Consider the following 44,752-nt stretch of genomic DNA (forward strand, 5'->3'; position numbering starts at 1 on the left):
TGGTTCGACGCGCTGGGCCTGCATCCCTACCAGGGGCCGGCGGCCGAGCCGCCGGAGGCGCCGCCGGCCGAGCACCCGTACCGGATCGCCAACGTGGAGCGGGTGCGGCAGGTGATGGTCGGAGCCGGGGACGCGGAGGTGCCGGTGTGGTTCACCGAGTTCGGCTGGAGCACCGGCGCGGGGGAGGGGTGGTTCGCCGGGGTGGACGAGGCGACCCAGGCCGACTACCTGGCCCGGGCGATCGACCTGGTGCAGCAGCAGTACCGGTACGTGACCCACGCGTTCGTGTTCACCGTCCGGGACCGGGATGACTGGAACGCCTACGAGAACAACTTCGGGCTGACCCGCCTGGACGGGACACCCAAGCCGGCACTGGCGGCCCTCCGCGCCGCCAACGACCGCCTCGCCGACCTCCGAGGGGCGGCGACGGGACGAGTCGGGGACGCGGGGCCGTGACGCGCGACCGCGTGGCGGTTCCGGACCCGTTCGCACTCCTCCCTTGGGGCCACCCCACGTTGCGCCGGGCACGGAGCGTGGGGAGGGTGTGCTCCTGACGTCCGGATTCGGGGCCGGCGGTGGCAGCGGGACGGCGTCGTGAGCGTGCCCAGAGGAAGTGCATGAGCGAGTCGACCCCTCGAACCGCGTTGTTCGTGCTGCCCGGCCTCCAATTGGGCGGGGCCGAGCGGCACGTGGTGCTGCTGGCGCAGCACCTGGACGAGCAGCGTTGGCGGTCACGCGTGGTCACCTTCCGTGACGGCCCTTACGGTGACGAACTGCGGGCGTCCGGGATCCCGGTCGACCTGGTGCCCGAACCGGAGGGAGCGGGTGGCGTCCTGCGCACGGCGGCGGCGATCCGCGGACTGCTGCGCCGGCACCGCCCTGCGGTCGTCACCGCCCAACACTTCGCGGCCGACCTCCCGGTCCGTCTCGCGCTGCTGCAGCACCGGGTGATGGCCGGTGGTCCGACGCCCTACGTCGTCTGGAAGCACACCTACGGCCACGTCGGCCACCGCGGGACCCGTGAGCGCGTCGTCGAGTCGGGGCTCGGCCGGCTGGTCACCGGCTACGCCGCCGTGTGCTACACGCAGGTCACCTACCTCCGCGGCCAGCTGGGTCTCCCCGCCCAGCGGATGGAGGTCGTCCAGAACAGCCTGCCCGCGACGAGCGTGGGGGACGGCCGAGCGGCACTCGCAGCCGCCGTCCCGGGGGGACTGCCCGGGCCGGTCGCCGTCGTCGTCGGCGCGCTGCGGGCGGACAAGGGCCACCGTGACCTGCTCGAGGCGTGGCGAGACGTGGCCCGGAAGGTGCCCGGCGCCTCCCTCGTCGTGGTCGGGGACGGGCCCGAGCGGGCGGCACTGGAGCAGGTCGCGGCACAGCCCGGGATGGAGCGGGTGCACCTCCTCGGTGCGCGGGTCGACGCTCCGCTCCTCGCGGCCGGTGCCGACGTCTTCGTGCTGGCGTCCTACAACATCGAGTGCTTCCCGTACGCGGTGCTCGAGGCCATGGCCGGCGCCGTCCCGGTCGTGGCGACGGCCACCGGCGGGCTCGCGGAGATGGTCGACCACGGAGTGACCGGGCTCCTGGTACCCCCCCGGGCGCCGCAGGCGCTGGGTCGGGCGCTGGTCGAGGTCCTCGGTTCGCCCGCGCGCGCCGCCGAGTTGGGTGCCGGTGGGCGACGCCGCCTGGCCGAGGTGTTCCCGTTCGACCGGTGGGTGTCCGAGGTCAACGACCTGTACGACACGTGGTCCACCGTGCCGGGGAGGTCGGCGTGACGTCCGGCAGTGTCGGGTCGCCCCGGGGGACCGGAGGCCGGCACGCGCTGGACGAACGCAGGGGCGCCGCGCGTCTGTGGCGGCTGCTCCGGCTGCCGCTGGTCCTGGCCGTGCTCGGAGCCGTGGCCGGTGTCGCGGTGAGCCTGGCCGGTGGTGCGCAGTGGGAGGCGGAGTCGACGGTGGTGTACACCCCGCTCTCCCAGGACCCGGTGGTCTTCCCCGGCGGCAACCCGGCGTCGGCCGACCGCGAGCTGGCCGGTGCTGCCGCGCTGGCCGCGTCCGAGGCCGTCCTCGCCCCGGCAGCCGACCGGCTCGGCACGGGCGAGAGCTGGACGGACCTCCGGGACGTGGTCACGGTGACCCCGAGCCCCAGCTCCGGCGTCATCTCCGTGTCCGTCACCGGGCCCGGGGCCGAGGACGCCGCGGCGCGGCTCGATGCCGTGGTCACCTCCTTCGCCGACGTCGCGCGACAGCAGGCGGTGGACACGGCGAACGCAGCAGCGGCCGCTGCTGCGGACGATCCGACGGGGTCCGACGGGGGAGCCTCCGAGGACCTGCGCGCCCGGGCGGAGGTCCTCGCCCGGACCGCGAACCCGGTGCGGGTCCTCAGTACCACCCCGGCCGTCCAGACGTCACCGGCCGTCCCGCGGGACGCCGCGACGGGCGCGGTCCTGGGCCTGGTCGTCGCCGCTGCGTTCCTCGCGGTCCGTTCCGCCCGGCCGTCCCGTGTGACCTCCCTGCGGGACGTCGGCGAGGTGTTCGGTCTCCCCGTGGGCGTCATCCGCGCCGGCCAGGTCGTCCCCGGATCCGAGCGGCTGGTCGAGGACCTGCAGGGACTCGGTGGGCACGGGACCACACACCGGCTGGTCGTCGTTCCCGCCGGTGCCGCCTCGGTGGCGGCCGCGCAGGAGGTCGCCGCGGTGCTCCGGGACACCATCCCGGTGGACCGACCCGTCGGGGAACACGTCGCGGTGGCGGACGGCGGGACGGTCGTCGAGTCGGGACCGGGAGTCAACCGGGTCCGGGTCACGGCCGACCCGACGACGGCCGTGGTCGCCCCGGCCCTGAGGGAGGCCACGGCGATCGTGCTCGCGGTGGAGGTGGGCGCTCCGTTGCGGGAGGTCCGGACCGTGCAGCGCCTCAGCCAGCAGTGGGAGCGTCCGGCGGACGCCGTCCTCGTGATGGGGTGACGGTGGGCGGGAGGTCCGGTGTCACCGGCGGGCACGCCCGGGACGTCGTCTGATGTCGGGCGTCCTCGCCGTCCTCGGGCTGGGTGCTGTGCTCGGCGCGGTCTGGCTCCTGGCATGCCGGCCCTGGCTGGCGCCGTGGGCTGTCGTGTTCCTGTTCGGCACGACCGCGGAGCTGCGTCTCCGGCTCTCGGACACCTTCGGTGTCGCCAAGGACGCGCTCGTCGTCCTGCTGCTCGCCGTGACGGTGGCAGCGGTGCTCCGGGGGCGCACGTCCCTGGCGGCGCGGCTGCCGCCGCTCTCCGTGGGGTTCCCCCTGACCGTGCTCCTCGCTCTCTACCTGCTCGACCTCGGCGGCGACCACGGCGGCGGTTGGCTCTTCGGGACACGCCTGCTGGTGGAGCCACTGCTCCTGCTGGTCGTCGGGTTGACCACCCCACGACCCGATGCCGCGCTGCGTCACCTCGTGCGCGCGATGACCGTCTTCCTCCTGGCCCAAGCGGTCCTCGCCTGGATCCAGCAGGCGGTCGGCCCGGACGCGCTGGTGTACCAGTGGGGTTACGCGTTCGGCTCGCAGGTGCGGCTCACCTCCGGTGGAGGGCTGCGCAGTCCCGGCACCTTCGAGGAGTCCTTCTCCCTCGCCGCCTTCGCCGTCCTCGGTGCCTGCCTGGCTCTCACGGTCGCGTCCCGACGGCAGGCGGTGGTCCTGTGGATCTCCGTCGCGGCCATCCTCGGCGCCACCCAGGTCCGCACCGCGGTCCTGCAGCTGGCCGTCCTCGCGATCCTGGTCCTGCTCCGACAGGGCAAGATCCGTGCGGCCGTGGTCGGCGTCGTGGGAGCCGTCTCCGGGGCGGTCCTCGTCGCCGGCGTCTACCTCGTGTCGGCCACCGTCCCCGGGGGACCGGTCCGCCCGCTGCTGTTCACCCTCAACGGGCGCTTCGACGCGTGGGCAGTCGCCTACCAGGACGTCTCGACCCTGGTGCGGGGCAACGGGGTCGGCGTGCTCGGTGCCGGCTCGACGCGGGCCGAGGCCGGCCTGGTCTCAGCGGCGCCCGCGTACGACCCCGATCGCGAGAGCACGGCGTTCTTCGCGGGTGACCCCTCGTTCCTGGACTCGTCGTGGGCCCAGGTCCTGTCCGACGTGGGGCTCGTCGGGGTGATCGCCCTGCTGTGCGCCGTGGTCGCCTACACGGTGTGGCTCAGCGAGCCGGCGCGGCGTGGCAGCGCCGCTGCCTGGTTGAGCCTGGCCGTGCTCGCCGTGTCGGTCGTCGACTGGGTCTCGCGGACCACCCTGGGCAGCTACCCCACCGGCTTCATGACCTTCTACCTGCTGGGTGTCGCCACGGGGGCCGCCCTCACGGTGGGCCGCGAGCGGACACGACTGCCGAGGACGGAGCCAGCGACGTGACAGCACTCGAGCCCGACGACGTCCTCTCGAAGGGCAGGCTCGTCCGCATCGGCGTCGCCGCGGCGTTGGTCTCGCGGATCTTCGGGCGGCTCGTCGGTGTCGTCCTGGTGGTGGTGCTGGCTCGCGTGGCCGATCCCGTCACCGTCGCGCTCTACGGCTTCCTGCTGGGCACCGTGACGCTGATGGCGAGCCTCACCGACCTGGGGGTGGCCAGCCTCGCGGGCAGGGACGTCGCGGCACGGGTCGCCACGGCGCCCGCGGCCCTCCGCTCGGCCCTGGGCCCCCAGGCCCTGTCCACCGCCGTGGCCGTGGTCCTGACCTGCGGCGTCGCGGTCCTGGCCGGCCCGGCGGGCGTGGACGCGGCCGTGCTCGTCCCCTGCGCGGTGTTCGTCGTGGCCAACTCGGTGTTCAACCTGTGGGGCGAGGTGTTGCGGGGCGCCGGCAAGGTCGTCCTCGAGGGCGTCCTGCAGGGAGTCAGCGCGCTGCTCCTCGTCACGACCGGCTCCCTGGCGGTCCTGGCGGGCGCGGGGATCGTCCCGTTGCTGTGGATCGTCGCGGGCAAGGAACTCGTCGTCCTCGCCATCGCGGCCGTCTGGCTGCGGCCGAGCGCCAGGAGGGACGGCGGGCTGACCTTCGGAGCGCTGCTGCGCCGCAGCGCGTGGCTGGCGATCGCGGGAACCGCCCTCGTGCTCCTGTGGCGGCAGGGCACCCTGCTGGTGAGCGGCCTGGCGCCCGCGCGTGCTCTGGCGGACTACGTCGTGGCCACGCGGTTGCTGGACGCCAGCGTCACGCTCGCGCACACACTGGGCATGGGTCTCTTCCCGGGGATCGCGGCCCTCGCGGCGGAGGCACCCGCGGCAGCGCGCGCTCAGGCCCGGCGCTATCTCGTCGGGGCGGTGGGGGTGTCCGTACCCCTGGCGGTCCTCGGAGTGGCCGTCGCCGGTCCCGTGACCCGGGGTGTCTTCGGTGACCAGTGGCAGTCGGCCGTCCCGGCGGTGCGTGTGCTCGTGGCCATGACACCGCTCATCCTGCTCGGCTACCTGCTGTGGTTCGTGCTGCTGGCCGAGGGACAGGAGCGGTGGCTGTGTGCCGGCGCAGTGGCCGCCGCGGTGACGTCGGTGGGCGTGACCGCCGCCCTGCTGGCCGTCCACCCGCAGGCCGAGGCGGGTGCGTGGGGGACGGGTGCCGGCGCTCTGACACTGGTCGTGGTGCTGGCGGCACGTGCGTGGAGGACCCGCGCTGCCGGACACCCGCCCGGCGCCTCGACCCCGGCGGTGCTCCCCGGGTCCTCGGGGAGGGAGGCGTCCACGCCGTAGGCGGGTCCGTGCCTGCGGACCGGCCCGCTGGGGGCGGGCGGCGCGTCGTCCGACCGACGGACGCGCTGGGCGCACGGCGGTCAGGACGTGCTCGACCGCACCCGCGGCCGGGGCGCCGACGGGCCCCCCGGCCGCAGGTGACCCGCCGGGCCGGCGCCGATCAGGCGGTGCGTGTCCGCGATGGCGCCCCGTCGTCCGCGGCCTTCCGCGGCGCGGGCGCTGCGCGGCGCGAGGGGATCTCGGGCATCGGGCCGCCGGCGGTGAGCCGGTAGGCCTCCGCCAGCCGGCGCAGGAGCGCGGCCTTCTCCGCGGGCCGCATCGCGGAGCGCATGTTCTTCTCCGCCTGGTCCCTGATCGCGGTGAACAGCGCTTCCTGCGCCTCTTGCTTCGCCTGGGAGTGCATCGGAGGCCTCCTCGTGACCTGCAGCCAGCCGTCCTGGCCTGCACGGATGGTCGCACCGGGAGGCCCTCCGCCGCAGGTCACCAGCCGCGGGCGCGCCACTCCGGCAGCGACGGGCGCTCGGCGCCCAGCGTCGTGTCCCTCCCGTGGCCGGGATAGACCCACGTGTCGTCCGGGAGGACGGCGAACAGCCGCTGCTCGACGTCGTCGATGAGGCTGGCGAACCGCTCCGGGTCCTGCTGCGTGTTGCCGACGCCGCCCGGGAAGAGGCTGTCGCCGGTGAAGACGTGCGTGCCGGCGCCCTCCGGCCCCCGCCAGACCAGCGCGACGCTGCCCGGCGTGTGCCCGCGCAGGTGCACCACCTCCAGCACCTGCTCGCCGACCTCGACGGTGTCGCCGTGCGCGACCGTCCGGTCGACGGGGACGGGCAGGTCGCCGGCGTCGGCGGCGTGCGCCACCGTCCGCGCCCCGGTGGCCGCGACGACGTCGGGCAGCGCGCGGTGGTGGTCCCAGTGCCCGTGCGTGGTGACGACGGTGCGCAGGTCGGCGTCGCCGATCAGGGCGCGCAGCGTCTCCGGTTCGGCGGCCGCGTCGACGAGCAGCGCCTGCCCCGTCGCGGTGTCCCGCAGCAGGTAGGCGTTGTTGGCCATCTCGCTGACGGCGACCTTGCTGATGGTGAGCCCGGGCAGCTCCCGCACGTCGGCCGGTCCGCCCACCTCGACGTCGCCGGTGTAGGTCATCGGGCCTCCGTTCGAGAAGTGTCGGCGACCGCGGTTACGGTCGCCCGCATGGACGCTAGCGGAGCTCCGGGCGGCGCCCGGCTCGTCGGCCTGCCCGCCTCCGTCCTCGCCGCGCGCGTGCGCGCGGGCGAGGTGTCCGCGGTCGAGGTCGTGCGCGCGCACCTGGCCCACCTCGCCGAGGTCGAGCCCCGGATCGGCGCGTTCCGCGTGGTGCGGGCCGAGGAGGCGCTGGCCGAGGCGGCCGCGGTGGACGCCGACCCGCGCCGGGCCGTGCTGCCGCTGGCCGGCGTCCCGGTCGCGGTGAAGGACAACGTCGGCGTCGCCGGGGAGACGGTGACCGACGGCTGCGCCGCCCACTCGACCACCGCGGACGCCGACCACGAGGTGGTCGCCCGGCTGCGCGCCGCGGGCGCCGTCGTCGTCGGGGTCACCCGGGTCCCCGAGCTGTGCCTCTACGCCGCCACCGACGGGCCGGGCACGGTCACCCGCAACCCCTGGGACACCGCGCTCTCCCCGGCCGGGAGCTCCGGCGGCAGCGCGGCCGCGGTCGCCGCGGGCGCGGTGCCGCTGGCGCACGGCAACGACGGGATGGGCTCGCTGCGGCTGCCGGCCGCCGCGTGCGGCCTGGTCACCCTCAAGCCCGGGCGCGGCGTGCTGCCCGGCGGCATCGGCGCCGACGACTGGTCGGGCATGGCGGTCAACGGCGTGCTGGCCACCACGGTCGAGGACGTCGCGCTGGGCACCGCCGTCCTGGCGGGGGAGGACGCCGGCCTGGGCTGGTCGGCGCCGGACCCGGGCCGCCCGCTGCGGATCGCCGTCGGCCGGCGCTCCCCGGTGGCCGGCTCGCGGCCGGACGGACCGGCGCGGGCGGCGGTCGAGCGGACGGCGCGGCTGCTGCGCGGCGCGGGGCACGTCGTCGTCGAGCGCGACCCGGTGATCCCGACCGGCGCCGCGGTCGGCGCGATCGCCCGCTGGCTGGCCGGCGCGGAGGACGACGCCGCCGCACTCGGGCTGGACCGGGCGGCGCTGCAGCCGCGCAGCCGCGCCCACGCCCGGCTCGGCCGGCTGGCCCGGCGGGCCGGTCTCGTGCGCCCGGCGACCGCCGAGCGGTTCCGCGAGCGGACGGCGGCGTTCTTCGCCGAGGACGACCTCGACGTGCTGCTGACCCCGATCACCAACGGCCCGCCGCTGCCGGCGCGGCCGTGGCACGAGCGCGGGTTCCTGGCCAACGTCACCGCCAACGCGCGGTGGGCGCCGTGGGCCTCGCCGTGGAACCTGGCCGGTGTCCCGGCGGTCGTGCTGCCCGTCGGGACGCGCGAGGAGGGGGTGCCGCTGGCGGTCCAGCTGGTCGGCCCCCCGGGCAGCGAGACGCGACTACTCTGGCTGGCCGGAGAGCTGGAGCGACGCGCGCCCTGGCGCCGTCACGCCCCGGTGTTCGACCCCGCCGGAGCGCCGTCCCCGGCCTCCGTCTGAGCACCCCCACCCGGCGGCAACGTCGCCGTCGTCACGGATTGCGCGCGGGCAGTGACGGCGTTGCCCGTATCGACATCTCGACACACTGACCGCGGCCCGGCGAGACCGGCCGGCCCGGCTGACCGACAGGGATCACTTTGGACCGTCTCGTCGTCCGCGGCGCCCGTGAGCACAACCTCAAGGACGTCCACATCGACCTGCCCCGCGACGCCCTGATCGTCTTCACCGGGCTGTCCGGGTCGGGCAAGTCGAGCCTGGCCTTCGACACCATCTTCGCCGAGGGCCAGCGGCGCTACGTCGAGTCGCTGTCGGCCTACGCCCGCCAGTTCCTCGGCCAGATGGACAAGCCCGACGTCGACTTCATCGAGGGCCTGTCGCCCGCGGTGTCGATCGACCAGAAGTCGACCAACCGCAACCCGCGGTCGACCGTCGGCACCATCACCGAGGTCTACGACTACCTCCGGCTGCTCTACGCCCGCGCCGGCCAGCCGCACTGCCCCAACTGCGGCAAGCCGATCGCCCGGCAGACGCCGCAGCAGATCGTCGACCAGGTGCTCGCCATGGAGGAGGGCACCCGCTTCCAAGTGCTCGCCCCGGTCGTGCGGGCGCGCAAGGGCGAGTACGTCGACCTGTTCAGCTCGCTGCAGACGCAGGGCTTCTCCCGCGTCCGGGTCGACGGCGTGGTGCACCCGCTGACCGAGCCGCCGAAGCTCAAGAAGCAGGAGAAGCACACGATCGAGGTGATCGTCGACCGGCTGACGGTGAAGGAGAGCGCCAAGCGCCGCCTCACCGACTCGGTCGAGACCGCGCTCGGCCTCGCCGGCGGCCTCGTCGTCCTCGACTTCGTCGACCTGCCCGAGGACGACCCGGTGCGGGAGCGGACCTTCTCCGAGCACCTGGCCTGCGTCGACGACGGCCTGTCGTTCGAGGCGCTCGAGCCGCGCTCGTTCTCGTTCAACTCGCCGTTCGGCGCCTGCCCGGAGTGCACCGGCATCGGGACGCGCAAGGAGGTCGACCCCGACCTCGTCGTCCCCGACCCGGAGAAGAGCCTGGCGCAGGGCGCGATCGCCCCGTGGGCCGGCTCGATGAGCAACGAGTACTTCCAGCGGCTGCTGTCCGGGCTGGCCGACCAGCTGGGCTTCTCCATGGACACCCCCTGGGAGAAGCTCCCGGCCAGGGTGCAGAAGGCCGTCCTGCACGGCTCCCCGGACCAGGTGCACGTCCGGTACAAGAACCGCTACGGCCGCGAGCGCAGCTACTACGCCGCGTTCGAGGGCGTGCTGCCGTTCCTCGAGCGCCGGCACGAGGACACCGACAGCGACTACATGCGGGACAAGTACGAGGGCTACATGCGCGACGTGCCCTGTCCCGTCTGCCACGGCACCCGGCTCAAGCCGGAGATCCTCGCGGTCAAGCTCACCGGCCGCTCGATCGCCGAGGTGACCGGCCTGTCGATCGGCGAGGCCGCCGACTGGCTGGGCGCCCTGGAGCTGGGCGAGCGCGAGCGGGCGATCGCCGACCGCGTGCTCAAGGAGATCCAGGCGCGGCTGTCGTTCCTCGTCGACGTCGGCCTGGACTACCTGTCCCTCGACCGGCCGGCGGCGACGCTGGCCGGCGGCGAGGCGCAGCGGATCCGGCTGGCCACGCAGATCGGCTCCGGGCTGGTCGGCGTCCTGTACGTGCTCGACGAGCCGTCGATCGGACTGCACCAGCGGGACAACACCCGGCTGATCGAGACGCTGGTCCGGCTGCGGGACATGGGCAACACGCTCATCGTCGTCGAGCACGACGAGGACACGATCAAGACCGCCGACTGGGTGGTCGACATCGGCCCGGGCGCCGGCGAGCACGGCGGCGAGGTGATCGTCAGCGGGCCGGTGTCGGAGCTGCTGGCCAGCGAGCGGTCGCTGACCGGGCAGTACCTGTCGGGCCGCAAGGAGATCACCGTGCCGAAGGTGCGGCGGCAGCCGCAGCCCGGGCGCGAGCTGGTGGTCAAGGGCGCCCGGGAGCACAACCTCAAGGGCGTCGACGTCACGTTCCCGCTGGGCCTGCTGGTCGGCGTCACCGGGGTGTCCGGGTCGGGCAAGTCCAGCCTGGTCAACGACATCCTCTACACGGTCCTGGCCAACCAGCTCAACCGGGCGCGGATGGTGCCGGGCCGGCACCGCACGGTCACCGGCCTGGAGCACCTGGACAAGGTCGTGCACGTCGACCAGTCGCCGATCGGGCGGACCCCGCGGTCCAACCCGGCCACCTACACCGGCGTCTGGGACCAGGTCCGCAAGCTGTTCGCGCAGACGTCGGAGGCGAAGATCCGCGGCTACCAGCCGGGGCGGTTCTCCTTCAACGTCAAGGGCGGGCGCTGCGAGGCGTGCTCCGGCGACGGCACCATCAAGATCGAGATGAACTTCCTGCCGGACGTCTACGTCCCGTGCGAGGTGTGCAAGGGCGCCCGGTTCAACCGGGAGACGCTCGAGGTGCACTACAAGGGCAAGACGGTCGCCGAGGTCCTGGACATGCCGATCGAGGAGGCCGCGGACTTCTTCGCCGCGATCCCGTCGATCTCGCGGTACCTGCGCACGCTGACCGACGTCGGCCTCGGGTACGTGCGGCTCGGCCAGCCGGCGACGACGCTGTCCGGCGGCGAGGCGCAGCGGGTGAAGCTGGCCAGCGAGCTGCAGAAGCGGTCCAACGGCCGCAGCGTGTACGTCCTCGACGAGCCGACCACCGGCCTGCACTTCGAGGACATCCGCAAGCTGCTGCAGGTGCTGCAGGGCCTGGTGGAGAAGGGCAACTCGGTCATCGTCATCGAGCACAACCTCGACGTGATCAAGAGCGCCGACTGGCTGATCGACATGGGGCCCGAGGGCGGGTTCCGCGGCGGCACGGTCGTGGCCGAGGGGCCGCCGGAGTTCGTCGCGTCGGTGCCCGAGTCGCACACCGGCCGGTACCTGGTGCCGCTGCTCGACGCCGGTGCGATCGAGGCCGCCGCCGCCGGCCCGAAGAAGCGGGCCACGCGCAAGCGCGCGAGCTGAGCAGGACCGGGTGCGCGTCGGGACGGTGCGGGTCGACGCCGTCGCGGACGGGACGTTCGTCGCCCGCCGGAGCTACTTCGGCGGGGACGTCCCGGCCGGCGCGCACCCGGAGCTGTTCGACCGGGACGACGCGGCGTGGCTGCCGATCGGCTGCTTCGTCGTCCGGACCGGCGGCCGGGTCGTGCTCGTCGACGCGGGGATGGGGCCGGAGGCGCAGAGCCTGCCGGACCGGATGCTGCTCGTCGGCGGGCAGCTGCCGACCGGCCTGCGGGCGCTCGGGGTGCACCCGGACGACGTGACCGACGTCGTCTGCACGCACCTGCACGCCGACCACGTCGGGTGGCTGTTCGGGCCCGGCGGCGAGCCGGTGTTCCCCGGCGCGACGATCTGGTTCGGCGCGGCCGACGGGGCGCACTTCGTCGACGGGCCGGGGGAGATGGCCGGGCACGTCCGCACCGGCTTCCGCCGCTGGGCCGGCACCGCACGGCTGCGGCCGCTCACCGGGGACGCCACCGTGACGCCCGGGGTGGAGGCCGTGCTGACGCCCGGGCACACGCCGGGTCACCTGGCCGTGTCGGTGACCTCCGGCGACGAGCGCCTGGTGCTGCTCGGCGACGCCATCACCTGCCCGGTGCAGCTGGCCGAGCCCGGCTGGCGCTCGATGGGCGACGTCGACGCCGCCCTGGCCGACCGCACCCGCCGGCGGCTGTGGCAGGTGCTGGGGGAGGAGGGGACGTCCGGCGTGGGCGCCCACTTCCCGCAGCTGGCGCGCGGCCGGGTGACCCGCTCGGGCGGCCGGTGGGAGCAGGCGGACTGAGCTCGCCGCGCCTGCCTCAGCGGCGTCCGCGCCGGGCGAGGAGCCCGGCCAGGGCGGCCGCCAGCACGACGGCCAGGAGGACCGGCAGCGCCCGGGCGGCTGCGCCGCCGTCGGCCGGGGTGGACGCCGTGCCGGTGCGGGCGGCTTCCCCGGCGGCAGGCGTCGGTGTCCTCGCAGCCGGCGCGAGCGCGGACGGCGGCGCCAGGGGTGCGTGGTAGAAGACGAACTCGCCGCGCTGCCGGTGGCCGTCGTCGGAGACCGCCGACCAGGTGACGGCGTGCCGGCCGGCTGCGGTGAGGGCGACGGGCGCGACCAGGACGGCGCCGTCGAGCACCACCGGCCCGGCGCCGGCGGACGCGCCGTCGGGCCCGGTGACCGTGACCTCGCCGCCCGCGGGCCGGGCCGCGAAGGTCAGGGTGACCGCCTGCGGGGTCGTCATCACGGTGCTGTCGGCCACCGGCTCGGTGGCGAGCAGCAGCGGGTGCGCCGACGCGGTGCCGGGTGCGGCCAGCGCGAGGACGAGGGCCAGCAGCCCCGTGACGAGCAGGCGGGGTGGCGTCGTGGGTCCGCGGACGGTCGGCACGGGAGCCCCGGAAAGGGCGGCGCTACGTCCAGCGTCGGATGAAGTCGATCGTGGCCCGGTCGACCTCGGCGGGGTGCGAGGCGCTCAGGAAGTGCCGGCCGCCGTCGACCACGCGCAGTTCGGCGTCGGCGCTGTTCGTGAAGAGCCGGATCTCCTCCTCGGCGTTAGCGACGGAGTAGACCGGGTCCTCGGTGCCGTGCATCCACAGGACCGGGCACTGCACGTCGTCCAGGCGGCCGTGCAGGCCGTCGCGGTCGCGCAGGTTGATGCTGGAGAGCCGGAGTCGGCGGCGGCCGTCGTCGCCGGTGTAGTTCCATTGGTGCGTCTCGTGCCAGAACGAGCGCTCGGCCGGTGACACGTCCTCCCCGAGGCCCTCGGCGAGCGTGGCGTCGACCAGTTCCACCGGGATCGCCCAGTCGTCGCCGACCGCCCCGGCGAGCGCGTCGATGGCCGGGGTGCAGAAGGCGACGCCGTCCCAGCAGCCCAGGTCGCGGCTGCGCGGGCTCTCGTGGTCCATCCTCTCGTGGTCCATCGAGGTGCCCAGGGGGACGATGCCCCTGACGGTGCGTGGCGCCAGCACGGCCATCCGGGCAGCGATCCACCCGCCCTGCGACGTGCCCAGGACGAAGACCTCGGGGATGCCGAGCGCGTCGAGGACCTGCAGGTCGGCGATGGCCGAGTCCCAGTAGGTGAACTGCTCGTACGAGGCACGCGTGCGGCCGTGGCCGTAGGGCTCCAGGGCGAGCAGGTCGGCGGTGGCGGCGAGGTCCTCGTCGGCGAACTGGGGCCGGTGGAGCTCGGCGGACGTGGTGAAGGAGTTGACCAGGACCAGCGTCGGGAGCGAGGGGTCGTAGGGCCGGCCGAACCGGTAGCCGATGGTCGAGGTGCCGAGGTGGGGCACCGTGATCGTCTCCGTGTCCGCCATGGTCGCTCCCGTCGCCCGGGGCCGGCGCGCGGCAGGGCGGCCGTGCGCGACGTGCGCCCGTCATCGTGTCCGCGGGCCCCGGACCGGTCAACGCTCCGGCTTGCGTCCACGCCTCCGCCCCGGTCCCGCCTCAGTAGGGCGGTGGGGTGGTCGTCGCGGTGAGGCCGGTGGGAGTGGTGACGGTGAGCGTGCCGTCGGGCCCCAGCTCATGGCGCCGGCCCGGTGCCTGGTGCTTGCCGCGGTGGCGGCCGGCGCAGTAGCCGGCCAGCGGCCCGGACGACAGCCCGACCGCCGGCGCCACGGGCACCGGAGCGGTCAGCACGTCGTCCACGTGTTCGACCACACGTTCGACGAGGTGACCGAACAAGACGCTGAGCAGCGGGAACGGCGGAAGCGGTAACGAGACACCGCCGTCCGAGACGCGGCCGGATGTGATCCGGGGCACCCTGGGGGTGTGATTACTGACCGAACAGTCAGTGCGGTCGGCACGAGCCTCCTCTGCGGCCGGCCGCGGTCCTGCTGGCCCCCACGGATGAGCCCGGGCGGGGAGGCGGGGCTCGTGCACGCCGTCGAGGTGCACCGCAGCGCAGAGGAGCTGACGGGGGAGAACGAGGTCGCGCTCTGCGGGGCGATCGTGCAGGTGCTCGACGCGCCCTGGGCGGGCGCTCCCGACCGGTGCCCGCAGTGCCGCGAGCTCACGGCGTGACGCAGCAGCACGGCCCGGCCGGGGGTCACCCTCCGCGGGAGTGACGTGCCGCCGTCACGCCGCAGGAACCCGTTCCGACCCTGCGATGCTGCCCGGGTGAGCCGGGCCAGCGAGGACTCGAACCGGCGCATGCTGCGCGCGCGGGACGAGATGGACCGCTCCTACGGGGAGCCGCTGGACGTCCCGGCGCTCGCCCGCGTCGCGCACGTCTCCGAGGCGCACTTCATCCGCACCTTCAAGGAGACCTTCGGCGAGACGCCGCACCGGTACCTGCAGCGCCGCCGGGTGGAGCGGGCGATGTTCCTGCTGCGCAGCACCGACCGCACGGTCACCGACATCTGCATGGCCGTCGGCTTCTCCAGCCTCGGCACGTTCAGCCGGGTCTTCGCCGACGTCGTGGGCGAGCCGCCGAGCGCCTACCGGAGGCGCGGGCCGCTGGCGCCGGTGCCCTCCTGCTTCGGCATGCGCTGGCTGCGCCCCAGCCAGAAGCCGGGCCAGGAGCCGGGCCAGGAGCCGGACGGCGAGACGGGCGAGAAGACAGCAGTTCCGGAGAAGCCCGCCGCCGGCGCCCGCCCCTAGCGTCGTCGGCATGTTGACCTCCATCTCGATCACCTCCCTCTACGTCCTCGACCAGGACCAGGCGCTGGACTTCTACGTCGGCAAGCTCGGCTTCGAGGTCCAGACCGACCAGCAGTTCGGGTCGATGCGCTTCCTCACCGTCGTCCTGCCCAGCGACCCCGGCCACGCCGTGCTGCTGGAGCGCCCCGCCCCGCCGTCGGTGAGCCCGGAGATCGCCGACACGGTGCGCGACCTGGTGACCAAGGGCGCCGGCGGCGGCCACCTGTTCCTCACCACCGACGACGCGCACAAGACGCACGCCGCGCTCAAGGAGAAGGGCGTCGACCTGCCGGAGGAGCCCGTGGTGCAGCCCTACGGCATCGACTTCGGCTTCCGCGACCCGTTCGGGAACTCCGTCCGCATCGCGCAGATGACGCCGCCGCCGTCGGCGTGACCCCGCCGGCCGGGCCCGGCAGGACCGCGTCGCGGTCCCCGGCCCGGCCGCCAGGGTGTCGTCGGGGGGCCCCGCGGTGGCCGGGGAGTCGCGCCGGGTCTAGCGTCCCGCGTGACCGCCGTCACACCTGGGGGTTGTCCGTGCCGCTCAGCCGGAGGTCGTTCCTCGCCGGGGCGCTGGCCGCCCCGGTGCTGGCGACCGCGGCCGGGGCGCTCACCGGGTGCGCCGGCACGGTCGTCCAGCCCGGCGACCTCTCCCGGCTGCGGGTCATGGCCCCGGCCAGTCCCGGCGGTGGGTGGGACACCACCGCGCGCGTCTTCCAGCGGGTCGTCCAGACCAGCGGCCTGGCCCGCAACGTGCAGGTCTTCAACGTCGAGGGCGCCGGCGGCACGATCGGCCTCGGCCAGCTCGCCCGGGAGACCGACGACGCGCTGCTCATGATGATGGGCCTGGTCATGGTCGGCGCCGTCGACACCAACGACTCCTCCACCCGGCTCTCGGACGTCACCCCGATCGCCCGGCTGATCGGCGAGACCGAGCTCATCGTCGCCCCGGCCGAGGCGCCCTACACCGACGTCCAGGGGTTCGTGGAGGCGTGGGCCGCCGACCCGGCCGGCACCCCCATCGCCGGCGGGTCGGCCGGCGGCACCGACCAGATCCTCGCCGGGCTGCTGGCCGAGGCCGCCGGCATCGACCCCGCGCAGGTCAACTACATCGCCTTCTCCGGCGGCGGGGAGTCGCTCGCCGCGCTGCTCGGCAACCAGGTCGCCGCCGGCATCTCCGGCCCCACCGACTACGGCGAGCAGGTCCGCACCGGCGACCTGATCGGCCTCGCGGTGTCCACGGCCGAGCGCTCCGAGCAGGTGCCCGACGTCCCGACCCTCGTCGAGTCCGGCTTCGACGTCGAGGTCTCCAACTGGCGCGGCTTCATGGCCCGGCCCGGCATGTCGCGGGAGGCGCGCGAGGACCTCACGCAGCTCGTCGTCGACGTCCACGACACCCCCGAGTGGGCCGAGGCGGTCGAGACCAACGGCTGGGACGACCTGCTGCTCACCGGCGACGAGTACGGCCGGTTCCTGGCCGACGAGGAGGAGCGGGTGCGCGCGATCCTCGAGCAGATCGGGCTCGTGCAGTGAGCGGCGGGTCGCCGGACCCGGACGTGTCGACCGCCGACGCCACCGGCACGCACGACGCCGCCGAGTCGCGGCACCCCACCCCGCCGCGGACCGGGGTCAGCCGTGGCGAGCTGGCCATGGTGGTGCTGCTCGGCGCGCTCGGGCTCTACCTGGTCCTCGACGCCGCGAACATCGCCGTCCCCGGCTCGGCGAACACCATCGGCCCGCGGTTCTTCCCCTACCTGGTCGGCGGGGTCGTCCTGGCCACCGCGCTGGCGCTGGGCTACCGCGTGCTCAAGGGCGACCGCGGGCCCTCCGACGAGAGCGAGGACGTCGACCCCGACGCCCCGACGTCGTGGGCCGCGGTCGGGATCGTCGCCGTCGCGTTCCTCGGCCACGCGCTGCTCATCAACGTCATCGGCTGGCCGCTGGCGGTCACGCTGATGTTCGCGCTCGTCGCCTGGGCCCTCGGCGCCCGCGGCATCGTGCGTCCGCTGCTCGCCGGCGGGGTGCTCTCGGTCGTCGTCTGGACCGTGTTCGTCAAGGGTCTCGGCGTCGCGCTGCCCGGCGGCACCCTCCTCGAGCTGGCGACGAGCTGGTTCTGATGGGCGCCCTGTCGGACCTGGCCGCCGGGTTCGCCGACGCGCTCACCCCGGTCAACCTGCTGTTCGCGCTGCTCGGCGTGCTGCTCGGCACCGCGGTGGGCGTGCTCCCGGGCATCGGCCCGGCGATGACCGTCGCGCTGCTGCTGCCGGTCACCTACACCCTGGAGCCGACGACGGCGTTCATCATGTTCGCCGGCATCTACTACGGCGGCATGTACGGCGGGTCGACGACGTCGATCCTGCTCAACACCCCCGGCGAGTCCAGCTCGATCATGACCGCGCTCGAGGGCAACCGGATGGCCAAGGCCGGCCGCGGCGCCGCCGCGCTGGCCACCGCGGCGATCGGGTCGTTCGTCGCCGGCACGATCGCCACGCTGCTGCTCGCGCTGGTCGCGCCGACCGTCGTCGAGCTGGCCATCGGCATCACCCCGGCCGACTACTTCGCCCTCGCCGTGCTGGCCTTCGTCGCGGTGGCCACGGTGCTCGGCGCCTCGCCGCTGCGCGGGCTGGCCTCCCTCGGCATCGGCCTCTACCTGGGGCTGGTCGGCACCGACGTGCTCACCGGGCAGGAGCGGTTCACCCTCGGCGTCCCGCAGCTGGCCGACGGCATCGACGTCGTCGTCGTGGCGGTCGCGCTGTTCGCCGTCGGTGAGGCGCTGTACGTCGCCTCCCGGCTGCGCCGCGGGCCGGTGCAGGTGATGGCCGCCTCCGGGCCCTGGTTCACCGGCCGCGACCTGCGCCGCTCGGTCGGCCCGTGGCTGCGCGGGACGGCGCTGGGCTTCCCGCTCGGCGCGCTGCCGGCCGGCGGCGCGGAGATCCCGACGTTCCTGTCCTACGCGGCGGAGCGGAAGCTGACCAAGCACCCGGAGGAGTTCGGCCGGGGCGCGATCGAGGGCGTCGCCGGGCCCGAGGCGGCCAACAACGCCGCGGCCGCGGGCGTGCTCGTCCCGCTGCTCACCCTCGGGCTGCCCACCTCCGCCACCGCGGCGATCATCCTGGCCGCCTTCCAGGGCTACGGCATACAGCCCGGCCCGACGCTGCTGTCCACCGAGTCCTCGCTGGTGTGGACGCTGATCGCCGCGCTGCTCGTCGGCAACGTCATGCTGCTGGTGCTCAACCTGCCGCTGGCCCGGGTGTGGGTGCAGCTGCTGCGCGTCCCGCGGCCCTACCTGTACGCCGGGATCCTGCTGTTCGCCTCGCTGGGCTGCTACGCGGTCAACGCCGACCCGCTGGACCTGGCCCTGCTGCTGGTCCTCGGCCTGCTGGGGTTCGCGATGCGCCGTTACGGCTGGCCGGTCGCCCCCGCGGTCATCGGGCTGATCCTCGGCCCGGTCGCCGAGACCAACCTCCGGCGCGCGCTGGCGATCAGCGGCGGCGACCTCGGCGTGCTGGTGGAGACCTGGTTCAGCCGGGTCGTGCTGTTCCTGGCGCTGCTGGCGCTCGTGCTGCCGGTGGTGCTGCGGGCGGTGCGGGGCCGCCGCTCCACCCCGGAGGAGCTGCAGGCGGGGGAGGGGCTGCGTCACTCCGAACAAAGCCACCACGAGCGCGTCGGCGCGCCCGCCGACGGGGAGGAGGAGCGGTGAGCCGGCAACCGGTGGTCGTCGTCGGGCACGTGCCCACCCCGCGCGGGCAGGCGGCGCTCGAGCACGCCCTGGCCGAGGCGCACCGCCGCGGCGCCCGGCTGGTCGTGGTCAACAGCAGCCGCGGCGACGCGCTGGTCGACGAGGAGTACCTGCAGGGCGCCCCGCTGCGCCGGCTGCAGGACGAGCTCACCGTGTCCGGCCTGCCCGTCGAGCTGCGCCAGCCGATCGGCCGCGACGTCGCCGAGGAGCTCGCCGACGCCGTCTCCGAGTCCGGCGCGGAGCTGCTGGTCATCGGCCTGCGCCGGCGCAGCGCCGTCGGCAAGCTGCTCATGGGGAGCGCGGCCCAGCGGATCCTGCTCACCGTCGACTGCCCGATCCTCACCGTGAAGGGCCCGCCCGCGGCGTCGGCTTGATAGCCGGGCGTCACAGCGCTTATCGTCCGTGTGACGGACGTCACGCCGTCGGACGGCGTGACGGGGTCCTCGATGGAGGAGTCGCCCATGAGCGCGCTCACGCCCGACTGCGATCCCGACCTGGCGCACTGCGGTCAGCCCCGGCCCAGTGACGGGATCCGCTCCACGCTGGTGCTCGTCGCGCTCGTGACCGTCGCGGCCCTCGCCGTCACCGGCGAGGCCGTCCCCGGTGCGGTCGCGGTCGTCGCCGGCGGTGTCGGGCTGGTCGCGACGCTCCTGCTGGGCGCCCGCGCCGTCCGCCGGGGCCGGCGCGCCGTCGCGGCGGTGCACCTGCCGGCGCTGCACCGCTCCCGCCCGGCCGGCTGACCCCCGCCCGCCCTGCGGCGGGACGGGCGGACCGGCAGGCTGGCCTCCGACGACGACGTCCGAGGAGGCCAGCTCCATGACCCTGTCCGCCGACCCCACCCTCGTCCCCGCCGCGGACGGCACGCGGCTGGCCGAGCGCCGCTGGACCCCCGACGGCGAGGTGCGCGCGGTCGTGCAGGTCGTGCACGGGCTCTCCGAGCACGCCGGCCGCTACGGCCGCCTGGCCGCCGCGCTCACCGCCCGCGGGTTCGCCGTGGCCGCGCAGGACCAGCGCGGCCACGGGCTCACCGCGCGCTCGACCGGCCCCGGCCGCTTCGGCGACGGCGCGGGCAGCGACCACGTCCTCGACGACGTCCGCGAGCTCGGGCGGCGGCTGACCGCCGACCACCCCGGCGTCCCCTACGTCCTGCTCGGCCACTCGCTCGGCTCGGCGGTCGCGCTGGCCTCGGCCGAGCGGGACGGCGACGGCCTGGCCGGGCTGGTGCTGTCCGGCCCGATCGGCGTGGCGCCGCACCTCGCCGCGACGGCGGAGCAGCTGGAGGCCGCGGTGGCCGGTGGCCTGGGCGACCGGCCGATGGACGCCCTCGGTGCCTTCAACGCGCCGTTCGAGCCGGCGCGCACGCCCTACGACTGGCTCAGCCGCGACCCGGCGGAGGTCGACGCCTACCTCGCCGACCCGCTGTGCGGCGACGACGTCCCGCCCAGCCACCGCTACGGCGCCGGCATGTTCGCCCTCGTCGCCCGCGCCGCGACCCCCGAGGCCGTCGCCGGACTGCCGGACGGGCTGCCGGTGCTGCTGCTGGCCGGGCAGCGCGACCCGGTCGGCGGCGAGGACGCGGCCCAGGTGACCGCGCTCGCCGGCCTGCTGCGCGACCGCGGCCTGCCGGTGGAGCAGCACGTCTACCCCGACGCCCGGCACGAGGTGTTCAACGAGACCAACCGGGACGAGGTGACCGCCGACCTGCTGGCCTGGCTGGACTCCCGGATCGGCGGCTGACCCCACCCCGACCCCACCCGACCCGTTGCCTCCACCGGCCGGGGGGCCGCTCACGGGGCGGGCTCCTCAGGGGTGCCACCGCTGCGCGTGCTCGGCGTGCGTCCGCAGGTAGGAGCCTGGCCGGAAGAAGCGGTCGTAGAACTCCAGGTCGAGGTGGTGCGCCTGCACGTAGTTGAGGACGAACACCGTCGGCACGGTGCCGGGGAACTTGCCGAAGGTGTCCAACACGTACTGGGCCTGCAGCGTTACGCACGCCTTGAACTCCGCGTCGTGGACCTGCGCGCTGCCCCGGAAGCCGGGGCTGTCGGTCCACGGGCCGGGCGTGCGGGGGTTGAACGGGCCGCCCTCGCCGAACTTGCGCTCGGCGAAGGCCTCGACCGCCGCGGCCATGTCCGCGTGGTGCGGCGGGCAGAACGCCTCGAAGACGCCCGGCAGCCCGGTCGGGTTCGGCACCGCCCAGCGCTCGTCGGTGTCGTAGCGGAAGCCCAGCCCCGGGACGTCGGGGTCCCCGGAGGCGCCGAGCACCGAGAACCGGTCGATCCCGTCGAACATCCACCCGCCCAGCCCCATCGCCTGGAGCACGAGCACCCCGGCGTAGCAGCTGGTGGCCAGCTCCGCGGTGGCCTCGGTGAGCGCGTACTGCTCGGTGAAGGTGAGCGGGAAGGGCGCGTCGACGTCCACCAGGTGGCGGAACCGCTCCAGCCCGGGGATCTCGCGCCCGTTGACGTCGTCGAAGACCGCGTACCCGTTCTGCGTGAAGAAGCAGAGGATCGCCAGCAGGTGCTGGGCGACGTCGGCGACCGGGACGGCCAGGAGCGAGCCCGGCACGTTGACGCACCAGGTGTTGTGCCCCTCCAGGTGGGGCTCCTCGCGTGGCAGGTGCAGCCGCCGGTCGGAGAGCTGCCGCACCCGGCCCCGATGCCGCTCCACCAGCAGCTCGGCGGTGACCTCCTCGGTGGCCGGGTCGACCAGGGCGCCGGCGTCCCGGGTGGGGAAGAAGTACACGCCGGAGTCGTCGGTGAAGAACAGCTCGGCCGTGTGGAAGCCGGCCGCCGACGGGAAGGTGCGCCCGGCCGCGCCGCCCGCGTAGTTCGCCGGGTGGGGCGCGTAGTGGGCGTTGCGCGTGATCGAGTGGTGCCAGCCCGTGGTCCCGCCCATGGCGGTGAGCACCAGCATCCGCTCGAGCTCGGTCAGCGGCACCGGCTCGTGCCGTGACCGGTAGGCGAGCGGGCCGTCCGGGATCTCGTCGCCCAGGGCGAACCGCCGGGAGCGCCGCCCGAACAGGGCCTCGACGAGGGGGAAGGTCGCGAGGTCGGTCAGCGGGTCGGTCAGGGCCGGCGGCGCCGTCCGGGGCTCCGGGACCGCCGCCGTGCGGGCCCGGGTCGTCGGGTCCTGCGTCGAGCTCATGGGCGCACCCCCGGGGGCGGACGACTGACCGACCGAGGCTGACCCGGGTCCGGGACGGCGGTCCAGAGGCGGAGGTCCCCCGGGAACCACACCGGTGTCGTCCCCGTGGCCACGTCCACGCCCCGCGAGGGGCGGATCGTCGCCCGCGGCACCTACTGTGGGTGCGTGCCCGACCCGTCCACGTACCGCCCGGCGGTCGGCTCCATCCCCGAGTCGCCCGGGGTCTACAAGTTCCGCGACCCCTCCGGCCGCGTCATCTACGTCGGCAAGGCCAAGAACCTGCGCCAGCGGCTGAACAGCTACTTCGCCGACGTCGCCGGCCTGCACCCGCGCACCCGGCAGATGGTCACGACGGCGGCGAGCGTCGAGTGGACCGTCGTCGGCACCGAGGTCGAGGCCCTCCAGCTCGAGTACAACTGGATCAAGGAGTTCGACCCGCGGTTCAACGTCCGCTACCGCGACGACAAGAGCTACCCGTCGCTCGCCGTGACGCTGAACGAGGAGTACCCCCGGCTGCAGGTGATGCGCGGGCCGAAGAAGAAGGGCGTCCGCTACTTCGGCCCCTACGCGCACGCCTGGGCCATCCGCGAGACCCTCGACACGCTCACCCGCGTCTTCCCGGCCCGCACCTGCTCCAACGGCGTCTTCAAGCGCGCCGGGCAGATCGGCCGGCCCTGCCTGCTCGGCTACATCGGCAAGTGCGCCGCGCCCTGCGTGGGCCGGGTCAGCGCCGAGGAGCACCGGGCGATCGTCGACGACTTCTGCGACTTCATGGCCGGCCGCACCGACCTCATGGTCAAGCGGCTCGAGCGGGAGATGGCCGAGGCCGCCGAGGCCATGGAGTACGAGAGGGCCGCGCGGCTGCGCGACGACCTCGGGGCGCTCAGGCGCGCGATGGAGAAGCAGGCCGTCGTCCTCGGCGACGGCACCGACGCCGACGTCGTCGCCTTCGCCCAGGACGAGCTCGAGGCCGCCGTCCAGGTGTTCCACGTCCGCGGCGGGCGGGTGCGCGGCCAGCGCGGCTGGATCATCGACAAGGTCGAGGAGGTCAGCACCGGCGAGCTGGTGGAGCAGTTCCTCCTGCAGGTCTACGGCGGCGTCGACGAGCAGACCGGCTCCTTCGAGGCGGGCGAGTCGGTGCCCAAGGAGGTGCTCGTCCCCGAGCTCCCCGACGACGCCGACGTCTACGAGGAGCTGCTCAGCGAGCTGCGCGGGTCGCGGGTGTCGCTGCGCGTGCCGCAGCGCGGCGACAAGCGCAGCCTGCTGGAGACCGTCGAGCGCAACGCCAAGGAGGCCTTCGCCCGGCACCGGGTCAAGCGCTCCAGCGACCTCACCGCGCGCAGCCTCGCCCTCAGCGAGCTGCAGGAGGCGCTCGAGCTGCCCGACGCGCCGCTGCGCATCGAGTGCATCGACATCAGCCACGTGCAGCAGACCGACGTCGTCGCCTCGATGGTGGTGTTCGAGGACGGGCTGGCGAAGAAGTCCGACTACCGGCGCTTCGCCGTGCACGAGGGCACCGACGACACCGCGGCGATGGCCGAGGTGGTCCGGCGCCGCTTCGCCCGGCACCTCAGGGAGGAGGCGGACCGGCGCGACGAGCAGGGCGTCGCCGCGGAGGAGGGCCGGCCGCGCCGGTTCGCCTACCCGCCGAACCTGCTGGTCGTCGACGGCGGCGCCCCGCAGGTGGCGGCCGCCGCCCGGTCGCTGGACGAGCTGGGCATCGTCGACGTCGCCGTCTGCGGGCTGGCCAAGCGGATGGAGGAGGTGTGGCTGCCCGGGGAGAGCGACCCGGTGATCCTGCCGCGCACCTCCGAGGCGCTGTACCTGCTGCAGCGGGTGCGGGACGAGGCCCACCGGTTCGCGATCACCTACCACCGGCAGAAGCGTTCGGTCAGCATGCTGGTCTCCCTGTTGGACGACGTCCCCGGTCTCGGGGAGACGCGGCGGAAGGCGCTGATGAAGCAGTTCGGGTCCCTCAAGCGGCTGCGCGCGGCCACGGTGGAGGAGCTCACGGCCGTCCCCGGCATCGGCCGCCGGACGGCGGAGGCGGTCGTGGCCGCCGTCGCCGAGCCCGCCGCCGGGGACGACGCCGACCGTCCCGCGGAGGAGGACGCGGCCGCGGAGACCGTCGTGGAGAGCACCACGGCACCCAGCGGGCCGGCGGAGCGGGGCACCCCCCGCGCCGGGGCCGGGGAGACCGCCGAGGTCGGCCGGGTCGCCTCGTGAGCGCCGGGCAGGACGCGGGGACGGCGCCGGTGCCGTCCCCGGACGGCCAGCACGGCCCGCACGCCGACGTCCCCGCCGGGCTGGACCCGGCGAGCACCGAGACCCCGCCGGTCGAGGTCGTCGTCGTCACCGGGCTGTCCGGCGCGGGCAAGAACACCGCCGGGCGGGTGCTCGAGGACCTCGGCTGGTACGTCGTCGAGAACCTGCCGCCGGCACTGCTGCTGCCGATGGTGGAGCTCGGCGCCCGCGGCGACGTGCGCCGTTTCGCCGCCGTCGTCGACGTCCGCAGCCGGGCCTTCTCCAGCGACCTGCAGGAGGCCATCCGGGTGCTCGCCGAGGCCGGCCACCGCCCCCGGGTGGTGTTCGTGCACGCCCGCGACGAGGTGCTGGTGCGCCGCTACGAGTCCAACCGGCGGGAGCACCCGCTGCAGGGCTCCGGGCGGCTCATCGACGGCATCACCGCCGAGCGGGCGCTGCTCACCGGCATCGCCGGCGAGGCCGACCTGTGGGTCGACACCAGCGACCTCAACGTGCACCAGCTGCGCGCCACGCTGGAGAACGCCTTCGCCCGGGAGGGCCGCACGCCGCCGCTGACGGCGACCGTGCTCAGCTTCGGCTTCAAGTACGGGCTGCCGCTGGACGCCGACCTCGTCGTCGACGCCCGGTTCCTGCCCAACCCGCACTGGCTGCCCGAGCTGCGCCCGCACACCGGGCAGGACGCCGACGTGCGCGACTACGTGCTCGGCCAGGCCGACGCCGGGCCGTTCCTCGACCGCTACACCGAGGTCCTGCGGCTGCTCGTCCCCGGCTACCGGCGGGAGGGCAAGCGCTACCTGACGCTCGCGGTCGGCTGCACCGGCGGCAAGCACCGCAGCGTCGCCATCGCCGAGGAGTTCGCCCGCCGGCTGCGCGCCGAGGGCACCGACGCGGTCGCGCGCCACCGCGACCTGGGCCGCGAGTAGTGGGCGGCACGCAGCGGGTCGTCGCCCTCGGCGGCGGCCACGGGCTGGCAGCGGCGCTGGGCGCCTGGCGGCTGATCACGCCCGACCTCACCGCGGTCGTCACGGTCGCCGACGACGGCGGCTCGTCCGGCCGCATCCGGCGGGAGATGCCGGTGCTGCCGCCCGGGGACCTGCGGATGGCGCTGGCCGCGCTGGCCGGCGAGGACCACGGCCGGCAGGAGATGGCCCGGCTGCTGCAGCACCGCCTCGGCGGCACCGGCGTGCTGGCCGGGCACCCCGTGGGCAACCTGCTGCTCACCGGGCTGGTCGAGCTGCACGGCGGCGACACCGTCCGCGCCCTCGACGCGGTCTGCGAGCTGGTCGGCGCCTGCGGCCGGGTGCTGCCGATGGCCGACGTGCCGCTGGACCTCGTCGCCCGGGTGGAGACGACCGACCCCGACGACCCCGCGCGCACCCGCACCATCCGCGGGCAGGTCGCGATCGCGTCGACCCCGGGGCGGGTGCGCGACATCCTCGTGTCGCCGTCGGACCCGCCGGTGCACCCCGACGTCCTCGAGGCGATCGCCTCGGCCGACGTCGTGTCGCTGGGGCCCGGGTCCTGGTACACGTCGGTGCTGCCGCACCTGCTGGTGCCGCGGCTGCGCGCCGCGCTGGCCGCCACCCGCGCCCGGGTGGTCGTCGTCCTCAACCTGGAGCCGCAGCCGGGGGAGACCGACGGCTTCTCGCCGGAGGAGCACCTGCGGGTGCTGCAGGCGCACCTGGGCGGTGTGGCGCTGCACACCGTGGTCGCGGATGCGGAATCGGTGGTTGACCGCTGTGGTCTCCTGTCAGCGGTGCGCGAGTGCGGCGCCGAGTTGGTCCTGGCTCCGGTCGCCGCGCCCGACGGATCACCACGCCACGACCCCGCGCGGCTGGCGGCCGCACTGAGCTCGGTGGTCGGGGCGCGGTGAGCGGGAACGGTCCCAGCCGGAGCACCGGGAGCGGGGGTGCCCGGACGGTACGAGGGGGAGAGGTGACGCCGAGGATGGCGCCGCAGCAGAGCAGGGGGTGGTCGTCGTGGCGATGACGGCCATGGTCAAGGACGAGCTGTCGCGGGTGGAGTGCACGCGCACCTCCGAGCGCAAGGCCGAGGTGACGGCGCTCCTGCGCTTCTCCGGCGGCCTGCACATCGTGGGCGGCCGGGTGGTCATCGAGGCCGAGCTGGACACCGGATCGGTCGCGCGCCGGCTGCGCCGGGACATCAGCGAGGTCTACGGCTACACGAGCGGGGTCAGCGTGCTCGCCGGCGGCAACATCCGCCGCGGCGTGCGCTACCTCGTCCGGATCGCCAAGCACGGCGAGGGGCTGGCCCGCCAGACCGGGCTGGTCGACCAGCGCGGGCGCCCCGTGCGCGGCCTGCCGCCGTCGGTGGTCTCCGGCAGCATCAACGACGCCGAGGCCGCCTGGCGGGGCGCCTTCCTCGCGCACGGCTCGCTCACCGAGCCCGGCCGCTCCTCCTCCCTCGAGGTCACCTGCCCGGGGCCGGAGGCGGCCATGGCCCTGGTCGGCGCCGCCCGCCGGCTGGGCATCGCCGCCAAGGCCCGCGAGGTCCGCGGCGCCGACCGGGTCGTCGTCCGCGACGGCGACGCGATCAGCGCGCTGCTCACCCGCATGGGCGCCCACGACGCGGTCCTGGCCTGGGAGGAGCGGCGGATGCGCCGCGAGGTCCGGGCCACCGCCAACCGCCTGGCCAACTTCGACGACGCCAACCTGCGCCGGTCCGCGCGCGCCGCGGTCGCGGCCAGCGCGCGGGTCGAGCGGGCGCTGGAGATCCTCGCCGGCGACGCCCCCGAGCACCTGCTGGTCGCCGGCCGGCTGCGCCTGGAGCACGGCCAGGCCTCGCTGGAGGAGCTCGGCCAGCGCGCCGACCCGCCGATGACCAAGGACGCCGTGGCCGGCCGGATAAGGCGTCTCCTGGCGATGGCCGACAAGCGGGCCAAGGACCTCGGCATCCCCGACACCGAGTCGGTGGTCACCGACGACATGCTCGCTCAGTAGCGCCACGGAACGGACGACGACGGGGCGCCCTCCGCTGCGGCGGGGGGCGCCCCGTCGTCGTCACCCGTGGGGGTGAGCGCCCGGCCGGGCCGCTGCAGGTCGCACGTGAGGCCGCCGATGGGCGGGACAGAGGCGGCCGTCCGGGCCCGCCGGCGCGGAGCGGAGGCGGCATGACCGCGGGGAGCTGGGCCGTCGTCTTCGGCTGCGCCACGCTGGTCGCCGTCGGCACCGCCGTCCTGGCCTGGCGCCGGCGGCGGCGCACCCCGGCCGCCACCGCGCTCGCGGTCACCATGGCCGGCGTCGCCACCTGGTCGGCGGCCGACGGGGTCGTCTACCTGGCCGGCAGCGAGGCGGTCCAGCGCGTCTACGTCCCGCTGCTCATGGCCGCCGTCGGGCTGGTGGTCGTGGGCACCTGGGTGCTGGCCCGCACCGTGGCCGACCCCTCGTGGCGGCTCTCGCCCCGCGCCGCGGCGCTGCTGGCGGTCGAGCCGGTCCTGCTGGTCCTGACCGGGGGGCTCCCGGCGACCCGCCACCTCGTGATGACCGACATGGTCTCCGGCACGGCCGGCGCGGAGTCCCAGGTCACCTTCGGGCCGCTGTTCCTCGCCCACACCGCCTACTCGTACGTACTGATCGGGGTGGCCTACGCCGTCCTCGCGCGCCGCTGGCTGCGCGTCGCCGGCGTCTTCCGCCGCCAGATCGGGATCCTGCTCGGCTCGGCGTGCCTGTCCACGGTCGGCAACGTGGTCGCCGTGGGCGGCCAGCTCGACGGGCACGGCACCGACGTCACCCCGCTGTTCTTCCTGCTCACCGGGCTCGTCGACTGCTGGGCCATCTTCCGCGGCGGCCTGCTGCGGCTGGTGCCGGTCGCCCGGGAGCAGGTCGTCGAGACCGTCCCCGACGCCGTGCTGGTCGTCGACCCCGACGGCGTCCTCATCGACTGCAACCCCGCCGCCACCCGGATGCTGCGGGAGCTGCGCCCCCACCTCGACGGCGACCTCGTCGGCCGGCCGCTCCACGACGTCGCCGGTCCCCGGGCGGTCGGGGTGCTGCTCAACACGGAGCGCCGCGACGGCCACCGCGTCGCCGAGGTCCGCCCCGGCGTGTGGCTCGACGTGCGCGACTCCGCCGTCGCCGACCCCCGCGGCCGCGCGCTGGGCCGCATCCTCGTCGTCCGCGACGTGAGCGAGCAGCAGCAGCGGCAGCTCGCCGTCGAGCGGCTCAACCGGCAGCTGGCCGAGCAGGTCGAGGTCATCGAGCGGCTGCGCGCGGTCCTCGCCGAGGAGGCCGTCCGCGACCCGCTGACCGGGCTGCACAACCGCCGGCACCTCGACCGCGCGCTGGAGACCGACCTGGCCCGCCGCCCGCGCACCGGGCAGCTGTCCCTGCTCGTCGTCGACGTCGACCACTTCAAGGCCGTCAACGACCGCTTCGGCCACGCCTCCGGCGACCGGGTGCTCCTCGGCGTCGCCGGCACCCTGGCCGCCGCCGTCCGCGAGGGCGACACGGCCGCGCGGCTGGGCGGCGAGGAGTTCGTCGTGGTCCTGCCCGGCGCCGGGCGGGACCAGGCGCTGGCCCGCGCCGAGCAGGTCCGCCGCGAGGTCGCCGCCACCCGCCACCTGCTCGACGGCGAGGACGTCGCCGTCACCGTGAGCATCGGCGTCGCCGTCTGCCCGGCCGACGGCACCTCCGCGGCCGCGCTGCTCGAGGTCGCCGACCGCGCCCTCTACACCGCCAAGGCGACCGGCCGCGACCGCGTGGTCGCCGCCGAGCCGGCCGCCGGCCCGGTGCTGCCCGTCCCGGCCCGGCCGGGGGACCTCCCGGAGCTCGTGGCCGGGGCCTGACCTCATCCGGACGGGCACCGCCGCGGCCGATAGGGTCGTCGCCGATCGAGGCCGCGCGCCGTGCGGCCGACCGGGGCGACGGGCGTCGCCGGGGACACATGGAGGTCAGTCGTGACCGTACGCGTGGGCATCAACGGGTTCGGCCGGATCGGGCGCAACTTCTGGCGTGCCGCCGCGGCCAGTGGCAAGGACATCGAGATCGTGGCGGTCAACGACCTGACCAGCCCCGAGGTCCTGGCCCACCTGCTCAAGTACGACAGCATCCTGGGGGTGCTGGGCGAGGAGGTCGCCGCCTCCGACGGCGGCATCGACATCAACGGCAAGACGATGCAGGTCCTGTCCGAGCGCGACCCCGCCGCCCTGCCGTGGGGCGACCTGGGCGTCGACGTCGTCGTCGAGTCCACCGGCTTCTTCACCAAGGCCGACGACGCGCGCAAGCACGTGGACAAGGGCGGCGCGAAGAAGGTCGTCATCTCGGCGCCGGCCACCGGCGACGACCTCACCATCGTCATGGGCGTCAACCACGAGCGGTACGACGGCACCCAGACGATCATCAGCAACGCGTCCTGCACCACGAACTGCCTGGCCCCGCTGGCCAAGGTGCTCAACGACGCCTTCGGCATCGAGCGCGGCCTGATGACGACGATCCACGCCTACACCGCCGACCAGAACCTGCAGGACGGCCCGCACAAGGACCTGCGCCGCGCCCGCGCCGCCGCGCTCAACATGGTCCCCACCTCGACCGGCGCCGCCAAGGCGATCGGCCTGGTGCTGCCGGAGCTGCAGGGCAAGCTCGACGGCTACGCCGTCCGCGTCCCGGTGCCCACCGGCTCGGCCACCGACCTCACCGTCCAGCTGACCCGCGAGGCCTCGGCCGACGACATCGACGCCGCCTACCGCGAGGCCGCCGGGTCCGGCCCGCTGGCCGGGATCCTCAAGTACACGTCGGCGCCGATCGTCTCCTCCGACATCGTCACCGACCCGGCCTCGTGCATCTACGACGCCAAGCTGACCAAGGTCTTCGGCCCGATGGCCAAGGTCCTCGGCTGGTACGACAACGAGTGGGGCTACTCCAACCGGCTGGTCGACTCCGTCGAGCTCGTCGGCAACTCGCTCTGATGCGGTCCCTCGACGACCTGCTCGCCGAGGGGGTGTCGGGCCGGCGCGTGCTCCTGCGCGCCGACCTGAACGTCCCCCTCGACAAGCAGACCGGGGCCATCACCGACGACGGCCGGATCCGGGCCAGCCTCCCGACGATCGCGGCGCTGCGGGACGCCGGCGCCCGCGTCGTCGTCGCCGCGCACCTGGGCCGGCCCAAGGGCGCGCCCGACCCGCAGTACTCGCTGGCCCCGGTCGCCGCGCGGCTCGGCGAGCTGCTCGGCGCCGAGGTCCCGCTGGCCGCCGACGTCGCCGGCGACGACGCCCGCGCCAAGGCGGACGCGCTCGGTGACGGCGACGTGCTGCTGCTGGAGAACGTCCGCTTCGAGGCCGCCGAGACCAGCAAGGACGACGCCGAGCGCGGCGGGCTGGCCGACCGGCTCGCCGCGCTGGCCGACGTCTACGTCGACGACGCGTTCGGCGCCGTCCACCGCAAGCACGCGTCGGTGTTCGACGTCGCGCAGCGGCTGCCGCACGTGGCCGGCCGGCTGGTGGCCACCGAGCTCGACGTGCTGCAGCGGCTGACCACCGACCCCGACCGGCCCTACGTCGTGGTGCTCGGGGGCTCGAAGGTCAGCGACAAGCTCGCCGTCATCGAGGCGCTGCTGCCCAAGGTCGACCGGCTGCTGGTCGGCGGCGGCATGTGCTTCACCTTCCTCGCCGCGCAGGGCCACGGCGTCGGGACGTCCCTGCTGGAGGCCGACCAGGTCGACACCTGCCGCCGGCTGCTGGCCGAGGCGGGGGAGCGGATCGTGCTGCCGGTCGACGTCGTCGTCGCGCCGGAGTTCAGCGCCGACGTGGACACCGCCGTCGTCGCGGCCGAGCAGATCCCCGACGGGCAGATGGGCCTCGACGTCGGCCCGCGCACCGTCGAGGCGTTCGGCCGCGAGCTGGCCGGCGCCCGCACGGTGTTCTGGAATGGCCCGATGGGCGTGTTCGAGCTCGCGCCGTTCCAGGCCGGCACCCGCGGCGTGGCCGAGGCCGTGGCCGCCGTCGACGGGCTGTCGGTGGTCGGCGGCGGCGACTCCGCGGCCGCGGTCCGGCAGCTCGGCCTCGACGAGGCCGCCTACGGGCACGTCAGCACCGGCGGCGGCGCGTCGCTGGAGTTCCTCGAGGGCCGCGAGCTGCCGGGCCTCGCGGTGCTCGCGGACGGGGGTGCGCCCTGATGGCCCGCACCGCGCCGCGCGCCCCGCGCGAGGGCCGCCGCCCGCTGATCGCGGGCAACTGGAAGATGCACATGACGCACCTGGAGGCCATCGGCCTGGTGCAGAAGCTCGTCTTCAGCCTCAAGGAGCGCGAGCTCGACGACGCCGAGGTCGTCGTGCTCCCGCCGTTCACCGCGCTGCGCAGCGTGCAGACGCTGGTCGCCGGCGACAAGCTGCCGGTCGGCTACGGCGCGCAGGACCTGTCGGCGCACGACTCCGGCGCCTACACCGGCGAGGTCAGCGGCGCGATGCTCGCCGCGCTGGCCTGCGGCTTCGTCGTCGTCGGCCACTCCGAGCGGCGCGCGCTGCACGGCGAGGACGACGCCACGGTGGCCGCCAAGGTCCAGGCGGCACTGCGGCACGGCATCACGCCGATCCTGTGCGTGGGGGAGGGCCTCGACGTCCGCCGCGCCGGGCAGCACGTCGGGCACTGCACCGACCAGCTCGACGCCGCCCTCGAGGGCCTGTCGGCCGACCAGGTGCGCGGGGTCGTGCTGGCCTACGAGCCGGTGTGGGCGATCGGCACCGGCGAGGTGGCCACTCCTGAGGACGCCCAGGAGGTGTGCGGCGCACTCCGGTCCCGCCTCGACGGGCGTTTCGGCCCGGAGACGGCCGCGGCGGTCCGTATCCTCTACGGCGGGTCGGTGAAGGCCGCGAACACGGCCGGGATCCTGGCCGGGCCGGACGTCGACGGTGCACTGGTCGGTGGCGCGAGCCTGGACGCCGACGAGTTCGCGCAGATCTGTCGGATCGCCGCAGGCGGCAGCTAGCCCGCGGCCGCACGGGAGCGGGTGGGTGGACAGCACGCTGCAGGGACCCACCCGCTCCCGGGGCCGCCGCCTGCCCGGGTGGCTGCGCGGCACCCCCGGCCGCGTGCTCGGGCTCGCCCTCGTCGTCCTGCTGGTCGTCGCGGTGGCCGTGAGCTGCAGCGGCGGCGGGGACGGCGACAGCGGCGTCCCGGTGCTCGGGGACGGGCCGAACGCGGGCGTCGACGGCGTCCGCGCCCCCTCGGACGCGACCGGCGGCACGCTGCGCGTGGTCACCAGCGAGGTCGACAGCCTCGACCCGCAGCGGTCCTACCAGCCCGGCGTGTGGAACCTCATGCGGCTCTACACCCGCACGCTGGTCACCTACGCCGGCGAGCCCGGCCGCACCGGCGAGCTGGTGCCCGACCTCGCCACCGACCTCGGCACCACCCCCGACGGCGGCCTGAGCTGGACGTTCACCCTCAAGCAGGGCGTGCGGTTCGAGAACGGCCGGGCGATCACCTCGCGCGACGTCAAGTACGGCATCGAGCGGTCCTTCGCCTCCGACGTCGTCGTCGGCGGGCCCACCTACGTCGTCGACCTGCTCGACGACCCCGAGAACCCCTACGCCGGGCCCTACCAGGACGAGGCGCCGGACAAGCTCGGGCTGGCCGCCATCGAGACGCCCGACGACGCCACCATCACCTTCCGGCTGCGCTCGGCCCAGCCCGACTTCCCCTACGTGCTGGCGCTGCCCTCCAGCAGCCCGGTGCCGGTCGAGAACGACACCGGCGCCGGCTACGGCACCGACCCGGTCTCCTCCGGCCCCTACGCGGTCACCACCGTCGACGCCGCGACCGGCATCGTCCTCGACCGCAACCCCCAGTGGGACCCGGCCACCGACGACGTCCGGACCGCGCTGCCCGACCGCGTCGTCGTCCGCACCGGGCTGTCCACCCTGGAGCGCGACCAGCAGCTGCTCGCCGGCTCCGCCGACGTCGACGTCTCCGGCACCGGCCTGCACGCGGCCACCGCCGCGCGGCTGGCCGAGGGCGCCGGGGGCGACGTGCCGCTGTCCGACCGGGTCGACGACCTCACCACCGGCGCGGTGCGGCTGCTCGCGCTGCCCACCGACGTCGCGCCGATGACCGACCCGAACTGCCGGGCCGCGGTGGCCGCCGCGATCGACCGCGGCGCCGTCCAGGAGGTCGTCGGCGGCCCGGACAACGCCGTCCGCACCTCGCAGCTGTGGCCGCGGTCCCTCGGCGGCGGACCCGAGGACCCCGACCCGGGCCCCGATCCCGACGCCGCCCGGGAGGCGCTGGCCGCCTGCGGGCAGCCCGACGGGTTCAGCACGGTGCTCGCCGTGCCCGACGCCCAGGCGAGCGTCGCGGTGGCCGAGGAGGTGGCCGGCCAGCTCGCCGGCGTCGGGATCACCGCGGAGGTGCGCCCGCTGCCGGCCACCAGCTTCTACGCCACCGACGTCGGCAGCCCCGACAACGTGGCGCGCAGCGGCGTCGGCATCGTCCTGGCCACCTGGACCGCCGACTTCCCGACGCCGGGCTCGTTCCTCGTGCCCCTGGTCGACGGCCGCTCGGTGAGCCCGGTCGGCAACACCAACTACGCCCGGCTCACCGACCCCGCGATCTCCGGGCTGGTCGACGCCGCCCGGACCGCCGCGGACCCGGAGGCCGCGCGCGGCGCCTGGCGGGAGGTCGCGACGGCGGCCGGCGGGACCGGCGCCTACGTGCCGCTGGTGGAGACGCGGGTGCAGCTCCTGGCCGGGCAGCGGCTGCGCAACGGACTGGTCATGGAGCCCTACGCGGGGCACGACCTGGCCACCGCGGGCGTGCGCTGACGGGGACGCCTGCGGGCACCGGTTACCCTGGAGCCATGGTCGAGCTCGTCCTCAACGTGCTGCTGGTGCTGACCAGCGTGCTGCTCGTGGTGCTGATCCTGCTGCACCGGGGCAAGGGCGGTGGCCTGTCCTCGATGTTCGGCGGCGCGGTCTCCTCCCAGCTGTCCGGCTCCTCCGTCGTCGAGAAGAACCTCAACCGGCTCACCGTGTTCACCGGCCTGATCTGGACGGTGTGCATCGTGGCGCTCGGCATCCTGCTCAAGGTGTAGGAGGAGGACCACCCTTCCCCCCGCCTCGCAGGCGCAGGCGGAGGGACCCTGGAGGGTGGCCGTGCCAGCACGTCCCCGTTCTGGGGGGCGAAATCGTGACCGGGGAGACACCCTCAGGCCCTAGACTGCGCGGGCGGCGCGACCACGCGCCGTGACGATCCAGCAGGCAGGTCGGAACGAGGGGGCGCTCGTGGCTGGTGGCAACGCGATCCGGGGGACCCGGGTCGGCGCGGGTCCGATGGGTGAGGCCGAGCGTGGAGAGGCGGCCCCGCGGCACCGGGTCGGCTACTGGTGCAGCTCGGGACACGAGACGCGGGTGGCCTTCGCCACCGACGCGGAGGTCCCCGAGACCTGGGACTGCCCGCGCTGCGGCCTTCCGGCCGGCCAGGACCCGCAGGCCCCCCCGCCGGCGCCGCGGACCGAGCCGTACAAGACCCACCTCGCCTACGTCCGCGAGCGGCGCAGCGACGCCGACGGCGACGCCCTCCTCGAAGAGGCCCTCGCCAAGCTCCGGGCCCGCCGCGGCGCCTAGAACGACTCCCTGATCGTCCCGGCGGCGGCCTCGTGGGCCTCCGCCGGGGCGTCCGGCGTGCCGGGCGCCAGCAGGCCGCGGCCCCCGACCAGCGGCCCGCCCTCGCGGTGCGGCGCCAGGTTGACGTGGAAGTGCGGGACGCGGTCGCCGAAGACGTAGGCGTACACCCGGTCCGCGCCCGTCGCGTCCCGCACCGCACGCGTGCTGCGCGCCAGCACGGGACCGAACGTCGCCGCCTCCTCGCCGTCGAGCTCGGTCACGGCGGGGACGTGCCGCCGGGTCTCCAGGTGGCAGAACCCCGGCAGCGCCCCGCGGAGCACGACCGACAGCCGCCACAGGTCGTCCTCCCACACCCGCGTGCGGGAGAAGAACGAGTCGGCCTCCGCGACGGCGCACAGCATGCAGCCGTCGACGGCGGTCACTCCGCCCCGGGCAGCCGGCTCGCGGCGGCGGCGTCGAGCAGCCAGCGGGTCGCGCGCCGGCCGCGGGCCCCGGCGGCCGGGACCTCGGTGCGGTCGGCGCCGCCCAGCGCCCGCGCCACGGCCTCGGCCTTGCCCTCCCCGGACACCAGCAGCCAGACCTCCTCGGCGGCGGTGATCGCGGGGAAGCCCAGGCTCACCCGCGTCGGCGGCGGCTTCGGGCAGTCCCGCACCGGCACCACGGTCCGCTCGTCCGAGACCGCGGGGGAGTCCGGGAAGATCGACGCCACGTGCCCCTCGGGCCCCATCCCGAGCAGCAGGACGTCGAAGCGGGGGAGCGGGCCGTCACCGGCGGCGTCGGCGAGGGCCCCGGCGTACCAGTCCGCGGCCTCCTCCGGGGTGTCGAAGCCGGCGTCGGACGCCGGCACCGGGTGCACCCGCTCCGGCGGCGCCCCGACCCGGTCCAGCAGCGCCTCGCGGGCGCCCTTCTCGTTGCGCTCGTCGTCGTCGGCGGGGACGAAGCGCTCGTCGCCCCACCAGACGTCGACCGCAGTCCAGTCGACCGCCTGACCGGGGGCCGGCTCCCCGGCCAGCTCCGCGACGTGCCGCAGCACCGCCGTCCCGATCCCGCCGCCGGTGAGCACCACCGACGCCGTCCCGTGCACCGCCTGGGCGGCGGCCAGCCGCGCGACCAGCGCGGCCGCCACCGCCCGCGCCAGCAGCTCGGCGTCGGGCTCGACCACGATCTCGGGCGTCGGGCCCTCGATCCGCTCCGCCAGCGCCTCGGCGATCCGGTCCCCGGGCGGCAGCGTCACCGGACGGCCTCGGGCGCCGTCGGGTCCGGGGTGTCGTGCTCGCCGTGCTCGGCCACCTCGTCGGCGCCCTCGGAGTCCGGCGGCACCGTCGGCGCCTCGCCGTGCGGGCTGCCCGCGCCGACGTCGTCCTTCGCGAACGGCGCGCCGGCCTGCTCGGCCGGGTCGACCCACACGTGCGCGCGCACCGGCGCCCGGCCGGCCAGGCCGCTGACCCCGGTGGTGACCTCCAGCGCCTCCGCGTAGGGCTCGTCGGGGTCCAGCCGGCGCAGCTCCTCGCCGAGCAGGTCACCGAGCGACCGGTCGGGCAGCGCCATCGTGGCGTCGGGCCGGTACGGCTGGCTGATCACCGCGCCGCCGCGGCGGTCGGCGTGCACCCGCACCTCCTCGTCCTGGTCCAGGACCAGGTGCACCGAGTCGATGCCGCTGGGCCCGGGGTGCCGGGTGGCCTGCACGACCTCGACCGCGCTGCCGGTGCGGGACGCGAGCCAGCCGCGCAGCAGCTGGGCGGTGGCCGCCCCGGGGTCGCCCTCGACGCGGGCGCCGAGCACCTTCACCGCGTCGCCGCGGCGGCCGGACACCGAGTCCAGCGCGGAGGTGAGCGTCGCGCGCCAGCCGGTGGCGCGGGTCCAGGCCAGGTCGGTGTCGCCGGGGGAGTAGTCGTGCGCCCGGGTCCGCAGCGAGGCCAGCTGGTCCGACGCCGACGTGCTGTCGGTGATCCGCCGGTCGGCGATGACCGCGAGGGCGTCGGTGCTCAGCTGCCGCGGCGGCTCGGTGTGCCACCAGGTGACCACGGGCGCGTCGGCGGCCAGCAGCGGCAGCACGACCGACTCCGCGTGCAGCGCCAGCCGTCCGTACATGCGCATGACGACCGCCTCGCCGGGGCCCAGCCGCCCGCCGATGGACACCTCGGCGTCCAGCCGCGGCACCGGGGCCTCGATCTGCCGGCGGACGACGACGAGGATCCGGCAGGGGTGCTGCTCGGCGGCCGTCGTCGCGGCCTCCTCGGCCTCGGCGACCCGGCCCTCGTCGGCGACGACCACCAGGGTCAGCGCCACCCCCGACAGCACGGCGCCGCCGGTCCGCCGCTGGGCGGCGAGCTCCTTGACCACGGCCGAGCCGGTGGTGTCCCAGAGCGTCGTCATCGCGTCTCCTCTCCGCGGGGGCGCCTCACGGACGCCGCCACCGGCGGCCCTCGGCGGCCAGCATCTCGTCGGCCGCGCGCGGCCCCCACTCGCCGGCCCGGTAGGGGTGCGGCGTGCTGCCCGCCCAGAACTCCTCGAGCGGGTCGATGACCGCCCAGGAGGCCTCGACCTCGGCGTTGCGCGGGAACAGCGTGGCGTCGCCGAGCAGCACGTCCAGCAGCAGCCGCTCGTAGGCCTCGGGGCTGGCCTCGGTGAACTGCTCGCCGTACAGGAAGTCCATGGACACGTCCCGGACCTCCATGACGCTGCCGGGCACCTTCGACCCGAACTTGAGGGTGACCCCCTCGTCGGGCTGCACGCGCACCACCAGCTGGTTGTTGCCCAGCTCCTCGGTGTCGGTGTCGGCGAAGGGCAGGTGCGGCGCCCGCTTGAACACCAGCGCGATCTCGGTGACCCGCCGGGGCAGCCGCTTGCCGGTGCGCAGGTAGAACGGCACGCCGGCCCAGCGGCGGGTCTCCACCCCGAGCCGGACGGCGGCGAAGGTCTCGGTCGTCGAGTGCGCGTCGACGCCCTCCTCCTGCCGGTAGCCCTTGGCCCGCTGGCCGGCCAGCCAGCCCTGCTCGTACTGGCCCCGGACGGCGAAGGTGGGCAGGTCCTCGGGCAGCGAGACCGCGCGCAGCACCTTGAGCTTCTCGGTGCGGATCTCGTCGGCCGAGAACTCGACCGGCTCCTCCATCGCGGTGAGCGCGAGCAGCTGCAGCAGGTGGTTCTGCAGCACGTCGCGGGCCGCGCCGGTCTTCTCGTAGAAGCCCGCCCGGCCGCCGATGCCGACGTCCTCGGCCATGGTGATCTGCACCGAGTCCACGTGGTGGCCGTTCCAGACCGGCTCGAACAGCTCGTTGGCGAACCGCAGCGCCATGAGGTTCTGGACGGTCTCCTTGCCCAGGTAGTGGTCGATGCGGAAGACGTCCTCGGCGCTGAACACCGAGTCGACCAGCTCGTTGAGCTCCCGGCTGGAGGCGAGGTCGGTGCCGAAGGGCTTCTCGACGACGACCCGCCGCCACCGGTCCGGCGTGCTCTCAGCCATGCCGGTGCGCTGCATCTGCTTGAGCACGACGGGGAACATCGCCGGCGGGATCGACAGGTAGAACGCGGCGTTGCCGCCGATGCCGTGGCTGCTCTCCAGGTCGGCGAGGGCGTGGGCGAGCTCGTCGAAGGCGTTGTCGTCGTCGAAGGAGCCCTGGACGAACCGGACGCTGTTGGCCAGCCGCTCCCACACCTCCTCCCGCCACGGCGTGCGGGCGGCGTTGCGGGCCGCGTCCCGGGCCAGCTCGGCGAAGTCCTGGTCCCCCCAGTCCCGCCGGGCGAAGCCCAGCAGCGCGAAGTTGGTCGGCAGCAGCCCGCGGTTGGCCAGGTCGTACACGGCCGGCAGCAGCTTCTTGCGGGCCAGGTCGCCGGTGATGCCGAAGACGACCAGGGCGCAGGGCTCGGGGACCCGCGGCAGCCGCCGGTCCCGCGGGTCGCGCAGCGGGTTGGGGATCACGTGCCCTCCTCGAGGGGTGCGGGGTCAGTCGAGGGCAGCGAGGACCTGACCGATGCCGGCGGACCGGTCGGTCAGGTGCAGGTGCAGCAGCGGCCGCTGCCGGTCGGCCAGCGCCTGCCGGTCACCGGCGGCCTGGGCGGCCTGCAGCGCGCCGAAGGAGTACGGCCGGTCGGGCACCGGGAGGTCCTGCGCCACCGCGCCGGTGAGCTGCAGATACGCCCCGACCTGCGGACCGCCCTTGTGGTACTGGCCGGTCGAGTGCAGGAAGCGCGGGCCCCACCCGAAGGTCACCGCGTGCTCCGTGCGGCCGGCCAGCGCCGCGCGCAGCTCGCCCGCCCGGGCGTCGGCCTCGCGGTCGAGGTAGGCCATGACGGCGAGGTAGCCGCGCGGCGGGACGGCGCCCAGCAGCGCGTCCAGCGCCAGCCGCAGCCCGTCGGACTGCGCGAGGTCGACGCCGTCGAGCACGCCGCCGGAGGCGTACACCTCCACCGCGCCGATCGTGGCCACCGGCCGCTCGTCGGGCAGGCCGGACTCGAGGATCCGCGAGGTGTTCTGCTTGGACTCGGTGACGTTGGGCTGGTCGAAGGGGTTGATCCCCAGCACCCGCCCGGCCACCGCGGTCGCGTACTCCCAGCCGAGGAACTGCGCGCCCAGCGGGCCGGTGACGCCGACCGAGGGCCGGCCGTCGACCGGGTCGCCGTCGACGACGGCCAGCAGCGCGTCCGGCGCCTGGGAGCCGGGCGCGTCCACCGACTCCAGGACCACGGGCAGCAGCCCGCGGCCCTCCTTGCCGGTGGACTCGGCGATGAGCTGCTCGGCCCAGTCGCCGAAGCCCTCGATGCGCGGGCCGCTGCCGCCGGTGCCCTCGGCGAGGGCGACCTTGTCCCGGCCGGTGCGGAAGCCCGCGCCCATGGCGACCCCGAGCTCCAGCGCGGGGTTGCCCGGCTCGGCCAGGTGCTCGGCGAGGTCGGTGGCCTCGTCCAGCAGCGCACCGACGTCGACCCCGGCCAGCGCCGCGGGCACCAGCCCGAACGCCGACAGGGCGCTGTAGCGGCCGCCGACGTTGGGGTCGGCGAGGAACACCGCGCGGGCGCCCATCGCGGCGGCGGTGTCGGCCAGCGGCGAGCCGGGGTCGGTGACGACGACGAACCGCCGGCCGACCTCCTTCTCGTCCAGCCCGGCCTCGGCGAACGCGGCGACGAAGGCCCGCCGGTGGCTGTCGGTCTCGATCGTGCCGCCGGACTTGGAGCTGACCACGACCACGGTGCGGTCGAGGTCGGTCATCGCCGCGAGGACCTGGCCGGGGTCGGTGGTGTCGAGGACCACCAGCGGCGCGCCCGCGGTGCGGCAGATGACCTCCGGCGCCAGCGAGGAGCCGCCCATGCCGCACAGGACGACGCGGTCGATCCCCTCGCCGGCGAGCTCGGCCCGCAGCTCGGCCAGCCGGGACACCAGCTCGCGCGAGGACGCGGGCAGGTCCAGCCAGCCGAGCCGGATCGAGGCCTCGCTCTCGGCCTCGGGGCCCCAGAGGGTGGCGTCCTTGGCCACCAGCCGCGCGGCGACGTCGTCGTCGGCGAGCTGGGTGCGGACCACCTCCGGGACGTCGAGGCCGGAGCAGGAGAACTCCAGGGTCATGCCTTGTCCTCGAGCTGGCCGCGCACGGAGTCGGTGAGCTCGTCCCACGAGTCGACGAACTTCTGCACGCCCTCCTCCTCGAGGACGCGGAACACGTCGTCGAGGTCGACGCCGGCGTCGGTGATGGCCTGCATGGTCGCCGCGGCGTCGTCGTAGGTCTTCTGCACCGGGGTGCCCGCCGCGCCGTGGTCGGCGTAGGCCTGCAGCGTCTTCTCCGGCATCGTGTTCACGGTGCCGGGGGCGATGAGCTCGCTGACGTAGAGGGTGTCGGAGTACTCGGGGTTCTTCACCCCGGTCGAGGCCCACAGCGGCCGCTGCGGCCTGGCGCCCTTGGCCTCCAGCGCCTTCCAGCGGTCGGAGGAGAAGACCTCCTCGTAGGCCTGGTAGGCCAGCTGCGCGTTGGCCAGCGCCGCCTTGCCCTTGAGCTGGTCGGCGCCGGCCTTCTCCAGCCGCTTGTCGATCTCGGTGTCCACGCGAGACACGAAGAACGAGGCGACGGAGGCGATCCCGCTGAGGTCGGCGTCGGGGTCCTGCTCGAGGCGCTGCTCCAGCCCGGACAGGTAGGCGTCCATGACGGCGCGGTACCGCTCGAGGCTGAAGATCAGGGTGACGTTGACGCTGATCCCGCGGGCGATCGACGTCGTGATGGCCGGCAGGCCCTCCACGGTCGCCGGGATCTTGATGTAGAGGTTCGGCCGGTCCACCAGCCACCACAGGTGCGCGGCCTCGGCGGCCGTGGCGTCGGTGTCGTGCGCCAGGCCCGGCGCGACCTCCAGCGACACCCGGCCGTCGCCGGGCTGCCGCTCGGCCACCGGGGCCAGCAGGTCGCAGGCGTCGCGCACGTCGGAGGCGGTGATGGTGCGCAGCGCCTCCTCGACGCTCACCTTCCGCACCGCGAGGGCGTGCAGCTGGTCGTCGTAGGACTCCGACCCACTGATCGCCGCGGCGAAGATGGTCGGGTTGGTGGTGACGCCGACGACGGAGCGCTCGTCGACCAGCGACTGCAGGTTGCCGCTGCGGATGCGGTCCCGCGACAGGTCGTCGAGCCAGACGGCGACGCCCGCCTGCGACAGCTCCGCCAGCTTCTCGTTCTGTGCCATGGTCAGGTCCCTTCCGGTGGGTCCGACGGCTCAGCGGTCGCCGGTGGGGTGGGGGAGGCCCCCGGTGGCTGCAACCGGGCCGGCCGGGACGGCGTTCCCCGCGGCGGCCGCCTCGATCGACTCGCGGGCGGCGGCGACGACGGCCTCGTCGGTCAGCCCGAACTCCTCGTAGAGCACCGAGTAGGCGGCGCTCGCGCCGTAGTGGGTGAGCCCCACGATCCGGCCGGCGTCGCCGACGAACTCGCGCCAGCCCATGGGCACGCCGGCCTCGACGCTCACCCGCGCGCGGACCGAGGGCGGCAGCACCTCGTCCTTGTAGGCCTGGTCCTGGTCGGCGAACCACTCGACGCAGGGCACCGACACCACGCGGGTCGGGACGCCGTCGGCCTCCAGCCGCTCGCGGGCGGCGACGGCGATCTGCACCTCCGAGCCGGTGCCCAGCAGGATCACCTCGGGCTGCCCGTTCGAGGCGTCGGCCAGCACGTAGGCGCCGCGCGCGACGCCCTCGGCGGAGCCGAACTCCGAGCGGTCGAACACCGGCAGGTTCTGCCGGGACAGCAGCAGGCCGGCCGGGCGGTCGTTGTGCTCGAGGATCGTGCGCCAGGCGACGGTGACCTCGTTGGCGTCGGCCGGGCGGACGACGTCGAGACCGGGGATGGCCCGCAGCGCGGCGAAGTGCTCGATCGGCTGGTGCGTGGGGCCGTCCTCGCCCAGGCCGATCGAGTCGTGGGTCCACACGTAGGTCACCGGCAGCTGCATGAGCGCGGCCAGCCGGACCGCCCCGCGCATGTAGTCGGAGAACGTGAGGAACGTGCCGCCGTAGACGCGGGTGCCGCCGTGCAGCGCGATGCCGTTCATGACCGCGCCCATGCCGTGCTCGCGGACGCCGAAGTGCAGCGTGCGGCCGTAGGGGCCACCGCTCCACATCTTCGTCTGGCGGTCGGCCGGCAGGAAGGACGGTTCGCCCTCGACCGCGGTGTTGTTGCTCTCCGCGAGGTCGGCCGACCCGCCCCACAGCTCGGGCAGCGCCGGGTAGAGGGCGGCGAGGACCTTGCCCGACGCCTTGCGGGTGGCCACGCCCTTGGGATCGGCGTCGAAGGTCGGCAGGCCGTCGGCGAAGCCCTCGGGCAGCCGGCGCTCCCGCATCCGCTCGAGCAGGGCGGCGCGCTCGCCGTTCTCCCGCGCCCAGGCGTCGAAGCGCTCCTGCCACTCGGCGTGGGACTTCTGGCCGGCGTCGACCCCCGAGCGGGCGTGCGCGAGCACCTCGTCGTCGACCTCGAAGGTCGTGTCCGGGTCGAAGCCCAGGACCTCCTTGGTGGCGCGGACCTCGTCGTCGCCGAGGGCCGAGCCGTGCGCGGCACCGGTGTTCTGCTTGTTCGGCGCGGGCCAGGCGATGATCGTCCGCAGCACGACGATCGACGGGCGGCGGGTCTCGGCCTTGGCGGCGGCGAAGGCGGCGTCGACCGCGGCCAGGTCCTCGCCGTCGTCGACGTGCTGCACGTGCCAGCCGTAGGCCTCGTAGCGCTTGCCGACGTCCTCGGTGAAGGCGACGTTGGTGTCGTCCTCGATGGAGATCCGGTTGTCGTCGTAGACCAGCACCAGGTTGCCCAGCTGCTGGGTGCCGGCCAGCGACGACGCCTCGCCGCTGACGCCCTCCTCCAGGTCGCCGTCGGAGGCGAAGCACCAGATGGTGTGGTCGAACGGGCTCTCGCCCTCGGGGGCGTCGGGGTCGAGCAGGCCGCGCTCGCGGCGGGCGGCCATGGCCATGCCGACGGCGTTGCCGACGCCCTGGCCGAGCGGGCCGGTCGTCGTCTCCACGCCGGGCGTGTGGTTGACCTCGGGGTGGCCGGGGGTCCTCGAGCCGAAGGTGCGCAGGGCCTGCAGGTCCTCGAGCTCCAGCCCGTAGCCGGACAGGTAGAGCTGGACGTACAGCGTCAGGCTCGAGTGGCCCATCGAGAGGACGAAGCGGTCGCGGGCCACCCAGTTCGGGTCCGTGGGGTCGTGCCGCAGCCACTTGTGGAACAGCAGGTAGGCCGTGGGCGCCATGCTCATCGCGGTGCCGGGGTGGCCGTTGCCCACCTTCTGGACGGCGTCCATGGCCAGCACGCGGGCGGTGTCGATGGCGCGGCGGTCGAGGTCGCCGAAGTCCTCGGGCAGCGTGGGGTGCGGCTGCCGGGGCGAACCGGTGGGGGAGTCGGTCGCGGCCTCGGCGGGGGCCTCGGACTCCGTGCTCTTCGTGTCGTCAGCCTGGGTCATGTCGGGCGGAACTCCTCGAGGTCGGCCGTGCGTGGGGCCGTCCGGGGAGCGGTGGTCCGGTGCTCCCGGGCGGACGACGTCGGGTGCGGGGCAGCGGATCGGCCGTGTCCCTGGTCTCCCTCGACCCGTGACCCTCCGTCGTCGGCGACGGCCCTACCCGCAGTTCCCGCGGCGTCAACGTGATCAGACCCTAGTCATCCGCACCGGTGAGCGGCCGGGTGCGAGGGCTGGTCCTCTGCCGGCCGGCCTCCCGGACCCTGGAGGGAGCCGGACGTGACCTGCACGGGTGAACGGCCTCAGGAGGTCCTGCCCGGCTGCCGACGGACCTCACGTGGGTAGACCATGCCGCCTCGGCCTCCGTCGTCTCGTCCTCGGCGCGGTATCGCTGATCGTCCTGACCCTCGTTCCCGTCGTCACGCCCACCGCCCCGCTCGCCCGCGCGGACGAGCCCGCGCAACTCGGCCGGGTGTTGGAGACGGGGGTGGAGGTGTTCTCGTTGTGGCGGGACTGGCCGGTGAACGAGCTGGTGCTGGACCGGGTGGTGGAGTCCGGGTCGGGCTGGGTGCGGGTGGGGGTGGGCTGGTGCTCGCTGGAGGAGGCCGGGCCGGGGGTGGTGTCGGAGTGGTACCTGCAGCGGGTGGACGCCACGGTGGCCGCGGCGGCGGCGCGGGGGTTGCAGGTGCTGGCCACGCTGGGCTGCACGCCGGGGTGGCTCAGTGGCAGCGACTCGTTGACGGTGTTGCCGCCGGCCGGGCGGGTGGGGGAGTTCGGGCGGGTGGCGGCGTGGCTGGCCGGGCGGTACGCGGGGCGGATCGCGGCGTGGGAGATCTGGAACGAGCCGGACTGCTCGGCCGGGACCGGGTGCGGAGCGACCGCTCCGGAGGTGTACGTGCCGGTGCTGCAGGCCGGTTACCGCGGGATCAAGGCGGGGGATCCGGCGGCGGTGGTGGTCTCGGGCGGGACCAGCGGGGTGAACGCCGCGTGGGTGGCGGGCCTGTACGCGGCCGGGGGCGGGGGCTGGTTCGACGCGCTGGGCCTGCATCCCTACCAGGGGCCGGCGGCCGAGCCGCCGGAGGCGCCGCCGGCCGAGCACCCGTACCGGATCGCCAACGTGGAGCGGGTGCGGCAGGTGATGGTCGGAGCCG

At 75.0% G+C, this 44,752-nt stretch carries 42 protein-coding genes; 29 read left to right on the forward strand and 13 right to left on the reverse strand.

Going from position 1 to position 44,752, the window contains the following annotated elements:
* The 5 genes from ACI796_RS20705 to ACI796_RS20725 all read left to right on the forward strand — a co-directional run.
* On the forward strand, positions 1-456 hold a 456-nt coding region (locus ACI796_RS20705; RefSeq protein ID WP_456943103.1), incomplete at its 5' end, for a hypothetical protein.
* A 161-nt stretch (positions 457-617) separates the two neighbouring features.
* Entirely contained in the window at positions 618-1,772 is a 1,155-nt protein-coding gene (locus ACI796_RS20710) for a glycosyltransferase family 4 protein (protein ID WP_456943104.1), read from the forward strand.
* The gene (locus ACI796_RS20715; RefSeq protein ID WP_456943105.1) at positions 1,769-2,962 is read left to right on the forward strand and encodes a hypothetical protein; all 1,194 of its coding nucleotides are present in this window, start codon (positions 1,769-1,771) and stop codon (positions 2,960-2,962) included. Before ACI796_RS20710 ends, ACI796_RS20715 begins: the two co-directional genes overlap by 4 nt.
* A 52-nt stretch (positions 2,963-3,014) precedes the next feature.
* Complete coding sequence (locus ACI796_RS20720; RefSeq protein WP_456943106.1) at positions 3,015-4,367, forward strand: hypothetical protein; 1,353 nt, start codon at positions 3,015-3,017, stop codon at positions 4,365-4,367.
* Positions 4,364-5,683 (forward strand): lipopolysaccharide biosynthesis protein, encoded by a 1,320-nt coding sequence (locus ACI796_RS20725; RefSeq protein ID WP_456943107.1) that lies wholly within the window; start codon positions 4,364-4,366, stop codon positions 5,681-5,683. Before ACI796_RS20720 ends, ACI796_RS20725 begins: the two co-directional genes overlap by 4 nt.
* A gap of 160 nt (positions 5,684-5,843) precedes the next feature.
* Here the strand turns inward: ACI796_RS20725 and ACI796_RS20730 are convergent, their stop codons facing one another.
* The gene (locus tag ACI796_RS20730; RefSeq protein ID WP_456943108.1) at positions 5,844-6,086 is read right to left on the reverse strand and encodes a hypothetical protein; all 243 of its coding nucleotides are present in this window, start codon (positions 6,084-6,086) and stop codon (positions 5,844-5,846) included.
* 77 nt (positions 6,087-6,163) lie between these two features.
* Complete coding sequence (locus ACI796_RS20735; protein WP_456943109.1) at positions 6,164-6,823, reverse strand: MBL fold metallo-hydrolase; 660 nt, start codon at positions 6,821-6,823, stop codon at positions 6,164-6,166.
* 48 nt (positions 6,824-6,871) lie between these two features.
* On the opposite strand from ACI796_RS20735, the gene ACI796_RS20740 reads away from it, so the two are divergent.
* From ACI796_RS20740 to ACI796_RS20750, 3 genes are all read left to right on the forward strand, one after another.
* Positions 6,872-8,296 (forward strand): amidase, encoded by a 1,425-nt coding sequence (locus tag ACI796_RS20740; RefSeq protein ID WP_456943110.1) that lies wholly within the window; start codon positions 6,872-6,874, stop codon positions 8,294-8,296.
* Between the two features lie 137 nt (positions 8,297-8,433).
* Complete coding sequence (uvrA, locus tag ACI796_RS20745; protein ID WP_456943111.1) at positions 8,434-11,331, forward strand: excinuclease ABC subunit UvrA; 2,898 nt, start codon at positions 8,434-8,436, stop codon at positions 11,329-11,331.
* Positions 11,332-11,341: 10 nt separating this feature from the next.
* Positions 11,342-12,148 carry an MBL fold metallo-hydrolase gene (locus tag ACI796_RS20750; RefSeq protein ID WP_456943112.1) on the forward strand — a complete coding sequence of 269 codons (807 nt, stop codon included), beginning with the start codon at positions 11,342-11,344 and terminating at the stop codon, positions 12,146-12,148.
* Between the two features lie 16 nt (positions 12,149-12,164).
* Here ACI796_RS20750 and ACI796_RS20755 read toward each other — a convergent pair whose 3' ends face one another.
* From ACI796_RS20755 to ACI796_RS20765, 3 genes are all read right to left on the reverse strand, one after another.
* Positions 12,165-12,731 carry a copper resistance CopC family protein gene (locus ACI796_RS20755; RefSeq protein ID WP_456943113.1) on the reverse strand — a complete coding sequence of 189 codons (567 nt, stop codon included), beginning with the start codon at positions 12,729-12,731 and terminating at the stop codon, positions 12,165-12,167.
* A 22-nt stretch (positions 12,732-12,753) separates the two neighbouring features.
* The gene (locus tag ACI796_RS20760) at positions 12,754-13,656 is read right to left on the reverse strand and encodes an alpha/beta fold hydrolase (RefSeq protein WP_456943114.1); all 903 of its coding nucleotides are present in this window, start codon (positions 13,654-13,656) and stop codon (positions 12,754-12,756) included.
* A 130-nt stretch (positions 13,657-13,786) separates the two neighbouring features.
* Positions 13,787-13,987, reverse strand: coding sequence for a hypothetical protein (locus tag ACI796_RS20765; protein ID WP_456943115.1), 201 nt, complete (start codon positions 13,985-13,987; stop codon positions 13,787-13,789).
* 228 nt (positions 13,988-14,215) lie between these two features.
* Here ACI796_RS20765 and ACI796_RS20770 point away from each other — a divergent pair, with 228 nt between their 5' ends.
* The 9 genes from ACI796_RS20770 to ACI796_RS20810 all read left to right on the forward strand — a co-directional run bounded on the left by ACI796_RS20770 (position 14,216) and on the right by ACI796_RS20810 (position 20,453).
* Positions 14,216-14,362 carry a hypothetical protein gene (locus tag ACI796_RS20770; protein WP_456929803.1) on the forward strand — a complete coding sequence of 49 codons (147 nt, stop codon included), beginning with the start codon at positions 14,216-14,218 and terminating at the stop codon, positions 14,360-14,362.
* Positions 14,363-14,458: 96 nt separating this feature from the next.
* On the forward strand, positions 14,459-14,941 hold the full coding sequence (locus ACI796_RS20775) for a helix-turn-helix domain-containing protein (protein WP_456943116.1): 483 nt from the start codon (positions 14,459-14,461) through the stop codon (positions 14,939-14,941).
* 10 nt (positions 14,942-14,951) lie between these two features.
* Positions 14,952-15,374, forward strand: a complete 423-nt coding sequence (locus tag ACI796_RS20780) for a VOC family protein (RefSeq protein ID WP_456943117.1) — start codon at positions 14,952-14,954, stop codon at positions 15,372-15,374.
* Between the two features lie 140 nt (positions 15,375-15,514).
* A complete protein-coding gene (locus tag ACI796_RS20785; protein WP_456943118.1) occupies positions 15,515-16,510 on the forward strand; it encodes a Bug family tripartite tricarboxylate transporter substrate binding protein in 996 nt (331 codons plus the stop codon).
* Between the two features lie 23 nt (positions 16,511-16,533).
* Entirely contained in the window at positions 16,534-17,094 is a 561-nt protein-coding gene (locus tag ACI796_RS20790) for a tripartite tricarboxylate transporter TctB family protein (RefSeq protein ID WP_456943119.1), read from the forward strand.
* A complete protein-coding gene (locus tag ACI796_RS20795; protein WP_456943120.1) occupies positions 17,094-18,677 on the forward strand; it encodes a tripartite tricarboxylate transporter permease in 1,584 nt (527 codons plus the stop codon). Before ACI796_RS20790 ends, ACI796_RS20795 begins: the two co-directional genes overlap by 1 nt.
* Positions 18,674-19,090, forward strand: a complete 417-nt coding sequence (locus ACI796_RS20800) for a universal stress protein (protein WP_456943121.1) — start codon at positions 18,674-18,676, stop codon at positions 19,088-19,090. The genes ACI796_RS20795 and ACI796_RS20800 overlap by 4 nt, the downstream gene beginning before the upstream one ends.
* Before the next feature lie 87 nt (positions 19,091-19,177).
* Complete coding sequence (locus tag ACI796_RS20805) at positions 19,178-19,456, forward strand: hypothetical protein (protein WP_456943122.1); 279 nt, start codon at positions 19,178-19,180, stop codon at positions 19,454-19,456.
* A 76-nt stretch (positions 19,457-19,532) separates the two neighbouring features.
* Entirely contained in the window at positions 19,533-20,453 is a 921-nt protein-coding gene (locus ACI796_RS20810; protein ID WP_456943123.1) for an alpha/beta fold hydrolase, read from the forward strand.
* 66 nt (positions 20,454-20,519) lie between these two features.
* On the opposite strand, the gene ACI796_RS20815 is transcribed toward ACI796_RS20810, so the two are convergent.
* A complete protein-coding gene (locus tag ACI796_RS20815) occupies positions 20,520-21,860 on the reverse strand; it encodes a hypothetical protein (RefSeq protein WP_456943124.1) in 1,341 nt (446 codons plus the stop codon).
* Between the two features lie 165 nt (positions 21,861-22,025).
* Here ACI796_RS20815 and uvrC point away from each other — a divergent pair, with 165 nt between their 5' ends.
* The 11 genes from uvrC (at position 22,026) to ACI796_RS20870 (ending at position 34,697) form a co-directional block, all read left to right on the forward strand.
* The gene (uvrC, locus tag ACI796_RS20820) at positions 22,026-24,086 is read left to right on the forward strand and encodes an excinuclease ABC subunit UvrC (protein ID WP_456943125.1); all 2,061 of its coding nucleotides are present in this window, start codon (positions 22,026-22,028) and stop codon (positions 24,084-24,086) included.
* A complete protein-coding gene (gene rapZ / locus ACI796_RS20825; protein ID WP_456943126.1) occupies positions 24,083-25,048 on the forward strand; it encodes an RNase adapter RapZ in 966 nt (321 codons plus the stop codon). The genes uvrC and rapZ overlap by 4 nt, the downstream gene beginning before the upstream one ends.
* The gene (locus tag ACI796_RS20830) at positions 25,048-25,998 is read left to right on the forward strand and encodes a gluconeogenesis factor YvcK family protein (RefSeq protein WP_456943127.1); all 951 of its coding nucleotides are present in this window, start codon (positions 25,048-25,050) and stop codon (positions 25,996-25,998) included. Before rapZ ends, ACI796_RS20830 begins: the two co-directional genes overlap by 1 nt.
* 112 nt (positions 25,999-26,110) lie before the next feature.
* Positions 26,111-27,085, forward strand: coding sequence for a DNA-binding protein WhiA (gene whiA / locus ACI796_RS20835; protein WP_425283686.1), 975 nt, complete (start codon positions 26,111-26,113; stop codon positions 27,083-27,085).
* 170 nt (positions 27,086-27,255) lie between these two features.
* Positions 27,256-28,929, forward strand: coding sequence for a histidine kinase N-terminal 7TM domain-containing diguanylate cyclase (locus tag ACI796_RS20840; RefSeq protein ID WP_456943128.1), 1,674 nt, complete (start codon positions 27,256-27,258; stop codon positions 28,927-28,929).
* A 111-nt stretch (positions 28,930-29,040) separates the two neighbouring features.
* Positions 29,041-30,048 carry a type I glyceraldehyde-3-phosphate dehydrogenase gene (gene gap, locus ACI796_RS20845; RefSeq protein WP_456943129.1) on the forward strand — a complete coding sequence of 336 codons (1,008 nt, stop codon included), beginning with the start codon at positions 29,041-29,043 and terminating at the stop codon, positions 30,046-30,048.
* A complete protein-coding gene (locus tag ACI796_RS20850; protein WP_456943130.1) occupies positions 30,048-31,253 on the forward strand; it encodes a phosphoglycerate kinase in 1,206 nt (401 codons plus the stop codon). The genes gap and ACI796_RS20850 overlap by 1 nt, the downstream gene beginning before the upstream one ends.
* On the forward strand, positions 31,253-32,062 hold the full coding sequence (tpiA, locus tag ACI796_RS20855) for a triose-phosphate isomerase (RefSeq protein ID WP_456943131.1): 810 nt from the start codon (positions 31,253-31,255) through the stop codon (positions 32,060-32,062). Before ACI796_RS20850 ends, tpiA begins: the two co-directional genes overlap by 1 nt.
* 25 nt (positions 32,063-32,087) lie before the next feature.
* Positions 32,088-33,896 (forward strand): ABC transporter substrate-binding protein, encoded by a 1,809-nt coding sequence (locus ACI796_RS20860; RefSeq protein ID WP_456943132.1) that lies wholly within the window; start codon positions 32,088-32,090, stop codon positions 33,894-33,896.
* Between the two features lie 35 nt (positions 33,897-33,931).
* On the forward strand, positions 33,932-34,165 hold the full coding sequence (gene secG, locus ACI796_RS20865) for a preprotein translocase subunit SecG (protein WP_387992967.1): 234 nt from the start codon (positions 33,932-33,934) through the stop codon (positions 34,163-34,165).
* Positions 34,166-34,355: 190 nt separating this feature from the next.
* On the forward strand, positions 34,356-34,697 hold the full coding sequence (locus ACI796_RS20870) for an RNA polymerase-binding protein RbpA (protein ID WP_387993047.1): 342 nt from the start codon (positions 34,356-34,358) through the stop codon (positions 34,695-34,697).
* Here ACI796_RS20870 and ACI796_RS20875 read toward each other — a convergent pair.
* Genes ACI796_RS20875 through tkt form a run of 7 tightly spaced genes read right to left on the reverse strand, consistent with a single transcriptional unit; the run spans position 34,694 to position 43,607 of the window.
* On the reverse strand, positions 34,694-35,119 hold the full coding sequence (locus ACI796_RS20875; RefSeq protein WP_456943133.1) for an HIT family protein: 426 nt from the start codon (positions 35,117-35,119) through the stop codon (positions 34,694-34,696). The two genes, ACI796_RS20870 and ACI796_RS20875, sit on opposite strands and share 4 nt — an antisense overlap.
* A complete protein-coding gene (pgl, locus tag ACI796_RS20880; protein WP_456943134.1) occupies positions 35,116-35,931 on the reverse strand; it encodes a 6-phosphogluconolactonase in 816 nt (271 codons plus the stop codon). Before pgl ends, ACI796_RS20875 begins: the two co-directional genes overlap by 4 nt.
* On the reverse strand, positions 35,928-37,073 hold the full coding sequence (locus ACI796_RS20885; protein ID WP_456943135.1) for a glucose-6-phosphate dehydrogenase assembly protein OpcA: 1,146 nt from the start codon (positions 37,071-37,073) through the stop codon (positions 35,928-35,930). The genes pgl and ACI796_RS20885 overlap by 4 nt, the downstream gene beginning before the upstream one ends.
* Before the next feature lie 25 nt (positions 37,074-37,098).
* The gene (gene zwf / locus ACI796_RS20890) at positions 37,099-38,616 is read right to left on the reverse strand and encodes a glucose-6-phosphate dehydrogenase (protein WP_456943136.1); all 1,518 of its coding nucleotides are present in this window, start codon (positions 38,614-38,616) and stop codon (positions 37,099-37,101) included.
* Between the two features lie 24 nt (positions 38,617-38,640).
* Entirely contained in the window at positions 38,641-40,251 is a 1,611-nt protein-coding gene (locus ACI796_RS20895; RefSeq protein WP_456943137.1) for a glucose-6-phosphate isomerase, read from the reverse strand.
* Entirely contained in the window at positions 40,248-41,351 is a 1,104-nt protein-coding gene (gene tal, locus ACI796_RS20900; protein ID WP_456943138.1) for a transaldolase, read from the reverse strand. Before tal ends, ACI796_RS20895 begins: the two co-directional genes overlap by 4 nt.
* Positions 41,352-41,381: 30 nt before the next feature.
* Positions 41,382-43,607: a transketolase gene (gene tkt, locus ACI796_RS20905; RefSeq protein WP_456943139.1), complete on the reverse strand. Its 2,226-nt coding sequence runs from the start codon at positions 43,605-43,607 to the stop codon at positions 41,382-41,384.
* 481 nt (positions 43,608-44,088) lie between these two features.
* On the opposite strand from tkt, the gene ACI796_RS20910 reads away from it, so the two are divergent.
* On the forward strand, positions 44,089-44,752 hold a 664-nt coding region (locus ACI796_RS20910; RefSeq protein WP_456943140.1), incomplete at its 3' end, for a cellulase family glycosylhydrolase.

Source organism: Geodermatophilus sp. SYSU D00525 (assembly GCF_054050475.1).

Bases quoted from the DNA above. Each gene is read 5' to 3' on its own strand.
- ACI796_RS20810 (WP_456943123.1), top strand. From the start codon at position 19,533: ATGACCCTGTCCGCCGACCCCACCCTCGTCCCCGCCGCGGACGGCACG.
- secG (WP_387992967.1), top strand. From the start codon at position 33,932: ATGGTCGAGCTCGTCCTCAACGTGCTGCTGGTGCTGACCAGCGTGCTG.
- ACI796_RS20815 (WP_456943124.1), bottom strand. From the start codon at position 21,860: ATGAGCTCGACGCAGGACCCGACGACCCGGGCCCGCACGGCGGCGGTC.
- ACI796_RS20760 (WP_456943114.1), bottom strand. From the start codon at position 13,656: ATGGCGGACACGGAGACGATCACGGTGCCCCACCTCGGCACCTCGACC.
- ACI796_RS20840 (WP_456943128.1), top strand. From the start codon at position 27,256: ATGACCGCGGGGAGCTGGGCCGTCGTCTTCGGCTGCGCCACGCTGGTC.
- tkt (WP_456943139.1), bottom strand. From the start codon at position 43,607: ATGACCCAGGCTGACGACACGAAGAGCACGGAGTCCGAGGCCCCCGCC.
- ACI796_RS20710 (WP_456943104.1), top strand. From the start codon at position 618: ATGAGCGAGTCGACCCCTCGAACCGCGTTGTTCGTGCTGCCCGGCCTC.
- tal (WP_456943138.1), bottom strand. From the start codon at position 41,351: ATGGCACAGAACGAGAAGCTGGCGGAGCTGTCGCAGGCGGGCGTCGCC.
- ACI796_RS20885 (WP_456943135.1), bottom strand. From the start codon at position 37,073: ATGACGACGCTCTGGGACACCACCGGCTCGGCCGTGGTCAAGGAGCTC.
- ACI796_RS20780 (WP_456943117.1), top strand. From the start codon at position 14,952: ATGTTGACCTCCATCTCGATCACCTCCCTCTACGTCCTCGACCAGGAC.
- tpiA (WP_456943131.1), top strand. From the start codon at position 31,253: ATGGCCCGCACCGCGCCGCGCGCCCCGCGCGAGGGCCGCCGCCCGCTG.
- ACI796_RS20735 (WP_456943109.1), bottom strand. From the start codon at position 6,823: ATGACCTACACCGGCGACGTCGAGGTGGGCGGACCGGCCGACGTGCGG.
- ACI796_RS20740 (WP_456943110.1), top strand. From the start codon at position 6,872: ATGGACGCTAGCGGAGCTCCGGGCGGCGCCCGGCTCGTCGGCCTGCCC.
- ACI796_RS20720 (WP_456943106.1), top strand. From the start codon at position 3,015: ATGTCGGGCGTCCTCGCCGTCCTCGGGCTGGGTGCTGTGCTCGGCGCG.
- ACI796_RS20795 (WP_456943120.1), top strand. From the start codon at position 17,094: ATGGGCGCCCTGTCGGACCTGGCCGCCGGGTTCGCCGACGCGCTCACC.
- ACI796_RS20850 (WP_456943130.1), top strand. From the start codon at position 30,048: ATGCGGTCCCTCGACGACCTGCTCGCCGAGGGGGTGTCGGGCCGGCGC.
- ACI796_RS20730 (WP_456943108.1), bottom strand. From the start codon at position 6,086: ATGCACTCCCAGGCGAAGCAAGAGGCGCAGGAAGCGCTGTTCACCGCG.
- ACI796_RS20805 (WP_456943122.1), top strand. From the start codon at position 19,178: ATGAGCGCGCTCACGCCCGACTGCGATCCCGACCTGGCGCACTGCGGT.
- whiA (WP_425283686.1), top strand. From the start codon at position 26,111: ATGACGGCCATGGTCAAGGACGAGCTGTCGCGGGTGGAGTGCACGCGC.
- ACI796_RS20895 (WP_456943137.1), bottom strand. From the start codon at position 40,251: ATGACCCTGGAGTTCTCCTGCTCCGGCCTCGACGTCCCGGAGGTGGTC.